Annotated in this window: 53 protein-coding genes and 2 tRNA genes (2 of these 55 cut by a window edge); 27 read left to right on the forward strand and 28 right to left on the reverse strand. The window is 71.4% G+C overall.

The genetic code is table 11. The features are described from left to right. Positions 1-353, reverse strand: partial view of a trigger factor gene (gene tig, locus MWU75_RS05375; protein WP_247088747.1) — the 5' portion only. Its footprint begins 1,300 nt before the window's first position; the window shows 353 of its 1,653 coding nt (coding positions 1-353); it begins with the start codon at positions 351-353; its stop codon lies off the left edge, out of view. Positions 354-378: 25 nt separating this feature from the next. Then, a tRNA-Pro gene (locus MWU75_RS05380) sits at positions 379-452 on the reverse strand. 87 nt (positions 453-539) lie between these two features. Between MWU75_RS05380 and MWU75_RS05385 the strand changes: the two genes are divergently transcribed. After that, positions 540-613 (forward strand) — tRNA-Gly (locus MWU75_RS05385). Between the two features lies 1 nt (position 614). On the opposite strand, the gene MWU75_RS05390 is transcribed toward MWU75_RS05385, so the two are convergent. After that, the gene (locus tag MWU75_RS05390; RefSeq protein WP_247088748.1) at positions 615-1,433 is read right to left on the reverse strand and encodes a maleylpyruvate isomerase N-terminal domain-containing protein; all 819 of its coding nucleotides are present in this window, start codon (positions 1,431-1,433) and stop codon (positions 615-617) included. A gap of 82 nt (positions 1,434-1,515) precedes the next feature. Further along, complete coding sequence (locus MWU75_RS05395; RefSeq protein WP_247088749.1) at positions 1,516-2,049, reverse strand: peptidase; 534 nt, start codon at positions 2,047-2,049, stop codon at positions 1,516-1,518. 178 nt (positions 2,050-2,227) lie between these two features. Here MWU75_RS05395 and MWU75_RS05400 point away from each other — a divergent pair, with 178 nt between their 5' ends. The 3 genes from MWU75_RS05400 (at position 2,228) to MWU75_RS05410 (ending at position 3,612) form a co-directional block, all read left to right on the forward strand. Then, positions 2,228-2,869 (forward strand): SIMPL domain-containing protein, encoded by a 642-nt coding sequence (locus MWU75_RS05400; protein ID WP_247088750.1) that lies wholly within the window; start codon positions 2,228-2,230, stop codon positions 2,867-2,869. 132 nt (positions 2,870-3,001) lie between these two features. Then, entirely contained in the window at positions 3,002-3,235 is a 234-nt protein-coding gene (locus MWU75_RS05405; protein WP_247088751.1) for an antitoxin, read from the forward strand. A gap of 146 nt (positions 3,236-3,381) precedes the next feature. Next, positions 3,382-3,612, forward strand: a complete 231-nt coding sequence (locus MWU75_RS05410) for an antitoxin (protein ID WP_247088752.1) — start codon at positions 3,382-3,384, stop codon at positions 3,610-3,612. 127 nt (positions 3,613-3,739) lie between these two features. On the opposite strand, the gene MWU75_RS05415 is transcribed toward MWU75_RS05410, so the two are convergent. Next, complete coding sequence (locus MWU75_RS05415; protein ID WP_247088753.1) at positions 3,740-4,441, reverse strand: prolyl oligopeptidase family serine peptidase; 702 nt, start codon at positions 4,439-4,441, stop codon at positions 3,740-3,742. 32 nt (positions 4,442-4,473) lie between these two features. Between MWU75_RS05415 and MWU75_RS05420 the strand changes: the two genes are divergently transcribed. Next, positions 4,474-5,664, forward strand: coding sequence for a thiolase family protein (locus MWU75_RS05420; RefSeq protein ID WP_247088754.1), 1,191 nt, complete (start codon positions 4,474-4,476; stop codon positions 5,662-5,664). A 389-nt stretch (positions 5,665-6,053) separates the two neighbouring features. Here MWU75_RS05420 and MWU75_RS05425 read toward each other — a convergent pair whose 3' ends face one another. From MWU75_RS05425 to MWU75_RS05440, 4 genes are read right to left on the reverse strand one after another with little or no spacing between them, the layout of a single operon-like run. Then, positions 6,054-7,589 (reverse strand): methylmalonyl-CoA mutase family protein, encoded by a 1,536-nt coding sequence (locus MWU75_RS05425; RefSeq protein ID WP_247088755.1) that lies wholly within the window; start codon positions 7,587-7,589, stop codon positions 6,054-6,056. Then, complete coding sequence (locus MWU75_RS05430; protein ID WP_247088756.1) at positions 7,586-9,136, reverse strand: AMP-binding protein; 1,551 nt, start codon at positions 9,134-9,136, stop codon at positions 7,586-7,588. The genes MWU75_RS05425 and MWU75_RS05430 overlap by 4 nt, the downstream gene beginning before the upstream one ends. Positions 9,137-9,140: 4 nt before the next feature. Next, positions 9,141-11,207 carry an acetate--CoA ligase gene (locus MWU75_RS05435; RefSeq protein WP_247088757.1) on the reverse strand — a complete coding sequence of 689 codons (2,067 nt, stop codon included), beginning with the start codon at positions 11,205-11,207 and terminating at the stop codon, positions 9,141-9,143. After that, positions 11,204-13,636: a bifunctional salicylyl-CoA 5-hydroxylase/oxidoreductase gene (locus MWU75_RS05440; RefSeq protein WP_247088758.1), complete on the reverse strand. Its 2,433-nt coding sequence runs from the start codon at positions 13,634-13,636 to the stop codon at positions 11,204-11,206. Before MWU75_RS05440 ends, MWU75_RS05435 begins: the two co-directional genes overlap by 4 nt. A gap of 90 nt (positions 13,637-13,726) precedes the next feature. Here MWU75_RS05440 and MWU75_RS05445 point away from each other — a divergent pair, with 90 nt between their 5' ends. The 5 genes from MWU75_RS05445 to MWU75_RS05465 all read left to right on the forward strand — a co-directional run bounded on the left by MWU75_RS05445 (position 13,727) and on the right by MWU75_RS05465 (position 17,938). Next, a complete protein-coding gene (locus MWU75_RS05445; RefSeq protein ID WP_247088759.1) occupies positions 13,727-14,509 on the forward strand; it encodes an SDR family NAD(P)-dependent oxidoreductase in 783 nt (260 codons plus the stop codon). A 192-nt stretch (positions 14,510-14,701) separates the two neighbouring features. Continuing rightward, a complete protein-coding gene (locus MWU75_RS05450; protein ID WP_247088760.1) occupies positions 14,702-14,974 on the forward strand; it encodes a type II toxin-antitoxin system prevent-host-death family antitoxin in 273 nt (90 codons plus the stop codon). Beyond that, entirely contained in the window at positions 14,971-15,363 is a 393-nt protein-coding gene (locus MWU75_RS05455) for a type II toxin-antitoxin system VapC family toxin (RefSeq protein WP_247088761.1), read from the forward strand. Before MWU75_RS05450 ends, MWU75_RS05455 begins: the two co-directional genes overlap by 4 nt. 76 nt (positions 15,364-15,439) lie before the next feature. Further along, positions 15,440-16,210: a cyclase family protein gene (locus MWU75_RS05460; protein WP_247088762.1), complete on the forward strand. Its 771-nt coding sequence runs from the start codon at positions 15,440-15,442 to the stop codon at positions 16,208-16,210. Between the two features lie 12 nt (positions 16,211-16,222). Further along, entirely contained in the window at positions 16,223-17,938 is a 1,716-nt protein-coding gene (locus tag MWU75_RS05465; protein ID WP_247088763.1) for a thiamine pyrophosphate-binding protein, read from the forward strand. Between the two features lie 112 nt (positions 17,939-18,050). Here the strand turns inward: MWU75_RS05465 and MWU75_RS05470 are convergent, their stop codons facing one another. Together MWU75_RS05470 and MWU75_RS05475 are read right to left on the reverse strand one after the other, a co-directional pair. After that, positions 18,051-18,455: a thioesterase family protein gene (locus MWU75_RS05470; RefSeq protein WP_247088764.1), complete on the reverse strand. Its 405-nt coding sequence runs from the start codon at positions 18,453-18,455 to the stop codon at positions 18,051-18,053. Positions 18,456-18,478: 23 nt separating this feature from the next. After that, entirely contained in the window at positions 18,479-20,143 is a 1,665-nt protein-coding gene (locus tag MWU75_RS05475; protein ID WP_247088765.1) for an AMP-binding protein, read from the reverse strand. A gap of 64 nt (positions 20,144-20,207) precedes the next feature. On the opposite strand from MWU75_RS05475, the gene MWU75_RS05480 reads away from it, so the two are divergent. Together MWU75_RS05480 and MWU75_RS05485 are read left to right on the forward strand one after the other, a co-directional pair. Further along, positions 20,208-21,050 carry a PaaX family transcriptional regulator C-terminal domain-containing protein gene (locus MWU75_RS05480; protein WP_247088766.1) on the forward strand — a complete coding sequence of 281 codons (843 nt, stop codon included), beginning with the start codon at positions 20,208-20,210 and terminating at the stop codon, positions 21,048-21,050. Between the two features lie 98 nt (positions 21,051-21,148). Continuing rightward, positions 21,149-21,997 (forward strand): 3-hydroxyacyl-CoA dehydrogenase, encoded by an 849-nt coding sequence (locus MWU75_RS05485; protein ID WP_247088767.1) that lies wholly within the window; start codon positions 21,149-21,151, stop codon positions 21,995-21,997. A gap of 83 nt (positions 21,998-22,080) precedes the next feature. Here MWU75_RS05485 and MWU75_RS05490 read toward each other — a convergent pair whose 3' ends face one another. The 9 genes from MWU75_RS05490 to MWU75_RS05530 form a co-directional block, all read right to left on the reverse strand. Further along, complete coding sequence (locus tag MWU75_RS05490) at positions 22,081-22,791, reverse strand: ABC transporter ATP-binding protein (protein ID WP_247088768.1); 711 nt, start codon at positions 22,789-22,791, stop codon at positions 22,081-22,083. Then, positions 22,788-23,612, reverse strand: coding sequence for an ABC transporter ATP-binding protein (locus tag MWU75_RS05495; protein ID WP_247088769.1), 825 nt, complete (start codon positions 23,610-23,612; stop codon positions 22,788-22,790). The genes MWU75_RS05490 and MWU75_RS05495 overlap by 4 nt, the downstream gene beginning before the upstream one ends. Then, on the reverse strand, positions 23,609-24,595 hold the full coding sequence (locus MWU75_RS05500; RefSeq protein WP_247088770.1) for a branched-chain amino acid ABC transporter permease: 987 nt from the start codon (positions 24,593-24,595) through the stop codon (positions 23,609-23,611). Before MWU75_RS05500 ends, MWU75_RS05495 begins: the two co-directional genes overlap by 4 nt. Next, positions 24,592-25,467, reverse strand: coding sequence for a branched-chain amino acid ABC transporter permease (locus MWU75_RS05505; RefSeq protein ID WP_247088771.1), 876 nt, complete (start codon positions 25,465-25,467; stop codon positions 24,592-24,594). Before MWU75_RS05505 ends, MWU75_RS05500 begins: the two co-directional genes overlap by 4 nt. A 13-nt stretch (positions 25,468-25,480) precedes the next feature. Next, the gene (locus MWU75_RS05510; protein ID WP_247088772.1) at positions 25,481-26,668 is read right to left on the reverse strand and encodes an ABC transporter substrate-binding protein; all 1,188 of its coding nucleotides are present in this window, start codon (positions 26,666-26,668) and stop codon (positions 25,481-25,483) included. A 116-nt stretch (positions 26,669-26,784) separates the two neighbouring features. Beyond that, positions 26,785-27,180, reverse strand: coding sequence for a RidA family protein (locus tag MWU75_RS05515; RefSeq protein WP_247088773.1), 396 nt, complete (start codon positions 27,178-27,180; stop codon positions 26,785-26,787). Continuing rightward, a complete protein-coding gene (locus tag MWU75_RS05520) occupies positions 27,177-27,944 on the reverse strand; it encodes an SDR family oxidoreductase (RefSeq protein WP_247088774.1) in 768 nt (255 codons plus the stop codon). The genes MWU75_RS05515 and MWU75_RS05520 overlap by 4 nt, the downstream gene beginning before the upstream one ends. Before the next feature lie 9 nt (positions 27,945-27,953). Next, complete coding sequence (locus tag MWU75_RS05525) at positions 27,954-28,424, reverse strand: ribose-5-phosphate isomerase (RefSeq protein WP_247088775.1); 471 nt, start codon at positions 28,422-28,424, stop codon at positions 27,954-27,956. Between the two features lie 11 nt (positions 28,425-28,435). Then, positions 28,436-29,095, reverse strand: a complete 660-nt coding sequence (locus MWU75_RS05530) for a disulfide bond formation protein DsbA (RefSeq protein ID WP_247088776.1) — start codon at positions 29,093-29,095, stop codon at positions 28,436-28,438. A 76-nt stretch (positions 29,096-29,171) separates the two neighbouring features. Between MWU75_RS05530 and pepN the strand changes: the two genes are divergently transcribed. Then, positions 29,172-31,760 carry an aminopeptidase N gene (pepN, locus tag MWU75_RS05535; RefSeq protein ID WP_247088777.1) on the forward strand — a complete coding sequence of 863 codons (2,589 nt, stop codon included), beginning with the start codon at positions 29,172-29,174 and terminating at the stop codon, positions 31,758-31,760. Between the two features lie 143 nt (positions 31,761-31,903). Here the strand turns inward: pepN and malQ are convergent, their stop codons facing one another. Next, positions 31,904-34,057, reverse strand: coding sequence for a 4-alpha-glucanotransferase (gene malQ / locus MWU75_RS05540; protein WP_247088778.1), 2,154 nt, complete (start codon positions 34,055-34,057; stop codon positions 31,904-31,906). Positions 34,058-34,161: 104 nt separating this feature from the next. On the opposite strand from malQ, the gene MWU75_RS05545 reads away from it, so the two are divergent. From MWU75_RS05545 to MWU75_RS05580, 8 genes are all read left to right on the forward strand, one after another. Further along, positions 34,162-35,028, forward strand: a complete 867-nt coding sequence (locus MWU75_RS05545) for a mechanosensitive ion channel family protein (protein WP_348647740.1) — start codon at positions 34,162-34,164, stop codon at positions 35,026-35,028. Between the two features lie 170 nt (positions 35,029-35,198). Next, complete coding sequence (locus MWU75_RS05550) at positions 35,199-35,783, forward strand: winged helix-turn-helix domain-containing protein (protein ID WP_247088779.1); 585 nt, start codon at positions 35,199-35,201, stop codon at positions 35,781-35,783. Beyond that, a complete protein-coding gene (locus tag MWU75_RS05555; RefSeq protein ID WP_247088780.1) occupies positions 35,783-37,063 on the forward strand; it encodes an MFS transporter in 1,281 nt (426 codons plus the stop codon). Before MWU75_RS05550 ends, MWU75_RS05555 begins: the two co-directional genes overlap by 1 nt. A 141-nt stretch (positions 37,064-37,204) precedes the next feature. Further along, complete coding sequence (locus tag MWU75_RS05560; RefSeq protein WP_247088781.1) at positions 37,205-37,609, forward strand: globin; 405 nt, start codon at positions 37,205-37,207, stop codon at positions 37,607-37,609. Positions 37,610-37,761: 152 nt separating this feature from the next. After that, positions 37,762-38,742 carry an alpha/beta hydrolase gene (locus tag MWU75_RS05565; RefSeq protein ID WP_247088782.1) on the forward strand — a complete coding sequence of 327 codons (981 nt, stop codon included), beginning with the start codon at positions 37,762-37,764 and terminating at the stop codon, positions 38,740-38,742. Between the two features lie 48 nt (positions 38,743-38,790). Then, the gene (locus MWU75_RS05570) at positions 38,791-39,366 is read left to right on the forward strand and encodes a SigE family RNA polymerase sigma factor (RefSeq protein WP_247088783.1); all 576 of its coding nucleotides are present in this window, start codon (positions 38,791-38,793) and stop codon (positions 39,364-39,366) included. Next, a complete protein-coding gene (locus MWU75_RS05575) occupies positions 39,363-41,357 on the forward strand; it encodes a hypothetical protein (RefSeq protein WP_247088784.1) in 1,995 nt (664 codons plus the stop codon). Before MWU75_RS05570 ends, MWU75_RS05575 begins: the two co-directional genes overlap by 4 nt. Positions 41,358-41,434: 77 nt before the next feature. Further along, the gene (locus MWU75_RS05580; RefSeq protein WP_247088785.1) at positions 41,435-42,022 is read left to right on the forward strand and encodes a GNAT family N-acetyltransferase; all 588 of its coding nucleotides are present in this window, start codon (positions 41,435-41,437) and stop codon (positions 42,020-42,022) included. A 325-nt stretch (positions 42,023-42,347) separates the two neighbouring features. Here MWU75_RS05580 and MWU75_RS05585 read toward each other — a convergent pair whose 3' ends face one another. Continuing rightward, the gene (locus MWU75_RS05585; RefSeq protein WP_247088786.1) at positions 42,348-44,012 is read right to left on the reverse strand and encodes an HNH endonuclease signature motif containing protein; all 1,665 of its coding nucleotides are present in this window, start codon (positions 44,010-44,012) and stop codon (positions 42,348-42,350) included. 669 nt (positions 44,013-44,681) lie between these two features. Here MWU75_RS05585 and MWU75_RS05590 point away from each other — a divergent pair. Further along, positions 44,682-45,929 carry a DUF2786 domain-containing protein gene (locus tag MWU75_RS05590; RefSeq protein ID WP_247088787.1) on the forward strand — a complete coding sequence of 416 codons (1,248 nt, stop codon included), beginning with the start codon at positions 44,682-44,684 and terminating at the stop codon, positions 45,927-45,929. On the opposite strand, the gene MWU75_RS05595 is transcribed toward MWU75_RS05590, so the two are convergent. After that, the gene (locus MWU75_RS05595) at positions 45,926-46,684 is read right to left on the reverse strand and encodes a TetR/AcrR family transcriptional regulator (protein ID WP_247088788.1); all 759 of its coding nucleotides are present in this window, start codon (positions 46,682-46,684) and stop codon (positions 45,926-45,928) included. The two genes, MWU75_RS05590 and MWU75_RS05595, sit on opposite strands and share 4 nt — an antisense overlap. A gap of 59 nt (positions 46,685-46,743) precedes the next feature. On the opposite strand from MWU75_RS05595, the gene MWU75_RS05600 reads away from it, so the two are divergent. The 3 genes from MWU75_RS05600 (at position 46,744) to MWU75_RS05610 (ending at position 50,580) form a co-directional block, all read left to right on the forward strand. After that, a complete protein-coding gene (locus MWU75_RS05600; protein ID WP_247088789.1) occupies positions 46,744-47,694 on the forward strand; it encodes an ATP-binding cassette domain-containing protein in 951 nt (316 codons plus the stop codon). Beyond that, positions 47,691-48,509: an ABC transporter permease gene (locus MWU75_RS05605; RefSeq protein WP_247088790.1), complete on the forward strand. Its 819-nt coding sequence runs from the start codon at positions 47,691-47,693 to the stop codon at positions 48,507-48,509. The genes MWU75_RS05600 and MWU75_RS05605 overlap by 4 nt, the downstream gene beginning before the upstream one ends. A 325-nt stretch (positions 48,510-48,834) precedes the next feature. Beyond that, on the forward strand, positions 48,835-50,580 hold the full coding sequence (locus MWU75_RS05610) for a glycoside hydrolase family 13 protein (RefSeq protein ID WP_247088791.1): 1,746 nt from the start codon (positions 48,835-48,837) through the stop codon (positions 50,578-50,580). A gap of 85 nt (positions 50,581-50,665) precedes the next feature. Here MWU75_RS05610 and MWU75_RS05615 read toward each other — a convergent pair whose 3' ends face one another. Further along, a complete protein-coding gene (locus tag MWU75_RS05615) occupies positions 50,666-51,973 on the reverse strand; it encodes a hemolysin family protein (protein ID WP_247088792.1) in 1,308 nt (435 codons plus the stop codon). Between the two features lie 124 nt (positions 51,974-52,097). Between MWU75_RS05615 and MWU75_RS05620 the strand changes: the two genes are divergently transcribed. Beyond that, the gene (locus MWU75_RS05620; protein WP_247088793.1) at positions 52,098-52,694 is read left to right on the forward strand and encodes a helix-turn-helix domain-containing protein; all 597 of its coding nucleotides are present in this window, start codon (positions 52,098-52,100) and stop codon (positions 52,692-52,694) included. A gap of 2 nt (positions 52,695-52,696) precedes the next feature. On the opposite strand, the gene MWU75_RS05625 is transcribed toward MWU75_RS05620, so the two are convergent. Beyond that, complete coding sequence (locus MWU75_RS05625; protein WP_247088794.1) at positions 52,697-53,419, reverse strand: hypothetical protein; 723 nt, start codon at positions 53,417-53,419, stop codon at positions 52,697-52,699. Further along, positions 53,409-53,888, reverse strand: a complete 480-nt coding sequence (locus MWU75_RS05630) for a thioesterase family protein (RefSeq protein WP_247088795.1) — start codon at positions 53,886-53,888, stop codon at positions 53,409-53,411. Before MWU75_RS05630 ends, MWU75_RS05625 begins: the two co-directional genes overlap by 11 nt. A gap of 41 nt (positions 53,889-53,929) precedes the next feature. Here MWU75_RS05630 and MWU75_RS05635 point away from each other — a divergent pair, with 41 nt between their 5' ends. Further along, entirely contained in the window at positions 53,930-54,868 is a 939-nt protein-coding gene (locus MWU75_RS05635; RefSeq protein WP_247088796.1) for an acyl-CoA thioesterase II, read from the forward strand. Between the two features lie 2 nt (positions 54,869-54,870). Here MWU75_RS05635 and MWU75_RS05640 read toward each other — a convergent pair whose 3' ends face one another. Both MWU75_RS05640 and MWU75_RS05645 read right to left on the reverse strand, forming a co-directional pair. Then, positions 54,871-55,773, reverse strand: coding sequence for an LLM class F420-dependent oxidoreductase (locus MWU75_RS05640; RefSeq protein WP_247088797.1), 903 nt, complete (start codon positions 55,771-55,773; stop codon positions 54,871-54,873). Between the two features lie 56 nt (positions 55,774-55,829). Beyond that, positions 55,830-56,491: the 3' portion of a VOC family protein gene (locus MWU75_RS05645; protein ID WP_247088798.1), read on the reverse strand. The gene runs 64 nt beyond the window's last position; only the last 662 of its 726 coding nucleotides appear in the window; its start codon lies off the right edge, out of view — the gene reads right to left on this strand; the stop codon is at positions 55,830-55,832.

Below are 56,491 nucleotides of genomic sequence, written 5' to 3' on the forward strand. Positions count from 1 at the left end.
TACTCGCCCATCGCGTCGTTGACGGCCTCCTGCACGACGGCACCGCGGCCGAAGCGCTGGTCGATGATGCGGTTGGGCACCTTGCCACGCCGGAAGCCCGGGATGTTGACCTGCTGCGCGATGGTCTTGTAGGCCGCATCCATCCGCGGCTGCAGCTCGGTGGAGGTGACCTCCACGCTCAGCTTCACCCGGGTCGGGCTCAGGGTCTCGACGGCACTCTTCACTCTGCGGCACTCCAGAATCTGGTCGTTGATGTTCGGGATCTGGGGATGCACCCACCCGACCGCGGCGACGCACCGGACCTCCCGGCATACTCCTCGCGGCCGGGCGCCGGCAACAGGGCAGCCGGACACCCACAGATCACCCCATGGTAATGGGTCGGGGTAGCCGGATTCGAACCGGCGGCCTTCCGCTCCCAAAGCGGACGCGCTACCAAGCTGCGCCATACCCCGCGCTCACCCTGTGCCGAGGGCGTTTCGGACCCGGCGCAGATGGGCAGTACAGTAGTCCCTCGCTGGCCGGCTCCGTGCCGACAGCACGCGGGTGTAGCTCAATGGTAGAGCCCCAGTCTTCCAAACTGGCTACGCGAGTTCGATTCTCGTCACCCGCTCCACTCAGCTCCACCGCACCCGCACCCGGTCGCGCCAGGTGTCCAGGAACCCCGCCGGGTCCTCGACCGCGTCAGCGACCGTGCGGTTCCACAGCGCCAGGTAGAGGCCGACCGGCGACCCTGACAACCGCACCTCCTCGACGTCGCCGCCCCCTGTCGCGGTCAGGGCTCGGTCTGCGCCGTCGTCATCCGCACCCGCCTCCGTGCCCACCCGCGTGGTGACCGCCGCACCGTCCCTGACCAGCACGGACCACCCCTGGTCGTGCCCAGTCGGTCTCACCCGCACCCGGACCGGGCCGACGTCGCTGAAGCGCGAGCTCCCGCGCGTGATGAAGCCGGTCAGCACCTCGTCGATGCCGTCCAGCGCGACCGCGTCAGCGATCTGCGTGTCCTCCGGCAGCGGGGGGCGTCCGAGCCGCGCCGCACGGGCGTCGACCGCGTGGATCGTCGTCTCGTGGCACTGCCGGCGCGCCCAGAACAGCCGCGGCGGTGGCGCATCCTTGAGGAAGACCATCGCCTTGACGTCGTCCGGGACCTCCTCGAGGGTGGACACGAGCGCCTCGGCACCCTCGACCAACCACCCCACGGGGTCGGCAACCGCCTGACCCTCAGCGTTCCAGGTCGGTGGGTGGCTGGACTCCCCGCGGAGGTTGGCCCTGGCCCAGCGGTGCACCATCCCCTGGTGGGCGAGCAGCTTGCGCACGGTCCAGGCCGGGGCGGTCGGGACCTTGGCCTCGAGCCCGGCTCCTGCCGCGTCCGCCCCGAATGCGTCCACGGCGGCACGCAGCCCCGCCACGTGCGGCTCGACCGACCTGTGCTCCATCTGATCAGCATGCCAGTGAGCTCCGACACTGCTCGCTCGCGCTGGTCTCGGAGAACGCGTCGGCGGTCGACCGACAGGCTGCTCAGGCGACCAGCAGCAACGACAGCGCTGCGGTGTCGACGTCCCCCTGGAGGTCCACCCCCGACCTGGTCTCCAGCCGGGTGACGGTGCCCTCCATGTCCGCCTCGGCCCAGGCCGCACGGTGGTCCAGCCCGAGGTCGGGCACGCCAGGGAGCAGAATGCAGCCGGAGGCCGTGTCGTACTCCGGGACCGAGTGGAGCGTGCTGCCGGGCGGGTGGAGAACGGCCAGACCGGGCGGGGTGTGCTCGGCGAAGCGGCCCGGCGTCAGCGGGTTCTCCCCGACGAGCTGGCCCTCGGCGAGCACCAGACCGACCGCCTCGGTCGGTCCCTCGTCGGGCACCTCCTCCACGACCCGGAAGACGGTGCTGCCCCGGGGCAACATGCCGGGCACCGCCGCCATCTGCACGGCCAGGACCAGGAAACGGGCCCACTCGACCGGGTCCTCCGGCCAGCGGCCCAACAGCAGGAAACCGGAGAGGTAGCCACCGCGGTGCAGCGGCGCGACCTCGACCGGCGGGAGCTGACGATGCGTCATGGCGTCCTCCTGACCGTGCCCGACAGGACCGCGACGGACCGGGTCCGTCCCTCTCACCATGCCACGTCGGCGCCCGTTCGTGGATGACATTCGCACAACGATTGCGGCACGGCCCGGACACGACAACAGGCGACGACGAGCCCGTGCGGCCGGGTGCGGCTCGGCATACGATCTGGGAATGGCGAACCCCGGCACGCACGGCACGGACACGATCGAGGTCACCGGGCACGGTCAGGCGGTCGGCACGCCCGACCTCGTTGTCCTGGACCTGCGGCTGCAGGCCGAGGCGGACACTGTCGCGGCGTCCCTGGCGGCAGTCGCCGAGGCGACGCGGTCGGTGCTGGAGCGCACCGCCGAGCACCGCACCAACGACGTCCCGGGACCCCGGACCCGGGGGCTCAACCTGCACACCCGCACCGACCGCGAGGGCCGGCAGGTGCTGGGCTACACCGCCTCCCAGCAGTTGCGGCTCACCGTGGCGGGCACCGACCTGGCCGGTGAGGTGGTGACCGCCGTGTCCGGGGCCGCCGGCGATGCGCTGCGCATCGACGGGCTGTCGCTGACCGTGGCCGACCCGGCGGACCTCCAGGTCAGGGCCCGGGACGCGGCCTTCGACGACGCCCGCGAGCGTGCCGAGCAGTATGCCGAGCTGGCCGGGCGCAGCCTGGGTGCGGTGCGCACCGTGGTCGACGCGCCTTCGGGCCACGTCCCGATGCCGAAGCTGGCCCGGGCGGCCGCGTTCTCCGACGCCGCGATGCCCATCGAGGGCGGTGAGCACAGCGTGTCGGCGAGCGTGACCGTCACGTGGGATCTTGCGTGATCGCTGCGAGCGAGCAGACGCGGTAGGACACGCAGACGCCCTGCCCTCTGCGGTCGACAGGTCACCCAGGGAGTGTTTCGGTGGAGTTGCCAGGCCGAGCACTCGGCATACGAACACGGGAAGGCTGGTGTCATGGGGTTCATGGACAAGGTGACCGGCGCTGCGGATGAGCACAAGGACAAGGTGTCCGACGCGGTCGACCAGCACGGTGACAAGATCGACGGTGGCATCGAGAAGGCCGGCGACTACGCCGACGAAAGGACAGGCGGCAAGTACGCCGACCAGGTCGACCAGGGCCAGGACCGGCTCCGGGAGGGCGTGGACGGCCTCGGCAGCGGCGAGGGTGAGGACGACCCGCAGGGCTGAGTCCTCCCCGGGCCAGCGTGCGCGAATCGGTCACGGAGAGTTCGACATCGCCGCCGCAGGGGTCGACAAGGTGCCCTGCGGTGTGCGAAGTTGACTCCTGACCGGCCGGCAACCGATACCGGCTCGATGCACGGAAGGATCCGTATATGGGGATCATGGACAAGATCACGGGCGCCTTCGACCAGAACAAGGACAAGGTCTCCGACGCCGTGGACCAGCACGCCGACAAGATCGAAGAGGGCGTGGAGAAGGCCGGCGACTTCATCGACGACAAGACCGGTGGCAAGTACGCCGACCAGGTCGACCAGGGACAGGAGAAGGTCAAGGAGGGGCTGGACAGCCTCGACGGGCAGAAGGACGACTTCGGCCAGGCCTGATCCGTCACATCTCACGACGGAGCCCCGGCACCTGCCGGGGCTTCGTGGTGTCCAGGGCGCAAGCCGATAGCCGCAAGGGCGCTGCGCGAGGCCGGACGGTCACCTCGTTCGCCCAGGGTCCGGCCAGCTAGGCCATCCACCTCACGACGTCCGCCCAGTGCGGCTGCGCCGGGTCGATGAGCGTCAGGTGGTCGACCCCGGGCAGGAGCAGCTCGGTCACCGAGTCGCCCGCCGCCCGGGCGCGCGCCACGTAGTCCGCGCTGTGCGCCGGCGGCACCCGGGTGTCGGCGTCGCCGTGGACCACCAGGACCGGCCGCCCCACCGGCAGCCGGGCGATCGGCGAGCCGGCGGTATACGGCTCGGGACGCTCCTCCGGCGGCTCGGGGATGAACTCCTGCACCGCGTCCTCCCCCAGTCTCTCGGCCCTGGTCCGGGCCAGGTCGGTGACCGGCGCCAGCGCCACCACGGCGTCGACCGGCTGGGCGGCCAGCAGGGCCAGCTGCCCGCCGACCGAGTGACCGACGGAGACGAGTCGTCCGGGCCAGCCCCGCTCCACCCGCAGCCGGGCAACGAGCGCGAGCCCCGCGGCCACGTCCTGTGGTGTCTGCGGCCACCCACCGCCGGTGCCGACCCTGCGGTACTCCACGTTGGCCACCACCCAGCCGCGCCCCGCCAGGTCGGCGGCCAGCGGCTCCATCAGGTCGCGGGTGAAGCGCGCCCGCCAGTAGCCGCCGTGCACCAGGAAGGCGACCCCCGCCGCGGGGCCGACGGGCTCGGTGAGGTCGACCACCTGGTCGGGGTGATCGCCATACTCCAGGACGCGCCGCACGAGCCCATCCTGCACCCCGGCATGATGGACCCATGATCGGACACGACGCCTTCCTGATCGATGCCGTGCGCACCCCCTTCGGCAAGCTGCGCGGCGGACTGTCGCACGTGCGCACCGACGACCTCGGCGCGGTGCCGATCCGCTCGCTCCTGGCGCGGCACCCTGGGCTGGATCCGGCCACGATCGAGGACGTCGTCTACGGCAACACCAACGGCGCCGGTGAGGAGAACCGCAACGTCGCCCGCATGTCCGCGCTCCTCGCGGGGCTCCCGGTGACCGTGCCCGGCTCGACCGTGAACCGGCTGTGCGCCTCGGGCTCGGAGGCGCTGGTGCAGGCCTCCCGCGCGGTGGCGGTCGGCGACGCCCGCCTGGTCATCGCCGGCGGGGTGGAGGGCATGAGCCGGGCGCCCTACGTCCTGCCCAAGCCCGAGGAGGCGCTGCCCCGCCAGATGGAGCTGCACCAGACCACGGTGGGCTGGCGGATGGTCAACCCCACCTTCCCGGACGAGTGGACGATGTCGCTGGGGGCCAGCGCCCAGGCTGTTGCTGCTGCGCGCGGCATCGGCCGGGACGAGCAGGACGAGTATGCCGTGCGCTCCCATCAGCTGGTCCACGCCGCCTACGAGCGGGGCGCCCACGAGGGGTTCGTGGTCCCGCTCGAGGGCGTGGAGCGGGACGAGTCGTTGCGCCCGGAGGCTTCTGCGGAGAGCCTGGGTGCGCTGCGGCCGGCCTTTACGCCGGACGGCGCGGTGACGGCCGGCAACTCATCCCCGATCAACGACGGTGCGCTCGCGGCGCTGGTCGGCACGGCCGAGGCGGCTGCTGAGCTGGGCGTGGAGCCGATCGCCCGGATCGTCGGGTCACGCACCGTCGCCGTGTCACCGGAACTGTTCGCGGTGGCGCCCGTCCCGGCCATCCGGCAGCTGCTCGAGCGCGAGGGCCTGGGCTTCGACGACATCGACCTGTGGGAGATCAACGAGGCCTTCGCGGCGATGGTCCTCTCGGTCCTGCACGACCTGCCGGAGCTCGACCCGTCGAAGGTGAACGTCAACGGCGGCGCCATCGCGATCGGGCACCCGCTCGGCGCCAGTGCCCCGAGGGTCGTCGTGGACCTGGCCCGGGAGTTGGCCCGCCGCGGCGGCGGCCTCGGCATCGCCGCTGCCTGCATCGGCGTCGGTCAGGGCACCGCCGTGCTCATCGAGGTGCCACGCGTCGACGCCTGAGGCGAGTCCATCCGCCCGCACCTCCCGGAGACGTGACATCGGTGTCCCACCTGCACCAGCCCAGGACTGGTGCGCGTGCTGCTCCAGTGACAACGCTGGCGCACCTGCCACCCCAGTGACAACGCTGGCGCACCTGCCACCCCAGTGACAACGCTGGTGCACCTGCCGCTCCAGTGACAACAGTGGCGCACCTGCCACCCCAGTGACAACAGTGGTGCGGGAGGTGCACCAGTGTTCCTTTGGTGTGTGCCGTGCACCGATGTCACGTCTCCCGACAGCGGGCACCGCCACCGGGCGAGCCGCACCACCGGACAGGCCACACCCTGGGCACGGGCACGCCAGAGCCCGGCACGACGAGCGCCCTGAGCAGTCTCAGGCGCCGGCGCGCCTCAGAAGTCGGCGGAGGGTCGCCAGCTGCCGAGCTCGTCGCGCAGCACCGCGACGACCTCGCCGAGCGTGGCGTAGGCCTTGACCGCCTCGATCGTGGCGGGCATCACCGACCGGCCCGCAGCCACGTCCTCGGCGAGTCGTGCCAGGGCCGCGTCGACCGCGGCCTGGTCGCGGGTCTCCCGCAGCCGTCGCACCGAGTCGGCCTGATCCTGCTCGGTGCCGGGGTCGATCTCGAAGACCTCCAGCGGCTCGGTCTCGGCGGGGAACCGGTTCACCCCGACCACGACCCGCTCCCCCGACTCGACCGCCTGCGAGTGGCGGTAGGCGGCCTCGGCCAGGTCCCGGGCGAAACGCCCGGAGTTGATCGCCTCCAGCGCCCCGCCGCGCTGCTCGATGTCCTCCATCAGCGACCAGATCGAGGACTCGAGCTCGTCGGTCAGCTGCTCCACGGCATACGACCCGGCGAACGGATCGAGGGTCTGGGTGAGCCCGGTCTCGAAGGCGACCACCTGCTGGGTCCGCAGCGCCAGGGTCGCGGCGGCGGCCGTGGGCACGCCCAGGGCCTCGTCGTAGGCGGAGACGTGGAGGGTCTGGACCCCGGCGAGCGCCGCGACGGTGGCCTCGATGGAGGTCCGGGCGACGTTGTTCATCGGCTGCTGCGCGGTCAGGGTCGAGCCGGCGGTGAAGGCGAAGATCCGCAGCTGCTGGCTGCGCGGGTCCTGTGCGCCGTAGGTCTCCTTGAGCAGCCTGGCCCAGACGCGGCGCGCGGCGCGGAACTTGGCGACCTCGGGCAGCACGTCGGTAGTGATGGCCAGGAAGGTGAACAGCGTCGGGGCGACCTGGTCGACGTCGACGCCGCGCCGCACGCACTCGTCGAGATAGGCGCGGGCGTTGGCGAAGGTGAACGCGATCTCCTGCGTGGCCGAGGCCCCGGACTCGCGGATGTGGTAGCCGCTCATCGCCAGCGGGGTCCAGCGCGGCGTCTCGCGGGCGACGTGCTCGATGCAGTCGACGGCCAGCCGCAGCGACGCCTCCGGCGGGAAGATCTGGGTGCCGCGGGCGATGAACTCCTTGAGCACGTCGTTCTGGATGAACATGCCGAACTCGTTGGGGTGCACGCCCCGCTTCTCCGCGAGCGCCACGAACAGCGCGGCCCACAGGTAGCCGATCGAGTTGGCGGTGGTGCGCACCTGGGACAGCTCCTCCAGCGGGATGCCGTCCATCAGCACCTCGATGTCGGCGAGGGAGTCGATCGCGACGCCGACCCGCCCGACCTCCCCGACCGCCCGCGGGTCGTCAGAGTCGATGCCCATCTGGCTGGGCAGGTCCATCGCCACCGAGAAGCCGGTCACGCCCGCGTCGAGCAGGGCACGGAAGCGCTCGTTGGACTCCCGCGCGGTGCCGAACCCGGCATACTGCCCCATGATCCACACCCTGGGCTCGTCGCTGACCCCGCGGGTGTAGGGGTAGTCGCCCGGGTGCTCGGCCTCCGGCGGCGCGTAGTCGGTGCGCAGCGTCGGGTCCTCCCAGCTCACGACGTCGCTCCTTCCGCCGGCTCCTCCAGCTGGGCGCGGAGGACCTTCTTGGCGATCTTGCCGGTCGAGTTGAGCGGGAACTCGCCCACCACCCGCACCTCCTTGGGCTTCTTGTATGACGCCAGGCGGGTCGCGCAGAAGTCGCGGACCTGGTCCTCGGTCACCTGGGCACCGGCCCGGGCGGTGACCAGGGCGACGACGCGCTGCCCCCAGTCGGGGTCGGCGACCCCGACCACCGCGACCTCGTCGATGCCGGGGGCCTCGGCGATGACCTCCTCGACCTCGCGGGGGTAGATGTTGTAGCCGCCCGAGATGATCATGTCGCCCTTGCGGTCGATCAACCACAGGTGGCCGTCCTCGGACAGGCGCCCGAGGTCGCCGGTGTGCAGCCACCCGTCGACGACCGCCTTGGACAGGTCAGTGCGCTGCGCGGCGTTGTAGTAGCCGGCCATCACGTGGTCGCCGCGCGTGACGACCTCGCCGACCTCACCTGGGCGCAGCGGCTGGCCGTCCTCGTCGACGACGCCCAGCTCGACCCCGAGGGCGGGGCGGCCGGCGCTGGTGAGCAGCTCGGGCTCACCGGCCAGGCCGCGGGCGTGGTCGGCGGCGTCAAGCACGGTGACCGGGGGGATGGCCTCGACGAGCCCGTAGTACTGCACCAGGTGCGGAGTCAGCTCGTCGTGGGCGCGGCGCATCTGCTCCGGGGGCATCGGGGCGCCGGCGTAGCCGAGCATCTTCAGGCCGGCCAGGTCCTCGCGGGCTGCGCCGCTGGAGAGCAGGCGGGCGACCATCGTCGGGACGAGTGCGGTGTGCGTGGCGCCGCGCTCGGCGACGGACTCCAGGAAGGTCTGCGGGTCCCACGTCGGCAGCACCAGCTGCCGGGCGCCGGCCACCAGGAACGGCAGGACGAACAGGCCGGAGGTGTGCGTGACCGGCCCGGCGTGGACGTAGCAGTCGTCCGGGCCCGGCGGCCCGCCGAGCACGTCGAAGGTCATGTTGACGACCGAGGCCACCCAGTTGCGGTGGGTGCGCTGAGCGCCCTTGGGGTGGCCGGTCGTGCCGGAGGAGTAGTGCAGCCCGCACAGGTCGTCGGGGTCGCGCGGCGGCAGGAGACCCGGCGTGGCACCCGCGACGAGCTGCTCGAGCGAAGTCTCAGGACCGTCGCCGACCACCACGACGTGCTCGATCTGCTCACGCACGGGAGCGACGTCGGCGCCGAAGCGCTCGTGGTAGATCAGGCCGCGCGCGGCGCAGTCGCCGGCGATCCGCTGCCAGTCGGTGGGGTGGAGCCGGTAGTTCAGGGCGACCCGCACCAGCCCGGCGGCGCGGATCGCCAGGTCCGTCTCGAGGTATGCCGTGCTGTTGCTCTGCAGGTCCAGCACCCGATCACCCGGGTTGAGCCCGAGGGACAGCAGGCCGGCAGCGATCCTGGTGACCCGGTCGGCGAGCTCGGCGAAGGTGCGCCGGTCGGCGGTGTCCGATCCCTCCACCGCGACGCGGTCCCCGAAGCGGTGGCCGGCCCGGGTGACGAGCGTGCCGATGTCCATCTGGTCAGTCTCCTGTCTGGGTCACGGCGAGCGCGGCATCGAGGATCCGGCAGCCCTGTCCCTCGGTCAGCACGGTGACCGGGTTGAGGTCGAGCTCAGCACCGGCGGGCAGCTCGGCCGCCAGGTCGGCGATGCCGACGATGGCCGCGACCAGGGCGGCCCGGTCGCCCGGGTCCTGTCCCCGGACCCCGGCGAGCAGCCGCCCGAGCTGGGTCTCGTCGAGCATCTCCTCGACGTCGTCCCGGTCGACCGGCAGCAGCCGCAGCGCGACGTCGGCCACGATCTCGGTGAGGACGCCACCGACACCGACGCTGAGGACACGACCGAGCGGGGTGTCGGTGCTGCCGACCAGTGCCTCGACTCCGCCGGGCACCATCTCCTCGACGAGGACCTCCCCACCCATCGCCGCGAGACCGTCGAAGACCTCGCTCGCGCGGTCCGGCGTCACGTCCAGCACGACACCGCCGGCGTCGGACTTGTGCAGCAGCCCGGGCACGACGGCCTTGGCCACGGCCCGGCCCCCGGCCTCCTCGACGGCGGCGACGGCGTCCTGTCGGTCGGCGGCCTTGCGCCCGACCGGCACCGGCAGCCCGCGTCGGGCCAAGAGGTCCTTGAGCCCCTGCTCATCGAGCGCGGCCCAGTCCTGGTCGCCCTCGGGGACCGGTCGCGCCTCGGGGCGAGGTCTCCGCGGCCTCGCGAACTCGGCGAGCGCCGCCAGTGCCCGCACCGCCCGTGCCGGGGTCTGGTAGACCGGCAGCCCCGCGGCACGCATCGCCGCCGAGGCCTGCGGGGCCAGGTGGTCCGCGCCGGTGCGCACGGCGATGACCGGCACGCCGGTCTGCTGACGCACCCGGGAGAGCGCAGTGACGACCTGGTCCACGTCGGAGCCGGTCAGCACGCAGAAGCACGCGACGATGGCGTCGACCCCCTCGTCGCCGGCGATCGCGGCGAGCGCGTCGTTGAACAGCGCGGGGTTGCTCATCACCGAAGCGGTCACGTCGACCGGGTTGGCGGTCGAGCCGTAGGCCGGGACGATCTCCTCCAGGGTGGCCAGCGTCTGCTCCGACAACTGCGCCAGGGTCATCCCCCGCGCCTCGATCGCGTCGGCGGCCAGGATGCCCGACCCGCCCGAGGTGGTGACCACGGCGACCCGCCGGATCGAGCCGCCGCGGACCGCATCGACCAGGCCCATCACGTCACCGACGTCCAGCAGCTCATCGACGTCGTCGACGCGGACCACCCCGGCCTGGCGCAGCGCAGCGTCGACCACCCTGTCCTGCGCGGCGAGCGCCCCGGTGTGTGAGGCCGCGGCCTGGGCACCGGCCTCCGAGCGCCCCGCCTTGAGCAGGGCGACCGGCGTCCCCCCGGCCACCACCCGGGCGAGGCTGGGCAGGTCACCGAGGGACTCGGCATACGCCAGCAGTCCGGCACAGCCGGGCTCGGTCGCCAGCTCGGTCATCACCTCGGTGGCGGTCAGGTCGGCCTCGTTGCCGGTGTTGACCACCCAGCCGAGACCGAGCCCCCGTTCGAAGGCGAGCGAGACCGCGCCGTAGCCCAGCGCGCCGCTCTGGCTGACGAAGCCGAGGTGGCCCGGCACGAGCTCGGTGCGCTCCCCCGAGAACAGCGGGCTGAACGAGCTGACCTGACCGGTCGCGGTGCCGACCGTGCCGATGCAGTTGGGCCCGAGGACCCGCACCCCGAGCTCGCGGGCCGTGGTGACCAGCTCGTCCTGCAGCGCGGCGCCGGCCCCGCCGGTCTCGGCGAAGCCGCTGGAGCAGACCACGACCACCGGCACCCCCGCCGCGGCACAGTCGCGGACCGCGTCGATCACCTTGTCGGCCACGACCATCACCATGGCGAGGTCGACCTGGCCGGGCACCTCGGCGACCGAGGAGTATGACGTGAGGCCGGCGACCGCGGCACCGTCCGGGCGGATCGGGTAGATGCCGCCGGCGTAGCCGTAGCGCTGCATGAACTGCACCGGCAGCCGGCCGATGGCACCGGCCCGGTCGCTGGCGCCGATCACGGCGACGCCGCGCGCCGCCCAGAGGGGTCGCAGGTCGCTGCTCACGCCTCGACCCCCGCGGGCGCGTGGTCCGGCACGCGCCCGGGGTCTGCGGGGGCTGCGCCCGGGGCCGACCGCGGCCTCCAGCGGGCGTGCCTGGTGCCCTGCTCCCCCTCGCGCACCAGCTGCAGCCGCGGCTTGGGCTCCTCGCTCCGGCCGCCCTGCGTCTTGCGCCGCCCGGCCCGCCACGGCATCGGCCAGACCGCTCCCGGCCCGTCGTAGTCCTGCTCGACCGCCGCGTGCAGCGTCCAGTTCGGGTCGTAGAGGTGGGCTCGCCCGACGGCGCACAGGTCGGCCCGGCCCGCGAGCACGATGGAGTTCACGTCGTCCCAGGAGGAGATGATCCCGACCGCGATGGTGGGGATGCCGACCCGGTTGCGGATCGCGTCGGCGAACGGGGTCTGGTAGGACCGGCCGAACGCCGGCGTCTCCTGCGGCGTCACCTGTCCGGTCGACACGTCGATGGCAGCGGCCCCGGCCTGCTGGAAGGCTCGGGCGATCTCCACCGCGTCGTCGACGTCGATGCCGCCCTCGACCCAGTCCGTGGCGGAGATCCGCACGGTCATCGGCCGCTCGGCGGGCCACACCTCGCGCATCGCGGCGAACACCTCGAGGGGATAGCGCAGCCGCCCTACCAGTGGGCCGCCGTACTCATCGGTGCGCCGGTTGGTCACCGGGGAGATGAAGGAGGAGAGCAGGTAGCCGTGGCCGGCGTGCAGCTCCAGGACGTCGAAGCCCGCGCCCGCGCCGAGCCGGGCGGCGTGGACGAACTCGCCCTTGACCCGCTCCAGGTCCTCGAGAGTCATCTCTCGCGGCACCTGGTTGACGCCGGGCTGGTAGGCCAGCGGCGAGGGCCCCATCACGGGCCAGTTGCCGTCCTCGAGCGGCTCGTCCATGCCCTCCCACATGAGCTTGGTGGAGCCCTTGCGCCCCGAGTGCCCGACCTGGAGCCCGATCTTGGCCGCGCTCAGCCCGTGGACCGCGTCCACGATGCGCCCCCACTCCTCGGCCTGCTCCTGGGTCCAGATCCCGGCGCAGCCGGGCGTGATCCGGCCCTCCTCCGAGACGCACACCATCTCGGTCATCACCAGGCCCGCGCCGCCCATCGCCTTGCCGCCGAGGTGGATCATCCTGAAGTCGGTGGGCATGCCGTCGTCGTCGGAGACATACATGTCCATCGGGGAGACGACGACCCGGTTGGCCAGCTCGAGCTCCCCGAGACGGAAGGGCTGGAACATCGGCGGGGTGTCCTGACGTCCGCCGGGGGTGGCCCGGGTGAACCACTGGTCGATGCGCTCGACGAACTCGGGGTCGCGGACCCTGAGGTTGTCGTGGGTCACCCGCCGGCTGCGGGTCATGATGTTGAACGCGAACTGCTCGGGATCCTGGTGGCGGTACTGCCCGAGGTTCTCGAACCACTCCAGGGAGGCCTGCGCCGCGCGCTGGGTGGACTGCACGACCGGCTTGCGCTCCTCCTCGTACGCCGTGAGCGCGGCATCGAGGTCGGCGTGCTCGTGCAGGCAGGCGGCGAGCGCCAGCGAGTCCTCCATCGCCAGCTTGGTGCCCGACCCGATGGAGAAGTGCGCGGTGTGCGCGGCATCACCCAGGATGACGACGTTGCCGCGCTCCCCCGCCCGCCAGGACTCGTTGCGCACCGTGGTGAAGGAGATCCACCGCGAGTTGTTGGCCATCACCTCGTGGTCCTCGAAGATGTCGGCGCACAGCTCCCGCACCCTGGCGATCGACTCCTCGTCGCTCTCCCCCGGGACCCACTGCCGACCTTCGGTGGCGTCGAACCCGGCCGCACGCCATACGTCCTCGTGCATCTCCAGGATGAAGGTGGAGCCGGTGGCGTCGTAGGGGTAACCGTGCACCTGCATGACCCCGTGGGGGGTGTCCAGGATGTAGAACTTGAAGGCGTCGAAGACCTTGGAGGTGCCCAGCCACATGTACTTGCAGGCCCGCACGTCCAGGGTCGGCCGCAGGGTGTCGGCATAGCGGCGGCGGATGGCCGAGTTGAGGCCGTCGGCCGCCAGCACCAGGTCGTGCGAGGCAGCCAGCTCCTCGACGTCCGGCGCCTCGGTGCGGAAGTGCATGGTGACCCCGAGCTCGCGGCACCGCTGCTGCAGGATCTCCAGCAGCCGCTTGCGGGTCATCGCGGCGAAGCCGTGCCCGCCGGAGGTGAGCACCTGGCCGCCGACGTGCACGTCGATGTCGTCCCACCGGGCGAACTCGCGCTGCATCGTCTGAAAGACCCACGGGTCCGCGTGCTCGATGCCGCCGAGCGTCTCGTCGGAGAAGACCACCCCGAAGCCGAAGGTGTCGTCGGGCGCGTTCCGCTCCCACACGGTGATCTCGTGGGAGGGGTCGAGCGCCTTGGTCAGTGCCGCGAAGTAGAGCCCGCCCGGGCCTCCCCCGATGACCGCGATCCGCATCCGCCGACTCCTTCGCCGTTGTCGTTGCCAGCCGCCTCAGACTATGTTGACTCTGAGACGGTCGTCAACAAGACGGAATGAGGGTGTGCCATGGTCACGCAGGACCGGTCCGGTGGTCGCTTCGCGGGGAAGGTCGCCGTCGTCACCGGCGGCGCCGGCGGGATCGGGCGGGCGGTCTGCGAGGGCTTCGCCGCGGCCGGTGCGAGCGTCGCGGTCGTCGACGTGCAGGGGACGCAGGCGGTGGCGGACGAGTTCGAGGCGAGCCACGGCATACGGGCCCGCGGTTATCAGCTCGACGTCGCCGACCGGGACGCTGTCGGCGCGGTGATGGACGCGGTGGTCGCCGACCTCGGCGGCCTCGACGTGCTCGTCACCCTGGCCGGCGGCTCGCTCGGGACGCCCAAGGCGCTGGAGGAGATCGAGGCCGAGCACGTCGACCTAGTCGTGGACGTCAACGTCAAGGGCACCTTCTACTGCGCCCAGGCGGCCCTGGCGCGGATGCCGGAGGACGGCTCGGTGGTCACCGTGTCCTCGATCGGTGGCCGCCAGCCCTCACCCGTGACCGGCGTGCCGTATGCCGCGTCCAAGGCCGCCGTCCTCGGGCTCACCCGGCGTCTGGCCCGCGAGGTCGGGGCGAAGGGGCAGCGGGTCAACGCGGTCGCCCCCGGCCTGTTCCTCACCGGGCGCCTGCAGCAGATGTATGACGAGATGCCCGCGGCCGAGCGCGACGAGGTGCTCAGCGCGATCCCGCTCGCCCGCTTCCCCGAGCTGCGCGAGATCGTCGACCCGGTGCTCTTCCTCGCCGGGCCCGAGGCGTCCTACATCACCGGCGTCGTCCTCGACGTCAACGGCGGCCGCTTCATGCCCCTCTGACCCCCCAATTTTCGTAGTGGTTTCGCTCGCGGACCCCGCATTTTGATAGTGGTTTCGCTGGCCCAGGGCTCTCACCTCCGGTCCTCCACCGCCGGATACAGCGATTCTGCCGGAGCCGTCAGGGGGCAGACGCGCAGCCAGCTTCCACAGCCCACCCAGTGCTACTATGTAGCACATTGGAGGTGGAGCACGATGGCCAGCGTCGGCATCAGGGACCTGAAGCAGAATGCGTCCGCGGTCGTGGCCCGGGCGGCCGCCGGGGAGACCATCACGATCACCGATCGGGGGCGGCCAGTGGCGCAGATCGGGCCGAGGACGACGCACGGCCTCCGTGCGCTGCGCGAACAGGGGCTCCTGCGCGAGCCCCGTCGACCGATGGCCGATGTGCCGCTCCCGGAGGCGCTCCCGCCCGGTGCCCGGCCCCTGAGCGATCTCCTGGCGGAGGACCGCGAGGACCGGCTGTGAGCGCGCTCTATCTGGACTCCTCCGCCCTGTGCAAGCTGGTGGTGGAAGAGGCTCAGACGCCTGCCCTGCACGCCCTGCTGGTCTCGCACGACGGCGACCTGGTCTCCAGCGATCTCGCCCGCACCGAGGTGCTGCGGATGGCCGGGCGGTTGGACCCACCGCGGCGGGCGGAGGCGCGCGTGGTCCTCGAGGCGCTCGTCCTGGTGCCGCTCCTGACCCGCATCGCCGAGGCAGCGGGCGTCATCGCACCTCCCCGCGTGCGCAGCCTCGACGCACTACACCTGGCGACTGCGCTGGAGCTCGGCGACGACCTCGCTGGTCTCGTGACCTACGACGAGCGTCAGGCCGACGCAGCACGACAGCTCGGCCTGACGGTCCTCGGGCCTTGAGCAAGTCAGACTGCGCGTCCCCAGTGGCCCGCCCCGCACCCTTGTGCCCGTCCGTGCCGACCAATACGGTCAGGCCATGTCCCTCCTCTCAGACCTGACCACCGCCCTGTCCTCCGGGAGCATCGAGGTCGTTGACCTCACCGCACCCCTGAGCGACGAGACGCCCCTGCTCGAGTTGCCTCCGGAGTTCGGGCAGACCGCCCAGTTCCAGTTGGAGGAGATCAGCCGCTACGACAACCGCGGACCGGCCTGGTACTGGAACAACTTCCGCACCGGCGAGCACACCGGCACGCACTTCGACGCGCCCAACCACTGGGTCAGCGGCCAGGACCTGGACGACATCGGCTCGGTCCCACCCCGGGCGTTCGTGGCACCGGCGATCGTGCTGGACGTGACCGAGCAGGTCGCCGCCGACCCGAACTTCCTCATCGAGCGCGAGCACGTCGAGGCCTTCGCGGCCGAGCACGGCGGACTGCCCGAGGGCGGCTGGCTACTCTGCCGCACCGGCTGGTCCTCCCGGGTCACGCAGGAGGAGATGATCAACAACACCGAGACCGGCCCGACCAGCCCCGGCATGTCCGCCGACTGCGCCCGCTGGGTCGCCGAGGAGTCGCCGCTGCAGGGCATCGGCGTCGAGACCGTCGGCACCGACGCCGGCGCCGCGCACTCCTTCGACCCCGCCTTCCCGTGCCACTCCTTCCTCATGGGCAACAACAAGTACGGCCTGGCCCAGCTGCAGAACCTCGACCAGCTCCCGCCGACCGGCGCGGTCGTCATCGCCTCCCCGCTGAAGATCGTCGGCGGCTCCGGCTCACCGGCGCGGGTCATCGCCCTCGTCGAGCGCTGACCGGCCGCTCCCGTGCTGGTCGCCGAGGCCGTCGGCCGCACCCTGGTCGCCGCGGGCGTCGACCACGTCTTCGGCGTGGTCGGCTCCGGCAATTTCCACGTCACCAACGCGATGGTCGCGTCCGGCGCCTGGTTCGTCGCCGCCCGGCACGAGGGCGGCGGCGCGACGATGGCCGACGCCTACGCCCGCACCGCCGGTCGCCCGGCCGCGCTCTCGGTCCACCAGGGCTGCGGGCTGACCAACGCGATGACCGGCATCGGCGAGGCCGCCAAGTCGCGCACCCCGCTGGTCGTGCTGGCCGCCGAGGCGACCAACCGTGCGTCCAACTTCTTCGTGGACCAGGACGCGCTGGCCCGGTCGGTGGGCGCCGTCCCGATGCGCATCACCGATCCGCAGTATGCCGTCGCGCAGGCCCGCGAGGCCGTCGCCACCGCGGTGCACCGGCGCCGCACGGTGGTGCTCAACCTGCCGCTGGAGGTGCAGGGCGCCGAGGTTCCGGAAAGGCCATCCCCCGGCGGCGTGCCGTCGCAGGTCCAGGACCTGGCCGACTTCGTCCCGCCGGAGCCACCCAGGCCCCTGGCGCCCTCCAGCGCGGACGTCGAGCGCCTGGTGTCGGCGCTCCGGTTGGCGCAGCGGCCTGTGTTCGTGGCCGGACGCGGGGCGCGCAGTCCCGCGGCGCGCGACGCCCTGGTCGCCCTCGCCGACGAGACCGGCGCCCTGCTGGCCACCTCCGCCGTCGCCAAGGGCCTCTTCCACGACAGCCCATGGAGTCTCGACGTCTCCGGCGGGTTCTCCTCGCCGCTGGCGGCCGAGCTGATCCGCGAGGCCGACCTCATCGTCGGGTGGGGCTGCGTCCTCAACATGTGGACCATGCGGCACGGCGCCCTGATCGGACCGGACACCACCGTCGTGCAGGTCGACGACACCGAGGCGGCCCTCGGCGCCCAGCGGGAGCTGACCTTCGGCGTCCTCGGCGACGTGACGACCACCGCGGGCGCCACGCTGACCGCCCTCACCCGCTCGACCACGGACGCCCCCGGCGGGGACGCCGCCGGCGGGCACACGGCATACTCCTGGCGCAGTGACGACCTGCGCGAGCGGCTGGCCCGCGAGCTGGCCTGGCGCACGGTGCCCTTCGAGGACACCTCGGGCGGCGGGCGAATCGACCCGCGCACGCTGACCATCGCGCTGGACGACCTGCTGCCGCGCGAGCGCGTGGTGGGGGTCGACTCTGGCAACTTCATGGGCTATCCGAGCATGTTCCTCTCGGTGCCCGACGAGCAGGGGTTCTGCTTCACCCAGGCGTTCCAGGCGATCGGGCTCGGGCTGGCCACGACAATCGGGGCGGCCCTGGCCCAGCCGGACCGGCTGCCCGTCGCGGCGCTCGGCGACGGCGGCGCGCTGATGGGCGCGGCCGAGCTGGACACGGTGCGGCGGCTGGGTCTGCCGATGGTGGTCGTGGTCTACAACGACGACGCCTACGGCGCCGAGGTGCACCACTTCGCCTCCGGCGACCACCCGATGGACACAGTGACCTTCCCCGACACCGACATCGCGGCCATCGCGCGGGGCTACGGCTTCACCGGCGTCACCGTCCGCGATATCGACGACCTGGCACCGGTGCGCGCCTGGCTCGACGGGCCGCGCGAAACGCCCTTGCTGATCGACGCCAAGGTCGTCGCCGACGAGCCGTCGTGGTGGCTGGAGGAGGCTTTCCGCGGGCACTGAGCAGCCCGACCCCGGCAGCCGCCGCGTGCGCACTGGCCATGCGACATTTTGTGCGCCGCGCGCAGAGACCGCACACGGCGCACGATGTGTCGCATGGCGGTGCCGCAGGCGCTCACTCTCCCGAGGTTTGCGCCTCTGCGAGCCGCTGCCGTACCTCCTCGGGCCAGGGCGCGGCCGGCGATCCCTCGCCGGAGGCCGGCCCGACCCGGGCGGCGACGTTGACGCAGACCATGCGCCCGCGGGCCGCCGGTCCGCGCGGACCGGCCACCTCGAAGCCGTAGACCAGCGAGGTCCGGCCGACGGACTCCACCCACAGCTCGGTCACGACCTCGTCGCGGAACCAGAGCCGGTCCAGGTAGTCCACCTCGTAGCGCACGCGCGGCACGGTGCCGAACAGGTCGAGCAGCCCGAGCTCGACGTGCAGCGCGTTCTCGGCCGCCTCCACCCAACGGATCACGCTGGAGTGGTGGTAGTGCCCGGCGGCGTCCGTGTCGCCCCAGTCGACGCTGCGGGCCACCGACACCCGGTGCGGCACGGCGGTCAGGGCCGGTCCTCGCCGGCCGCGTCCTCCCGGAGCCGGAAGCGCTGCACCTTGCCGGTCGAGGTCCGCGGGAGCGCGTCGGTGAACTCGATCAGCCTCGGGTACTTGTAGGGGGCGATCTGGTCCTTCACGTGGTTCTGGAGCGCTGTCCGCAGAGCGGCCTCGCCCTCTTCGCCACCCAGGCGTTCGCACCCGCCGACCGGGACGACATACGCCTTGACGACGTGGCCGCGCTCCTCACTGGGCGCGGCGACGACGGCGACCTCCATCACGTCCGGGTGGGCGGAGAGCACCTCCTCGACCTCGGTGCCGGAGATGTTGTAGCCCGAGGTGATGATCATGTCGTCGGAGCGCGCCTGATACCAGAAGTAGCCGTCCTCGTCGCGGATGAAGGTGTCACCGGTGATGTTCCACCCGTCCTGGACGTAGACGGTCTGCCGCTCGTCGGCCAGGTAACGGCAACCGGTAGGCCCCTGCACCGCCAGTCGTCCGGCCACGCCGTCCGGCGCGTCCTGGCCGGCCTTGTCGACGATCTTGGCGCGGTAGCCCGGGATCGGGCGGCCGGTCGACCCGGGCCGGATGTCCTCGTCCGCGGCCGAGATGAAGATGTGCAGCATCTCGGTCGACCCGATGCCGTCGATGAGGGCGATCCCGGTGGCGTCCCGGAAGGCCTCCCAGGTCGCCTTGGGCAGGTGCTCACCGGCCGAGACCGCGCGCCGCAGGCTGGTCAGCGCCTCTGCGCGGCCACCGGACAGCATGGCCTTGTATGCCGTGGGGGCGGTGAAGCAGATCGTCGCACCATGGTCCCGGATCAGGTCCGCGAGCTGGTCGGGTGTCGCCTTCTCGACCAGGACGGTCGAGGCGCCGACCCGCAGCGGGAAGACCACCAGGCCACCCAGCCCGAAGGTGAACGCGATGGGTGGGGTGCCGATGAAGACGTCGTCCGGCTCCGGTCGCAGGACGTAGCGGGAGAAGGTGTCGGCGTTGGCCAGGATGTCGCGGTGGAAGTGCATCGTGGCCTTGGGTCGACCCGTGGTGCCAGAGGTGAAGGCCAGCATCGAGACGTCGTCGGCGGCGGTAGCCACGTCCTCGAAGTCGGTGTCCTTGCCCTCGGCGAGCGCCAGGACGTCCTCGAGCCCGTCCACCGCGCCGCCGTAGGTCAGCGTCCGCAGTTCGGGGATCTCGGCGCGCAGCAGGTCCTCGGTGAACCGGTGGTCGCACACCGCGAGCGTGAAGCGACCGATCTCGGCGATCGTGCCCAGCTCGCGGGGTCGCAGCATCGGCATCGTCGGCACCACGACTCCGCCGGCTTTGAGGACGGCGAACCAGAGGGCGACCAACCACGGGTTGTTGGGGCCCCGGAGCAGGACCCGGTTGCCGGGGACCAGGCCGAGGTCGTCGACGAAGACGTGCGCCAGGCGGTTGGCGTGGGCTCGCAGCTGTCCGTAGGTCCAGGTGGTGCCGTCGGGCGCCCGCACGCAGGCACGGTCGGCGCCTCCGGAGTCGATGACGTCATCGAGCAGGACGGTCGCGGCGTTGAGCCGCTCGGGGTAGTGCACCTCGGGGACCTCGTAGATGAAGTCCGGCCACAACGCGCGGGGCGGCAGGTTGTCACGGCAGTAGGTGTCGACGTGCGCACTCGGGGAGAGCTCGGTCTCCGGCATCACTGGGCCTCTCGTCACAGTGGCGCCCGGCGTCGGTGCCAGGCCCTCCCAGTATGTTAGTCAGATGACGACAGTCAAGGCGACGCCATCCCGCGCCGGCACGGACTCGGGCCTGCGGGCCTTCATCGTGACGATCTACGGCCTCTATGCGCGTGAGGTCGGCGGGTGGCTGGGCATCTCGACGCTGATCCAGCTGATGACCCAGCTCGAGGTCGACGAGCCCGCGGTCCGCTCCTCCATCTCCCGGCTGAAGCGCCGGGGCATCCTGGAGTCCGAGCGGGTCGACGGGCGCGCCGGCTACGGACTGTCGGACCAGGCCCGCGTCATCCTGGACGAGGGTGACCGCCGCATCTTCCGCAGGCGTCAGGGCACCGTCGAGGAGGGCTGGGTCCTGGCCGTCTTCAGCGTGCCGGAGGCCGAGCGGCAACGCCGCCACACGCTGCGGTCACGCCTGTCCTGGCTCGGCTTCGGGTCGGTCGGTGCCGGCGTGTGGATCGCGCCGGCCCACCTGCAGGCCGAGGCGCGCGACGTGCTCCAGCGTGAGGAGCTCGCGGACTACGTCGACCTGTTCGAGTCCCGCTACCTGGGGTTCGCGGCCGTCGAGAACGAGGTCGCGCAGTGGTGGGACCTGGCCGGCCTCGACCGGCTCTACCAGCAGTTCCACGACGACCACGCACCCATGCTGCAGCGGTGGGAGTCAGGTGCGGGCCGGGACCACGAGGGGCGGGCCTTCGCCGACTACATCCGGGTGCTGACCGCGTGGCGCCGGCTGCCCTACCTCGACCCTGGCCTAGCTCCCGAACTGCTCCCCGGCGACTGGTCCGGCAAGCGGGCGGCGGACCTGTTCTTCGCGCTGCAGCGACGGCTGGAGGCACCGGCGCACCGGTTCGTCGACAGCGTGCGCTGAGCCACCCGCAGGCCCCGCCGCCGGCAGTATGGCGCGCGGCGACTCTGGTGCGGCCCCCCGGCGTGGACTAGCGTCGACCGGGACGAGGAGGAGGACACATGCAGCACCTGACCGTCCTGGGCACCGGGGTGCTCGGCTCCCAGATCGCCCTCCAGGCGGCCTACCACGGCAAGGACGTGGTGGTCTACGACATCAGCGACGAGGTGCTGGCCACCCTCCCTGACCGCTGGGACTATCTGCGGCGGCTCTACCTGCAGGACGTGGCGGACGCGACGCCGGAGACGGTGGACGCGGCCATCACCCGCATCCGGCCGACCAGCGACCTGGCCGAGGCCGTGGGCGACGCGGACCTCATCATCGAGGCGGTCCCCGAGGTGCTGGAGATCAAGCAGGAGACCTGGGCCAGGGTCGGTGAGCTGGCGCCCGAGCGCACGATCTTCACGACCAACTCCTCCACGCTGCTGCCGAGCGACATCGCGCCGTCCAGCGGCCGACCGCAGAAGTTCCTGGCCCTGCACTTCGCCAACGAGATCTGGCGGCTCAACGTGGGCGAGGTCATGGGCCACGCGGGCACCGACCCCGCGGCCTACGAGGCGGTGGCGGGCTTCGCCGAGGAGATCGGGATGATCCCCATCCGCGTCCTGAAGGAGCAGCCGGGCTACGTCCTGAACTCCCTGCTCGTGCCCTTCCTCAACGCCGCGGCGGTCCTCTTCGTCCGCGGTGTCGCCGACGTGGAGACCATCGATCTGACGTGGCGTCGGTCCACCGGGGCACCGCTGGGTCCGTTCCAGATCTACGACGTGGTGGGCATGGAGACTCCCTACCACCTGGCTCGGCGCAACCCGGACCCCGAGATGCAGCGGTTCGCCGAGATCCTCAAGCGGGACTACATCGACCAGGGACGCATGGGTCGCGCGGCGGGCAAGGGGTTCTACGACTACGGCTGAGCCGAAAAGGCCGGAGCCGAATGCGCCCGAGCGGCTCGCCCCGGACGGCGGCGTCCGCCCCCGTGTCGGATGCCGCCCCCGTGTCAGATGCCGAGCAGCTGCTCCGCGCGGGTCCGGTTGCGGCGGAACTCCTCGACCGACGCGTCCCAGTGGACGGACCCCTTCTGCATGACGACGACCCGGTCGGCCACAGAGAGGGCGAGCCGCAGGTTCTGCTCGACGACGAGGGCGGACACCCCTGCGGCGCACACCTCACGCACGACCTCGCCCACCTGCTGGACGACCGCCGGCGCGAGACCGTCGGACGGCTCGTCGAGCAGGAGCACTGTGGGGTTGGTCAGCAGGGCCCGGGCGATCGCCAGCATCTGCTGCTCCCCGCCGGAGAGCTGGTCGCCGCGGTGGCCGAGCCGCTCCCCCAGCCGGGGCAGCAGGCCGATGACCCGATCCCGCGTCCACTCGCCCTTGCGCCCGAGCCGGTCGGCGATCTCCAGGTGCTCCGCGACCGTCAGCGGCGCGAAGACCCTCCGCCCCTGCGGGACCAGGCCGACCCCCAGCCGGGCGATGGCGTCGGGCCGTGAGCCGGCAACCTCCTGGCCCGCCACCCGCACCGAGCCCGCCATCGGACGGACCAGGCCGGCGATCGTGTTGACCAGCGTGGACTTGCCGACACCGTTGCGCCCCAGCAGTGCCAGGACCCCACCCTCGGGCACCGCGACGTCGACGTCGTGCAGCACGCGGGAGCCGTCATAGCCGGAGACCAGACCCCGGGTGGACAGGATCGCGTCGTCCGTCATGACCCCTCCTCCAGGAACAGGTCCGAGGTGTCCTCGGCCCCCAGATAGGCGCTCTGCACGGCCTCGCTGGCACGCACCTGCTCCGGATCACCCGTGATCAGGTGCTCCCCGAGGTGCAGGACCGTGACCGTGTCCGCCAGGCCGAAGACCAGGTCGAGGTCGTGCTCGACGAGCAGCACGGTGACCTCCTGCGGCAGCCCGAGGACGATCTGCTGGAACGCCTGCGTGTCGGCCGGAGACATCCCCGCGGCCGGCTCGTCGAGCAGCAGCACGGACGGTGCCGTGGCCAGCGCGACGGCGACCTCGAGCTGACGCCGCTCGCCGTGGGACAGCGCACCTGCGGCCGCTCCTGCCCGATCGAGCAGACCCAGCTGGGCCAGGACCTCGTCGGCCTCCTCGAGCAGGGCACGACGGCGCGTGACCGAGCGCCACGGCGAGGCCTGGACCCCGTGGCGGCGCTGCACCGCGAGCAGGACGTTCTCCCGAGCCGTCGCCGAGAGGAAGAGGGAGGAGTGCTGGAAGGTGCGGACGAGGCCGCGGTTGGCCCGCGCGTACTCGGCCATCGACGTCACGTCATCACCGTGCAGGCGCACCCGCCCCGACGTCGCCGGCAGGGCACCGGCGATGAGGGCGAACAGGGTCGACTTGCCGGCACCGTTGGGGCCGATGACCGCGTGCCTGCTGCCGGCCCGCACCTCGAAGGTCACCTCCTGGACGGCCCTGAGGCTGCCGAAGTGCCTGGACAGCCCCTCGACGCCGAGCGCGGGGACGCCGTCGGCGCTGCCACGACCGCCGGGCACGACGTGCTGCGAGGCGTTCACCGGACCTCCGCCGTCGGGTGCTCGGCATGACTCCTGGGGAAGAGCGTGCGCCACTGCGCCCGGCCGCCCGCGATGCCCTTGGGCAACAGGTAGACGGCGAGCACGAACAGGGTGCCGAGGAGCAGTGGTGCGTGACCGGAGACGATCTGCCCGAAGTAGTCACGGGTGAAGACGACGAGCGCCGCCCCGAGGCAGGCGCCCCACATGGAGCCCACCCCACCCACGATGACCGCCAGCAGGGCGAGCGCGGCGATCTCAAAACCCATGTCCCCGGGGGCGACGAACCGCTGCGACGAGGCCCACAGGGACCCGGCCAGGGCAGCCAGCCCTCCGGCATACACAAAGGCACCCAGCGCGTAGGCGTCGGTGCGGTAGCCGACCGCCCGCAGCCTGGCCTCGTTGTCCCGCAGACCGCGCAGCGTCAGCCCGAACGGCGAGCGCAGCAGCATCCCGACCCCGAGGTAGGCCAGGACCGCCACCACCAGCACGTAGTAGTAGATGAGCCCCTCGTTGACCAGTCCCTCCCCGCCGGGCAGGACAACCACAGGCAGTATGCCGCTCAGCCCGTCGGTCCCGCCGGTCACCGCATCGAGTCGGCCGGCGGCGCTGTAGCCGATCTCCCCGATCGCCAGCGTGATCATGAGGAAGGCCACGCCACGGCCCCGGATGGCCAGCGGGCCGGTCAGCACCGCGGCCACGACGCCCGCCAGGGTGGCCACGAGCAGCTGGACGATGCCGAGCTCGGACCAGTGGATCGAGACCAGTGCGCCGGTGTAGGCACCGACCCCGAAGTATGCCGCCTGGCCGAGGGTGGGCAGGCCCGCGACCCCGGTGAGCAGGTTGACCGCCATCGCGAGGACGGCGAAGACCAGGGCGCGGGTGAAGGTGCTGACGGTGAAGGCGCCGAACACCCACGGCACCATCAACAAGGCGAAGGCGACGAGACCGACCAGCAGCGTCCGCCGGACCTGGAGGCTGTTCATGCGCGCCCCGGCGCGAAGAGGCCCTGCGGGCGCAGCGCGAGCACGAGCAGCATCGCGCCGAACAGCAGGAACGGGGCGTAGGAGGGCACCAGCGCGACACCGAGCGTCTGCACCTGACCGATGAGCAGGGCACCGAGGAGCGCACCGCGCACAGACCCGAGGCCGCCGATCACGACGACCACGAGGGAGAGCACCAGCACGCGCTCGTCGATGCCCGGTCCGGGCGCGATGATCGGCGCACCGAGCACCCCGCCGACGGCGGCGAGCGCCGCGCCGAACCCGAACACGCCGAAGAGCACCTTGCGGGTATCCACCCCCATGGTCCGCACCATGTCGCGGTCCGCCACCGTCGCCCTGACCAGGGCGCCGACCGAGGACCGCTCGAAGGCGAGGTAGACCAGGGCCGCGAGCAGCGTGGCGATCCCGATGAAGGCCAGGCGGTAGACGGGGTAGGTGTGCCCCAGGACCGACACCGACCCGCTCAGCGCGGAGGGCGGCGCCGTCGGCAGCACCTCGGCACCGAACAGCATCACCATCACCTCGGCGGCGATCAGCGAGATGCCGAGCGTCAGGGCCGCCTGGTCGAGATGGCCTCTGCCCTGCAGCGGGGCGACCGCCGCCGCGAGCAGCCCGCCGCCGAGCAGCCCGACCACCAGCCCGACGACCAGGGCGATGAGCAACCCGAGCCAGCTGCCGTCCGACAGGGCGTAGGCGGTGTAGGCACCGGCCAGGTAGAGCGTGCCGTGCGCCAGGTTCAGGACGTCCATCATCCCGAAGACCAGCGACAGCCCCACCGCGAGGGTGAAGAGCAGCAGCCCGTAGGCCACCCCGTCGACCATGCTGACGAAGTGGGCGTTGAACCACCCGCTCATGACGTCCTGTGGGTCACAGTTCCCCGAGCTCCTGGATGACGACGTTGGCGAGCGTGCCGTCGACCTCCTGGACCTCGCGGAGGTACCACGTCTGGACGGGGGTGCCGATCTCGGACCAGGTCCAGGTGCCGCGCGGGGACTCGACCTTCTCGATCTCTCCGATGGCGGTGTTGATCGACTCGCTGTCGGCGTCCTCGCCGCCAGCGGCCTCGATGGCCAGGTCCAGCACGTGGGCCGCGTCGTAGGAGGCCATCGCGTAGGTCGTGGGCTTCAGACCGGTCTTGGCCTCGTAGGCCTCGACGAAGGAGGCGTTCAGCTCGTTCTCGAGGTCGAAGTTGTAGTTCATCGCGGTGAACGTCCCGAGTGCCGACTCGCCCTGGGCGTCCAGGACGCCGCCCTCGGTGAGGAAGCCGGCGGAGTAGTGGTCGATCTGGCCCTTCAGCCCGAACTGGTCGTACTGCTTGACGAACTCGACGGCGGCGCCGCCCGCGTAGAAGCTGAACAACGCCTCCGCGCCGGAGGAGTTCGCGTTGGCCAGGAACGGCTGGAAGTTCGTCGTGCCGGGGAAGGGTGTGTAGACCTCGTCGGCGGTCTCACCGCCCGCCGCGTCGAAGCTGCGCTTGAACCCGGTCACCTCGTCGAGCCCGGCCTGGTAGTCGGCGGCCAGGAAGTAGACACTCCCGTCGACCTGCTCCGCGACATAGGCGCCGAGCGCCTCACCCGGCTGGTCGTTGACGTAGGAGGTGCGCCAGATGTAGGTGGCGTCGGTGAGCGTGGTCGGCGAGGCGTTGGAGCCGACCAGCGGGATCTTGCTGGTCTCGAACAGGTCGACCACGCCGTTCATGACGGCGGAGCTGACCACACCGGTCACCACGGTGACCTCGTCCTGCTTGACCAGCTTGTCGGCGGCCGCCTTGCCGGAGTCTGCGGTCTCGCCCTCGTCGGCCAGGATGACCTCGACCTCGACACCGCCGAGCATGTTGTCGTGCTCTTCGAGGTAGACCTCGAAGCCGGCCTTCATGTCATCGCCCAGGCTCTTGTAGACACCGGACTGGGGGACCAGCAGCCCGATCTTGATCGGCCCTCCCGAGCCGGCCTCCTCCTCGTCACCGCCTCCGAGCGTGCCTCCGCCGCAGGCGCTCAACGTGAGCGCGGTGGCAGCGGCCACGGCGATCAGGATCGGGGTGCGTCGTGCTCTCATACGGGGCCTCCTCTGGCGACGACGCATCCTTGCGCCGATCTGTCGGACACCATATGCCGGATTTGTAGCGCTCGTCTATTAATCGTCACAATCCTGTGACAATCCGGGACGTGGGCTCACTCCGGGAGGATCGCCACCCCTTGGACCTCCACCAGCGCCTCGACGTCCCACAGCCGGTTGACCCCGATCCCGGCCAGGGCGGGGTAGTGCCGGCCGATGAGCCGCTTCCACACCGCACCGATGTCACGGGAGCGTGCCTTGTAGTCGTCCATGTCCACGATGTAGATGGTCAGCGAGGCCAGGTCCTCCGGGGTGCCGCCCGCCGCCCGCAGCGCGGTCAGCAGGTTGGACAGCGCCTGCTCGAACTGCTCGACGACGGTGTTACCGACGATGCGGCCCTCCGAGTTGAGCGCCGTCTGCCCCGCCAGCAGCACCATCCGGCCGGTGCCGACCATCGCGTGGCTGAACCCTCGGGGGGTGCCCAGCTCGGGCGGGTTGACCGGCTCGATCATGACTGCACCGCTCCTCCGTCGACGTTGATGCCCTGCCCGGTGATCCCACCGTTGCGCACGCACGCGAGGACAGCCTCGACCACCTCGTCGACGGTGATGAGGCGCTGGATGGGCTGCTTGGCCTCCAGGATGCGTCGGGCCTCCTCCGCCGTGCGTCCGGTCTTGTCCACGATGCCCTGCACCGTGGCGTCCGTCATCGGGGTGTCGACGTAGCCGGGGCACACGGCGTTGACGGTGACGCCCGACCGGGCCAGCTCGACGGCGGCGGAGCGCACCAGGCCCAGCAGGCCGTGCTTGCTGGCCGTGTAGGCGGAGATGTAGGGCTCACCGATCTTGGCGGCGACCGAGGCGACCACCACGATGCGGCCGTTGCCCGCCTGCTTCATCGCCGGGATGGTGGCGCGCAGGAGCCGGAAGGGCGCCGTGAGGTTGAGGTCGAGCATCTGCTGCCACTGCTCGTCGCTGGTCTTCTCGACCGACGCCGAGACGCCGGCGCCCGCGTTGGCCACGACGACCTCGGGGGCGGCCCACTCCTGCTCCACGCGAGCCACGAGCTCGTCGACCGCCCCGGGGGCGACCATGTCGGCCGGCAGCACCAGCGTCGGGCCGGGGCAGGCGGCGGCCACCTCCTCCAGCTGCTCGACGCTGCGGGAGGTGAGGGCCACGGCATACCCCTCCTCGCTGAGGGCGACGGCAACTCCCCGACCGATGCCGCGACCCGCCCCGGTGACCAGGGCGACCGGCTGAGTCTCTCGTCCAGACATGCTGCGACCCTAGACCGGCAGGTCCGGCAGCTGACCGTCCACCTCGTAGACGGACATCATGTCGATCCGCCGCTGGTGCCGCTCGCCCCCGCTGAACGGGGTCCGCAGGAAGACCGTCACCATCTCCTTGGCCTCCTCGACGGTGTTCATCCGGGCACCGATCGAGAGCACCCGGGCGTCGTTGTGCTCCCGCGCGAGCTCGGCCAGCTCGGCGTTGTAGGCCAGCGCCGCCCGGATCCCGGTCACCTTGTTGGCCGCCATCTGCTCGCCGTTGCCGGAGCCGCCGAGCACGATCCCCAGCGACCCCGCGTCGTCGGCCACCGCCTCGGCGGCCCGCAGCACGAACACCGGGTAGTCGTCCAGCTCGTCGTAGGTGGCCGGCCCGTGGTCGACGACGTCATGGCCCTCCTCGCCCAGCCACCGCACGAGCTCGCGCTGCAGGTCGTATGACGCGTGGTCCCCGCCGATGTGAATGCGCACCTGATCGCTCCTCAGCTGAAGTCCGGGTCGGCGTCGCGGGTCCGCTTGAGCTCGTAGAAGCCGGGCGTGCCCGCCACCAGGACACAACCGTCCCACAGCCGGCCGGCGGCCTCACCCTTGGGCGCCGGCGTGATGACGGGGCCGAAGAAGCTGACGCCGTTGACGGAGACGACGGGGGTGCCGACGTCGTCGCCCACCAGGCCGATGGCCCGCTCGTGGCTGGCGCGCACGTCGGGGTCCTGCTCGTCGCTGTCGGCATGGCGCGCCAGCTCGGCGGGCAGGCCCGCCTCCTCCAGCGCCTCGGCGATGATCGTGGACAGGTCCTCACTGCCGCGTCCCTCGTTGTGGATCCGGCGACCGAGCGCGTCGTACAGCGCCTTGCGGGTGGAGTTGCCCTCGTCGTCCCCGGGGTGCTCCTTGGCCGCGGCGATCAGGACCCGGACCGGGCCCCACGCACGGTCCATCAGGGCCCGGTAGCCCTCGTCCAGGTCACGCCCCTGGTTGAGGACGGACAGGCTCATCACGGACCAGGTGATGTCCAGGTCACGGACCTGCTGGGCCTCCATCAGCCAGCGCGAGGTCATCCAGGCCCAGGGACAGACCGGGTCGAACCACATCTCGGCGCTGGTGCGCTCCTGCGCCGGCGAAGTCTTTGAAGTCGGGGTGCTCATGGCACCATCGTTGCACCGAACACGTCGCCGTCCCCACGCGACCCTCGCCATCGACGCAGAGCACAGGAGCCCTCGCATGCCCGGACAGAACCTCACCCGTGACGAGGCAGCCGCGCGGTCGGCGGTCATCACCACCGACTCGTATGCCGTGGCGCTGGACCTCACGACCGGCCCGGAGACCTTCGGCACGGTGACCACGGTCGAGTTCGGCGCCCAGGAGGGCACGGAGTCCTTCATCGACCTGGTCGCCCCGTCGGTGAGCTCGATCGTCCTGAACGGTGAGTCCCTCGACCCGGCCGAGCACTTCGCCGACTCCCGGATCCGCCTGCCGCGACTGGCCGAGCGCAACACCCTCACGGTCGAGGCGACCGGTGCCTACATGAACACCGGCGAAGGTCTGCACCGCTTCGTGGACCCGGCCGACGGCGAGGTCTACCTCTACACCCAGTTCGAGGTCCCGGACTCCCGCCGCGTCTTCGCGGTCTTCGAGCAGCCCGACCTCAAGGCCACCTTCCAGTTCACCGTCACCGCCCCCGCGCACTGGCAGGTCATCTCCAACCAGCCGACGCCCGAGCCGGTCGCCGCGGGCAGCAGGCCCGGTGCGGGACAGACCGACCCGGCCGACGCCGACGCGCAACCCGGCGACATCGCGACCTGGACCTTCGAGGCCACACCCAGCATCTCGTCATACATCACCGCGCTGGTCGCCGGTCCCTATGACGTGGTGCGGGACGAGGTGGAGACCCGTGCCGGGACCATCCCCCTGGGGGTGTTCTGCCGCAGGTCGATGCGTCAGTACCTCGACGCCGAGAACGTCATGGACTGCACCAAGGCGGGCTTCGGCTTCTTCGAGGCGGAGTTCGACCAGCCCTACCCGTTCGCCAAGTACGACCAGATCTTCACGCCGGAGTACAACATGGGCGCGATGGAGAACGCCGGGTGCGTGACCATCGTCGAGCAGTACATCTTCCGCGGCAAGGTCACCGAGTCGATCATCGAGCGCCGTGCGCTGACGATCCTGCACGAGCTGGCGCACATGTGGTTCGGCGACCTGGTGACGATGAAGTGGTGGGACGACCTGTGGCTCAATGAGTCCTTCGCCGAGTGGGCCTCCACCACCTGCCAGGCCGAGGCCACCGAGTGGAAGGACGCGTGGACGACCTTCGCGACCGCGGAGAAGGGCTGGGCCTACCGCCAGGACCAGCTCTCCTCGACGCACCCGATCGCCGCGGACATGGTCGACCTGGCCGCCGTCGAGGTCAACTTCGACGGCATCACCTACGCCAAGGGCGCCTCGGTGCTCAAGCAGCTGGTCGCGTATGTCGGGCGCGAGCCGTTCCGGGACGGGCTGCGGGCCTACTTCGCCAAGCACGCCTGGGGCAACACGACGCTGGCCGACCTGCTGACCGAGTTGGAGGCCACCTCCGGCCGTGACCTGACCTCGTGGAGCAGGCTCTGGCTGGAGACGGCCGGGGTCAACACCCTGACGCCGGTCCTGGAGGTGGCCGACGGCGTGATCACCGCTGCGTCGATCAGCCAGACCGCGCCGGAGGAGTGGCCGACGCTGCGGCCGCACCGACTGGCCGTCGGGTGCTACGACCTGGTGGACGGTGCGTTCGTGCGCACCCACCGCATCGAGCTCGACGTCGACGGTGCCTCCACGGAGGTGCCGGACCTGGTGGGTCGCCCGATGCCGGCCCTGCTCCTGGTCAACGACGACGACCTGGCCTACGCCAAGATCCGGCTCGACGAGATCTCGTTGGCCACCGCGCTGGCGCAGCCGCGGGCGCTGGTGGAGTCCCTCCCCCGCTCGCTGGTGCTCGCCGCCGCGTGGGACATGACCCGGGACGCCGAGATGTCAGCGACCGACTACGTCCGCCTCGGCCTGCAGGCGATCGCCTTCGAGACCGAGTCGACCCTGCTGCGCGTCCTGATCCAGCAGGTGTCGACCGCTGCCCTCACCTACACCGCACCGGCCGGGCGTGCCGAGGTGCTGGCCGAGGTGGAGTCCTCGCTGCTGGCCTCGACCCGCGCCGCAGAGCCGGGCTCCGACGCCCAGCTGCAGCTGGTCACCGCGTGGGCCTCCTTCGCCCGGTCCGAGGAGTCCGTCGCCCTGTTGCGGGCGCTGCTGTCGGGTGAGCAGACCCTGTCGGGCCTCACGGTCGACCAGGACATCCGCTGGACGCTGGTCACCGCCCTGGCCACCGCCGGCGCCGCCGACGAGGCCGCGATCGCCGCCGAGCGGGAGCGGGACAACACCGCCACCGGCCGCGAGAAGGCCGCGCGAGCACTGGCCGCGCGCCCGACCGCCGAGGCCAAGGCCGAGGCGTGGCACGCTGCCGTCGAGGGCGACGAGCTGCCCAACGCGGTGCTCGCCGCCACTGCTCTGGGCTTCGGCAGGGTCCACGACACCGCGCTGCTGGTGCCCTTCGTGGAGCGCTACCACGAGCAGATCGCCTCGGTCTGGGATGCACGGACGCACCACATCGCCGAGTCCATCGCCGTTGGCTTCTATCCGATGGCGCTGGCCGACCAGCGCCTGCTGGACGCGACCTCGACGTGGCTCGACGCCAACCCCGACGCCCCTTCGGGCCTGCGCCGCACCGTCGCCGAGAACCGCGACACCGTCGCGCGCGCGCTCGAAGCTCAGGTGCGCGACGCCTAACGTGAGGCCACCGGACGCGCATGGAGATCACGACTGGTGGGGGAGCCGGACCATACTCCTCCGTCGAGGAGTTTGAGGCGGTCTGCCCGCCCACGCCCGGCTTGGACGTCCTCTACGGAGAGGACTGACCGGCGGCCGCGCACTCACGCCTCGCGCGACACCGTCCGCGCGAGCCGCCGGGCCGACCGCCACGTGAACAGCTCCTCGAGCATCACCGGTCGACCCTCGGGGCCGGCGAGCGGGATCCGCCAGTTCGGGTACTCCTCATCGGTCCCGGGCTGGTTGATGACACGCGTGTCCTGAGCCAGGTCACTCACGGACACCCCGACCAGCTTGGCGCTGCTGAACGACAGGAACCGGTGCAGCGCCTCGACCTGCTCGGCGACCCCGGCGTCCTCCCGCAACAGCCCGCGCCGGCGCAGGTCGGCCAGCACCTGCTCGCGGTCCGCCTCGTCGACGGCCTTCTCCTCCTCCAGCGACCGGTCCAGCAGGCCCAGCGAGTGCCGCAGGTCGATGTGCACCCCCTGCAGGTAGCCCGCGGTCGGCGGCAGGTCATGCGTCGTCACCGTCGCCAGGCACAGCTCCCGATAACCCTCCGGCGGCAGCAGCCCGCCGTCCCCGTCATAGTCCTTCTCGAACCACAGGATCGAGGTGCCCAGGATGCCGGCCTCGGTCAGGTAGTCGCGCACCCACGGCTCGACCGTCCCCAGGTCCTCGCCCACCACCACCGCGCCGGCCCGGTGGGCCTCCAGCATGAGTATGCCGACCATCGCCTCGTGGTCGTACCTCACGTAGGTGCCCTCCCGCGGCTCCACACCCTCCGGGATCCACCACAGCCGGAACAACCCGATGACATGGTCGACCCGCAGCCCGCCCGCGTCGCGCAGCACGGCGCGGATCATGTCCCGGTATGGCGCGTAGCCGAGCTCGGCGAGCTTGTCCGGCCGCCAGGGTGGCTGGGACCAGTTCTGGCCGAGCTGGTTGTACTGGTCCGCCGGGGCGCCGACGGTCACCTCGCGCGCCAGCGCGTCCCCCAGTGCCCAGGTGTCCGCGCCGTGCGGGTGCACCCCCACGGCCAGGTCGTGCATCACGCCCAGCCGCATCCCCGCCTCGACGGCATCCCGCTGCACGGCTCCCAGCTGCTCGGCCAGCACCCACTGCATCCAGCACTGGAACTCGACCTGCTCGGCATACTCCTCGCGGAAGGCAGTGACAGCAGGGTCTTGGGGGTCGCGCAGCTCGGCCGGCCACTCCCGCCAGTCGGGGCCGTGGATGCCGAAGATCACCGCCCACGTCGCGAAGTCGACCAGCCCCTGACCCTCTCGCTCGAAAAAATCGTGCAGGGCGCGCTGCCGCCGCATCGACCGACCCTGCCGGAAGACCAGGCGCAGGGCGGCCTCCTTGGCGCCGAACACCGCGTCCCGCTCCAGCCGGTCGACATCGAGGTAGCGCTGGGCGTCGTCGGCGAACCACTCGACCAGCTGGCGCTCGGCCGCGGACAGGTAGGCGACCTCCGGCACGTCCTCGACCCGGATGTAGATCGGGTTGACGAACCGGCGGGTGGTCGGCAGATAGGGCGAGGGCTCCATGGGCGGCGTCGGCTCGGCGGCGTGCAGCGGGTTGACCAGCACGAAGTCCGCGCCGAGCCCGGCGGACCAGGCGGCCAGGTCGGCGAGGTCCGCGAGGTCGCCGGTGCCCCACGACTCCGCCGATCGCATCGCGTAGAGCTGGGTCATCGTCCCCCAGGCCCGCTCGCCCTCGGCCTGCAGGAACTCCGGCAGCTCCAGCCGCTGCGGGGCGAGGACCAACGGCATCGTGTGGGTTGCGGTATCTCCGCTGCCGTTGCGCTCACCGGTCGTCACCACGAGCTCCAGCTGGTGCCAGCCCAGCGGCAGCGAGCCGGGCACCAGCACCTCGGACTGGCTCACCGTGGCGCCGTCGACCTCCCGGTTGACCGTCCCGCGCGCGTGCTCCAGGTCCAGGACGCCGGCGTCCTCCAGCCGCACCCGGGCGGTGAACTCGACGTCGACCGGCAGGTGCACCGGGATGCGGTGGACGCGGCCCGCCCGGACCACCGCGACCGGCGGCAGCACCCGTCGCCACTCCGCCTCGCGCAGGTCCGCCAGACTCTGCCGCACCTGCGCCTCGTCCCCGGCGGCCACCCCGAGCGCCCCGAGCACCGCCCGGACCGTCGACTCCTCCACCTGCCGGTGGTTGCCCTGCCAGTCCCAGAACTCCGTGGCGACGCCGTGTCCCCCGGCAAGCTCGACCAGGGGTGTGGGCAGGGCTGGTGTCACGGTGGGCCTCTCGGGTCGGGGTGCGCTCGTCGGTGCGGCGCGGGTTTGCGTGGTGTCCGGCCAGTCTGCCAGCCGCACGGGGGTGCTGAGTGACAATGGGCCGTATGCCGTTCAGCACCTGGTCCGAGTTCGGCACCTGGCTCCTGGGTGCACCCCTGCTCATCGTCCTGACGATCCTCCTCGCGCTGATCATCCGCTGGCTGGCGCACCGGGCCATCCGCACGGTCGTCGACAACGCGGTGCGGCGGGCCGAGACCAACGAGGCCAGCGGCGCCGAGCGGCTGCTCGGGTTCGACACCCGTCGGCGGCAGCGGGCGCTGACGCTGGGGTCTCTGCTGCGGAGCATCGCGACCTTCATCATCGCGACCATCGCGGTCCTCACGATCATGGCGCTCGTCGGCCTCCCCCTCGCACCGCTGCTGGCCAGCGCGGGTGTCGGCGGCATCGCACTGGGCTTCGGCGCACAGTCCCTGGTCAAGGACTTCCTGTCCGGCGTCTTCATGATCATCGAGGACCAGTACGGCGTGGGCGACGTCATCGACGCCGGCGAGGCCACCGGCACGGTGGAGGAGGTCACGCTGCGCGTCACCCGGCTCAGGGACAGTGATGGCGTCGTGTGGTTCATCCGCAACGGGGAGATCATCCGGGTCGGCAACAAGAGCCAGGGCTGGGCCCTGGCGACGATCGACCTGCAGGTCGCGGCGTCCGAGGACCCAGCGCGGGTGATCAACCTGGTCAAGGGCGTGCTCGCCGAGTTCGCGGAGGAGGCCGAGTGGTCGCCCAAGCTCGTGGAGCCCCCGACCGTGGCCGGCGTGGAGTCGATCACCGGCGGCACGATGACGATCCGAGTGTTCGCCAAGAGTCTCCCGGGCGAGCAGTTCGCCCTGGCCCGCGAGATCCGCGAGCGCGAGAAGGCGATGTTCGACGCCGAGGACGTCAGCCTCCCCCCACTCCCCTATGGCATGCCCTAGACGACCGAGCGGACCGCGTGTGCCCCACCGACGCCGCGCCGTGGGTCATCCTTGTACGCCCCAGTGACCTCAGACGTCCCCACGAGGCTGACTGACGTCCGGGGACGCGCTAGGTCTAATGATTCGAAAGACTTCTTGCGCAAGAGTTCTTTAGGATGCATCATGGAGTCATGCCACACCCCGACCAGCGCATCTCCGACCCCGAACGCATCCGCGCCCTGGCGCATCCGGTCCGCCTCGAGCTGCTCGACTTCCTCGGCACCGTCGAGGACGCCACGGCGACACAGTGCGCGGAGCACACCGGGGAGTCCGTGGCCAGCTGCTCCTTCCACCTGCGGATGCTCGCCAAGTACGGCTACATCGAGCGGGCCGAGTCCCGCGGCCGCGAGAAGCCGTGGCGGGTCGTCGCCGGTGGTTATGACCTGCGGCCCGGGGCTGACCAGCCGGGCTCGGTCACGGCCGTCGCCGAGGTGGCAGCTCTGCACGTGTTGCGCGAGACCGAGCGGGTGCGGGCCTATCTCGCAGACCTCTCGAGCGAGACCCTTGACTGGATGAATGCCTCGACGGTGACGTCCGGCTCGTTCTGGGCCACGGCCGAGGAGACGGCGCAGTACAGCGAGGACCTGCGCAGGCTCAACGAGCGCTTCGCCGGCCGCAGCGACGACCCGGCCCTGCGCCCCGAGGGCGCCCGCCAGGTGCGCATGTTCGCCGCCGTCAACCCCGACCCAACCGCGCCCGACCCGAAGGGCCAGTGATGAGCGCACCGGACACCGCACCCGCCGCCCGTCGCGGATCCGCCGTCCGTCGCGGACCCGCCGCACTGCAGGACCCAGGCTTCCGCCGGCTGACCACCGCCTGGGTCTTCACCAACATCGCCGACAGCGCCCTTTACCTGATGCTCGCGGTCTGGATCAAGGACCTCACCGGCTCCGACAGCGCGGCCGCCCTGACCTTCGCGATGCTCGGCCTCCCCGCGCTCCTGGCCCCGTTCCTCGGCCAGATCGCCGACCGCTACTCCCGCAAGCGGCTCCTGGTCATCGCCAACCTGTTGGTCGCGGGCGTCGTGACGACCCTGCTCGTGGTGGACTCGGCCGATCAGATCGCCTGGATCTACGCCGTCGTCCTCGTCTACGCCGCGGTCGCCTATCTCACCGCGTCGGCCCAGACCGGCCTGGTGCGTGACCTGCTCCCCGACGAGCAGCTCGCCTCCGGCAACGGGCTCCTGTCGAGCATCGACCAGGCCCTCCGTCTGATCTCTCCACTCGTCGGCACCGCTTTGTATGCCGTGTGGGGACCGCACGCGGTCGTCATTCTGACCACCGTGGCGTTCCTCATCGCCGCCGGTCTGCTGGCCACCATGAAGGTCACCGAGTCCGAGCCGGAGACTTCCGAACAGCGTGGCACCTACTGGACCGAGCTCACCGCCGGCTTCCGCCACCTCGCGGCCATCCCGGTGCTGGGCCGCCTGACGATCGTGGTGGCGATCGCGTTCGGCGCCACCGGCCTGGTCAACGTCGCCGTCTTCCCCGCGATCGAGCAGGGCCTGGGCCTGCCGGCCGAGGCGCTCGGCCCGCTCATCAGCGTCCAGGGCGTCGGCGCGGTCCTCGGCGGTCTCACCGCGGCAGCCCTCATCGGCCGCTGGGGTGAGGTCCGCGTCTTCGGCATCGGCGTCCTGCTCCTGGCGTTGGCCCTGCTGCCCCTCGCCACCAGCAGCCTCGTCCTGGTCGTCGCGGGCCTGGCCGTCGGCGGGTTCGGCGTGACCTGGTCGGTCGTCTCGTTCATCACCCTGCGCCAGCGGCTCACCCCACCACGCCTGCAGGGACGCACCGGCTCGGCCACGGCCATCGCGATCAACCTGCCCCAGACCCTGGTCACCCTCGCCGGAGCGGCCGTCCTCGGCATCATCGACTACCGGCTGCTCGTCGTCGCCACGGGCGTGGTCGTCATCCTCTCCCTGGTGCTCCTGCCCAGGCAAGCAGCCGCGCAGGCGAGCGCGGCACCGGAGCCGGCCCCGCCGCATACTGTCGACGGCTGAGGGGCGGGGCGCTGCCTGCGCACGTCGAGACGGCGGTGAGCAGGTCAGATGCCCCGCAGGACACCTGCCTTCATGGCCGGTCCTGGCTCGCCTGATCAGGCGGATGGCTCTCCCGGAGGCCAGGCCTGAGACACTGGAGGCGTGAGTCAGGCAGAGTTGGAGCAGCAGGAGACCTACTACGACCGCGTCGGCGGCCACGAGACCTTCGTCAAGCTGGTCCACGAGTTCTACCAGGGCGTCGCGCAGGACCCGCCGCTGCGGGAGATGTACCCGGAGGAGGACCTCGGCCCCGCCGAGGACAGGCTCCGCCTCTTCCTCGAGCAGTACTGGGGCGGCCCGAAGACCTACTCCGAGACCCGCGGCCACCCCCGCCTGCGGATGCGCCACGCGCCCTACAAGGTCACGCCGACCCAGCGGGACCGGTGGCTCAAGCACATGTTCGCGGCGATCGACACCCTCGACCTCGACCCGATGGACGACGAGCTGATGCGCGGCTACATGTCGCACGCCGCCAACTTCATGATCAACGCCGAGGACGAGGACTGATCGGCAGTATGCCGTGGGGCAGGCCCGCGGCCGCCTCACCCTACTCATCGGTCGGGTCATGACGCAGGCACGTGCCCGGGAACTACTCACGATGTCGTTCGGCGATGAGTAGAAGCCGTGCACATGCCGGGGGCACGGACAAAGGGTCGGGGTTGGCGGCGGAGGACCCCCGCTACGAGCCGTATGTCCGGCCGCTCCCCCGGCCGGTGCGCCGGGTCCGCTCGACGTGGCGGTGGCGTGACCGCGACGGTCGTGGGGAGTGGCTCCTGAACGTCGAACACGTCGGCGACGACGACGCACGGGTCCGGATGATCCTGGTGCACGGCGCGGGCGGCAACGCCGCGGCGATGTGGCCCTTCGCAGCACACCTCAGCCTGCTGGGCACGCTTGTCACGGTGCTCGACCTGCCCGGATACGGCCGCAGCAGTCAGGTCGCCGGCCCGCGCGGTTGTGTCCGCTATCCCCACTGGCAGCAGGTGCTCGAGGACCTGGTCAAGCGGGAGCACGACGACCGTCCGCTCGTCCTGGTCGGTGCCAGCATGGGCGGGATGCTTGCCCTCGACGCCGCCCTCTCCACCGGCCTGGCCGACCGGGTGGTCGTGACCTGCCTGCTGGACGTGAGCCGCCCGGAGGTCCGGGCGGAGATCGTGCGCTGGCCCTGGCTGGCCACCGTCGGACTCCCGCTGCTGCGCCTGGCCCAAGGCCCGCTGGCCAACGTCCTCCTGCCGATCCGGTGGCTGACACCGATGGCGACCATCTCGAACTCCCCCGCGCTGTCCGCCGAGGTGCTGCGCGACCGTCACGGCGGCCGGGGCGCGATGCCCCTGGGCTGGTACCGCACGTTCCTGGACTCCCGACCCGCCCTGTCCCCCATGGCCACCGACCACGCCACCGCAATCGGCCGCGCCACGGGACCCGGCCGGGTCGCCCAGCCTCCCGTCATACTGCTGCATCCCGGCGAGGACCGGTGGACTGCGCCCGAGTTCAGCGAGAGCTTCCTCGCCCGGCTCGCTGGGCCCACCCGGTCCGTGCGGCTCGAGGGCTGCGGCCACTTCCCCGTCGAGGAGCCCGGTTTCCAACAACTGCTCGACGAGGTGGCGGCCGAGGTGTCCAGCATCCGGCGCGACGCCTGAGGCAACCTTGTGCCGAGCCACCGGGTCGGGTAGGCAAGGGAGGCGAGGATGAGCAGACGCAGCAGGACCAGCCCGAAGCCGGTCGCACCACCAGGATTCACCGAGTTCGTGATGGGGCGCAGCTCCTCGCTGTTCCGGACCGCGGTCCTGCTGACCCGCGACCCTCACTCCGCCCAGGACCTGCTCCAGACCGCGCTCACCAGGGTATGGCGCAGCTGGGACCGCATCGAGGGCGAGCCGGATGCCTACACCCGCAAGGTGATCCTCAACCAGTTCCTGACCGACCGGTCGCGCCGGTGGACCGGGGAGCACCCGACCGAGCAGCTGCCGGAGCAGCCGGTGCACGACCGCCTGCGCAGCGCGCCGACTGACCCGGCGCGCCTGGTCACCGACCGGGAGACGCTGGGGCACGCGATCGACGCCCTGCCACCGCGACAGCGCGCCGTGGTCGTCCTGCGCTACTTCCACGACCTGACCGAGGCGCAGATCGCCGAGGCCATGGGCACCAGCGCAGGCACCGTGAAGTCCCAGCACAGCAAGGCCCTGGCGACCCTGCGCATCAGCGAGCACCTGGACGAGACCGCGCCTCCGTCCACCACACCGACCGGGAGGGATCGGTCATGAACACGATCACCGACCTGCGCGAGTCCCTCGAGCAGACCGCGCACCGCTACGACGCACCCGACCCGCACGAGCTGCTGCGGGGCGTCCAGGACGACATCGCCACCGGGAGGGACCGGGGCAGCCGCACTCCCCGCCTGGTCGCGGCAGCCGCCGCGGTCGCGCTGGTCGCCGCCGGAGGCTGGGCGCTGAGCCAGGGCCTGGGCGAGGAGGAGACCGGCACCATGCACCCGGCCAACACCTGGGAACTGGTGGACGGCAACCCACCGGAGTATGCCGCGGGGCTGGCTTTGGTGGAGACCGTCGAACTGGGTGCCAGTGAGGATGGTGTCGTCATCCTCGACCCCGAGCCGCTCGTCGGGCCCAGCTACGCGGTCGCGTGGTGCACCGGCGCCTCGGAGGGCGCGCCTTCTCTCGTCGTCGGGGTGGGACCGGCGGACGAGCCGGACAGTGGCGTGCCCATCGGCTGCCTCACCCCGCAGGCTCCGGAGGTCATGACCCCCATGCCGCTGCCCGAGCTGTCGGGCGACATCGGGATCAACCGACTGCCGGAGGATGCCGCCCAGGATGCGGCCGGCCCCGGCACGGCGACGACGGTGGTCGTGGGCCTCTACCGCGAGGCGAGCACCTCCGAGTTCCCCTACCCCGACCAGACCGAGCCCACGGAACCGCCGACCGCGGACGTGGTCCTCGACGCCGGGACCCCGGCGACCACCGAGGTGCACCTCGACCACCTGGGCGAGGCGGCCGAGGGCTACCTGATGCCCGCGGTGTCGGTGCCGACTCGCGAGGGGACCGTGCTGACCACCTGGGCCGGTGAGCCCGGTCGGCTGCTCGTGGCGGTGAACGGCATGGTGATCACCAACGACGGTGAGGGTCTTGCGCAGCCGGCCAGCGCCGGGCCGTGGCAGCACGCCGACCCGGACCTGAGGGGCGGCTACTGGCTCACGTGGACCGCGAGCGCGAGCACCCGGGAGTTCGACCTGAGCCCCTCGGGACTGGCAGCCCACGGCATCCAGGTCAGCGAGGGCGAGACCGTCACGGTGGCCGCCCGGGCCGCCTTCCCCCGCGACGCCTGGCAGGTCGGCATCGACCAGCCCGCAGGCGGCCCGGACGCCGGAGGCACCTCGGGACCGGCCCCTGTCGAACCGACCGAGGCGCTGCCGGCCCTCGCCTACGGCTATGAGCAGGTGACCGCGGTCAGCGTCCCCGCCAGCGGCTCGACCTTCGAGATCGAGCTGGGCGACGTGGACCCCGACCATCTCATCTGGGTGACGGAGTGCAGCGCCGAGGCGGCGCTGGTCGACGTCCGGATCGGCTCCACCCCGGTCCAGTGCAGCCCAGGCATGGAGTGGCTGAACGTGGCAAGGGTCCCTGGTCTGGTCGAGGGCCAGCCGGTGGACGTGACGGTCGGCGTGGGCCCGGAGCCGGTCACGCTGGCGGCCTACACCCCCCGCGTGTGGGAGGACTACCCGTTCGAGGAGTCCGCGGACCCGATCGGCACCAGCGACTCGGCTGAGGCCGTCCTGCCCCGCCCTGTCGATGGCGAGCGGCCGAGCGAGCTGACCCGCATGCCCGGCCCTGCCGTGGTCTACCGCGAGGTGGCCACGGTGAGCACCAGCGACCTGGACGCCGATGGCCGCGCCGAGGTGACGGTGCCCTCCAGCACCGATCTCAGCATCTGGATCGAGTCCACCGGGGTCTCCCGGATGCGGCTGGCCCTGGACGGCACACCCGTCGAGCAGTTGGTCCCGGACCCGGACGAGTCGGTGATCACCGGCATCCTGCCGGCCCACCAGCTGCTGCTGCGCGACGGCTGGTTCTCGACGTGGACCGCCGAGTCCCGGGGTCAGCAGGTGCGCTTCGACCACGCCGACGGGCGCACCGGCCACGGGGAGCGAGACGAGCCCACGGTGACCATCGAGGTCGAGACCGTGGACGGAGCCGAGGTCGAGCTGACCTTCTTCGAGCTGGTGCCCGAGGACAACGGCTGATCCCCTCACCAGGTCGCCGTGCCCTCCTCAACCGATGGCACGGCGACCGGGACCGGTCCGTCGGTAGAGTGCGGCCGATGGACCGAAGCACCGACCGTGACCAGCCGCTGAGCCTGCGGCTGGCTGGACCCGAGGACACCGCAGCAGCTCAGGCTGCCTACCGGCGGATCATCGAGCACCTCGGGGCAACCGTCGACTACCCGCACTGGCACTCCGAGAACCACCCGACGCCCGCCGAGGTCGAGCGGTGGGTCGTGGCCGGCGACCTCTATCTGGCGGTCACGGGGGCACCTGCCGACGAGCCGGACGCCCCCGACCAGCACGAGCGGATCGCGGGCGTGATGGTCCTGGACCACCACGCCCCAGCGGCCTATCAGGGCGCCGCCTGGCGGGTCGAGGCCGGGGCCGACGAGGCCCTCATCATCCACGCGCTGGGCGTCCACCCGGACTTCCTGCGCCAAGGTGTCGCCCGATTCCTGGTCGACGCCTCCCTGCAGGTGGGACGGGACAAGGGCTGCCGCGCCGTCCGACTGGACACCTATGTCGAGAACCTCCCCGCCAGACGCCTCTACTCCCGCCACGGCTTCACCGACCTGGGCGTGCACACGCTGCGCTACGAGGGCTCCGACCTGAGCCAGTTCCACCTCTTCGAGCGCGTGCTCTGACCTGACATCCTCCGACGGGTGTCTCGCCACCGTCCTGCCAGGCACATGGTTGTGCCGCGGCGCACCGCGTAGGCGCGGAAGGCGTCCCGGGGTGGCGCGGTCATCGTCTCCTGGGGCTCTCGGCGGGGACCTCGTCTGTTGGGTCGAGTCCGCGGGCAGCAACTCACTGGGGGACGGTGTTCTCGTCGCGACAAACGGCGACCGGTCCTCTCGGTCCGGGCGTCAGCGCTGACGGTCCTCGTCGTGTGGAGCATCCCGTCAGGACCAGCAGGGCAGCCAGGACTGTCGCGACGGCGCTGAGGGCCCCCTGGCCATCGGACCTCCCTCAGGCACAGTGAGATCGGGTGATGCGCAGGAACTGGGCTACGTCTTCGGGTCGTAGTGGGGCTAGGTTGGCAGGCACGGTGTGTCCGAGTGCGGTGATGTCTGAGATCGAGGCGCTCGTGGTCGGTGGCACGGGTGGTGCGCCGGGGTGGTGGAACCCGGACTCGGGTGGCCGTGCGCGGGCCAGGCCCAGTGTGGGGAGCAGCGGCGGCGCGTGCGACTGGTAGGTGTGGCCTGTTGGTGTCCTCACCTGGACGGTGTGGAGCCCTTTGCGTGACTCGACCGTCTCGTGGCGCCACCCTGGTGCTTCCTTGTCGTAGTTGCACGCCTGGCACGTGCCCTCGCCGTTGTGCTCGGTGGTCGCGCCACCGCGGGCGAAGGCCAGGACGTGGTCGGCGTGCCGGACGGGTGCATCGCACCACGGGGTGCGGCAGACCTGGTCCCGGGCCACGAGGAAGCGACGCAGGGGTCCGGAGAAGAGTCGTCGGCGTTGGTCCTGACCGGTGAGGACCCCGGTGACCGCATCGGCGTACAACCGGCGGAGCCAGACGCGGGCTGTGCGCGCGAGCTTGCCGGCCTCGGCGCCCTCCGTGCCGGCGGACTTCGTGCCGGTGGAGTCCGGGGCGGTGGACTTCGTGCCGGTGGAGTCCGGGTCGGTGGACTTCGTGCCGGTGGAGTCCAGGTCGGTGTCCTTCGTGCTGGTGGAGTGCGGGTCGGTGCCCTCGGGGTCGGCTGAGGTGGCACCGGTGGTGTCGCTGGTGTTGGTCGTGGCGCAGGCGCCGCCGTTGCCCGGGCCGCGGACCACGTCGCGGGCCAGGGGAGCTGGGATGGGGCCGAAGCCGTGTAGCCGTGCGGCCGTCTCGTCCAGGCCCAGGAGAGCCTTGTCCGTCATCACCAGACCGAGCTCGATGCTGCAGTCGTCAGCGGCGCGCTGACCGGTGAGCCGCTCCATGAAGAGGTCGGCGCGGAGCTGGTCGAGGCTGCGCTCGTCGCCCGCGGCCTTCAGAGACCGGGCCGACTCATCGAGCGCCTTGTAGCAGGCGACGCCCTGGGCCACGGGAAGGTAACCAGACACGATCGACATGACCTCCGGTGCCGGCCGGACGGTCACCCGACGGTCCTTGGCGGCCTTGCGTCCACGGTTGGTGAAGGCGTAGGGATCGAGTTCGTAGGCCAGGGCCCGGGCCGCGGCCACGAGCGCCTTCTGTGAGTCGACCCGGAGGCGATCCGCGAGACGGGCATCGACGATGGAGCGCTGCTGGCTGGTCAGGCAGGCAGTCTCTCGCACGAGCTCCATCGCGGCCCACTCGGTCAGCCGGCCCTCGGTCATCGCCGCGTGGGTGTTGGGCATCTCGTGCACCACGGCCCGGGCAAAGCCGATGTGGCGAGACCCGGCATGGGGTGACTCCCGGCGTGCCAGGCCCACCTGCTTGCGCAGTCCCTTGTCCGCCCGCCTACGCGGGACACCGTCCGCGACGGCCTGCTCACGCAGCTTGGTGACGACGGTGTCGGTCACCCGGGCCTGCGCGGCGGCCGCGGCGTTCTTCACGCCCTCCAGGCCGGTGATGACGTCGCAGAGATCCGCTGCGGGGACGTCGACCAACTCCTTCAGGCCCGCTCCACCGGCGAGCCGACGGGTGAACGCAGTCAGCTCCGCAGCGGTCACCGGGGCACCCACACGCGCCGAGGCAGCGCCTCGACCCGCGCTTCGACCCGCGCTTGGACCCGCGTTTTGTGCGGTCGCGGTCGTCACAGTCGCCATGTCGCTGCCCCCAACCGCTGAGTCGGTTCTCTACCTGAGACACCAAAGCTAGAACAGACGTCCGACAGTGCCTCGTGATCATACACATGAGAGCCAACACTGCAGGTCAGAACGCTGCGCGGAACTAGGGCTCAGCGATAGGGAAGGTCGGACCGACTCCGCGGACCAACGGCTCCGATGGCTGGCGGTAACGTCGGGATCACGGGCTGGCAAGGGGCCGATGAGTCCGTTTGCGCAGAACGCGACCGCGGGTCGACTGTTGACGCTGAGACCGCCCACGAGCAATGGTGGGCCGCGAGGTCTCTTGACTTACTCTCCAGGGCTGCGACACTGAGCGCCGACCCACCTCCTGGATCTGGCCCGATGCCACGCATGCACCGACAGAGCGAGCGGCAGAGTCCTCGCCAACCGACCCACAAACCTCTTCGTGTTGCTCGCCGACGTGCGCAGGCCGACGCCCGCCTGCAGCGCGACAGCAACTTATCCACAGGACCGGATCCGGTTGTCGGCCGTTCGTGCCACCGTGGGGTCTGCGTCGCCGAGGGGGCGGGGCACCACGAGGGAGGAGAGAGTATGTCGTCGGCCACCGCCGGAGCGCACCGCGCCGGAGATGGGGTGCACCGCGCCGGAGATCTGGGAGCCCTGGGAGGTTTGATCGAGCGGGTGTGGGCCAGGGGGTGGGAGCCGATGGACCTGCACCGCGCCGTCCGCGACCACGGGCCGCTCGCGCTGGACCTGCTGGGCGATGTGATGGCAGCGGACCTGGCTCGCTACTCGGCGGTGACGGTGGATGATCGATGGCACGCCCAGCTGGAGGAGATCGGGGCGTCCGTGTGGTGGCGCCGAGACGAGGACCCGGTGACGGCCCGAGCCGCTCGCGCGAAGGGCGGTTGGCCGGCAGTGGCCAAGGCTGCTGCCGCGCTGGAGGTGACTCTCCAGGTCCTACCAGCGATCGAGCAGCTCAGCCCCCGCCCTGGCCAAGCCACCGCACGGTCGACGCCTGGGCCAGAGGTCGACCAGCGCCTGCTGAGCAAGGTGCGGATGATGCTGGCCAAGGCCGAGTCGACGCCCTATGCCGCGGAGGCCGAGACCTTCACCGCGGCGGCGCAGAAGCTGATGACCCGGCACAGCATCGACCGTGCCCTGCTTGACCGAGAGGGCGGCGGCAGTGACGGTCCGGCAGCGATCCGGGTCGGCATCGACCGTCCCTACGAGTCGGCCCGCTTCCACCTGGTCGCCGCGATCGCCGAGGCCAACCGGTGCAAGGCGGTGTGGCAGAAGGGTCTCGGCTCCAGCACGGTCGTCGGCTTCCCCACCGACCTGCGTGCCGTCGAGCTGCTGTTCACCTCACTGATGGTCCAGGCCACCGCGGCCATGACCGCCGAGGGGTCGCGGCAGCACTGGACCGGACAGAGCCGCACCCGGTCCTTCCGCAACAGCTTCCTGACCGCCTTCGCGGTGCGGATCGGCGAGCGCCTGCACACGGCTGCCCAGGAGGCGCAGGACGAGACCGGCTGTGAGAGCCAGGACGAGACCGGCGAGGAGAGCCCGCGCAAGACCGCTCACGCTGGGCACCTGGACGCCGGGGCCACGCGGGACGGCGATGCGCGCACCCGGCAGCAGCTGGACCGCACGGCGCTCGTGCGGGTGCTGGCCGAGCGCGACCATGCCGTTGAGGAGGCCGTCGCCGAGCGCTTCCCCCGGCTGCAGAAGTCGCGCAGCAGGGCCTCCTTCGATGCGGAGGGCTGGGTGTCCGGCACGTCCGCGGCCGACCGCGCCGACCTGGGTGCGCCGGGGCGGATCGAGCGGCCTGGAGCCTAGTCGCGCTTGCGGGCGGCCTGCCGGGCGGCGAGCCCCTCGATCAGCAGCTCCAGCCCGAACTCATACTCCATGTCCACGCCCGACTCTTCCTCGAGCACCGGCCCACCGGCGTAGTTGCCGGCCAGGAAGAAGGGTGCCGCGTAGGGCAGTCGCTCGGCCGTGATCACCTCACCGAGCTCAGCCATCGCCTCCGGCCCGAACTCCAGGTCCTCCTGCTCGGCGAGGTCGCGCTCCAGGCCGGAGAAGCTGCCGACGTAGGAGCTGACGACCAGCACGAGGCTGATGATCTCCTGCTCACTCAGCTCCAACGCGCGCACCGCCTCCATGCCGCGGTCGACGACCTCCATGGTTCCGGGGAGGAGCACCGACACCGGCCCTCGCTGGACCTCGAGCAGCCAGGGGTGCTGGCGATACATGCTCCGGAGCTCGGCGACCCAGTGGCGCAGGTTCTCGCGCCAGTCGTCCCCGCTCTCCTCCCGGGGCGGCAGCAGCCAGTCCGCCCCGCACATGAGCAGGAGCAGCTCCTCCTTGTTCGCGACATACCGATACAGCGACATCGTGGTGAAGCCCAGGGACTCGGCCACGCGCTGCATGGTCACCGCGCCCAACCCGTGCTCGTCGGCGATCTCGATGGCCCGTCTCACGATCTTCTCGTGACTCAGCCCCCGGCTGGGTCCGCGCTGGGGCACCGCGTGCGCGCCCCAGGCGATGGCCACCACTCTCGGCACACCGCTGTCAGTCTTCTCACCAGCCATAAGACCAGTCTAGTCAAATAACTGTGTACGTCCCACGCTGTGTATGTCATACTCAGTTTATGTCATACACAGACAACACCATCACACACCCGCCGGTGATCGAGGTGGCCGGCGTCCGCAAGTCCTACGGGAGGACGGAGGTGCTGTGCGGACTCGACCTGTCGCTCGGGCCCGGGGTCCACGCGCTGCTCGGGCCCAACGGCGCCGGCAAGACCACGCTCGTCAACATCCTGACCACGCTGGTCCCCCACGACGAGGGACGCGTCAGGGTGCTGGGCCTGGACACCCGCGGCGAGGCCCGGCAGATCCGGCACCGGATCAGCGTCACCGGTCAGTTCGCCGCCGTCGACGACGTCCTCAACGGGCGCGAGAACCTGGTGATGATGGCGCGCCTCCTCGGGCTCGGCCGCCGCGACGCGCGGCACCGCGCGGACGAGCTGCTCGCCAGGTTCGACCTTGAGGCGGCCGCCAGCCGTGCGGTCCGCACCTACTCCGGGGGCATGCGACGTCGCCTCGACCTCGCCGTCAGCCTGATCTGGCCGCCGGAGGTGCTCTTCCTGGACGAGCCCACCACCGGCCTCGACACCCGCAGCCGTCTGACCCTGTGGGAGCAGATCCGCTCCCTGGCCAGCGAGGGCACTAACGTCTTCCTCACCACGCAGTATCTCGAGGAGGCCGACCAGCTGGCCGACCAGATCGCGGTCCTGGACCAGGGTCGCATCGTGGCCATGGGCAGCGCCGCACACCTCAAGGGGATGGTCGGCAGCGAGTGGGTGCGCGCGCTCGACGGCGCCGGCACGGTGGTGCGCGAGGTGCCCACCGACGGCACCGCGGCCGACCTGGCGCGGGTCAGCGCCGAACTGGCCGCGGCCGACCCGGCACTGCGCCTCGAGCTGCACCGACCCACACTGGACGACGCCTTCCTGCAGCTCACCGGCCACGCCCCGCAGGGCGGCCCGGCCGGTAACACCACCGAGGAGACCGACAAGATCCTGGAGACCACCCTATGACCGCGCAGCCCCTGCCCACCCGACCCACGCCCACCGCGACCCGCGCACCCAGCCCGGGCTCCGGCATACTCACCGCCTCCTCGGTCTTCGTCGGACGCGCCACCCGGCACAGCCTGCGCGACGTGGAGGCACTGCTCATGGCGGTGGTGCTGCCGGTGATGCTCATGCTGATGTTCACCTACGTCTTCGGCGGTGCGATCAGCACCGGCCGGGACTACCTGGACTACGTCGTGCCGGGGATCGTGCTGACCTGCGCCGGGTTCGGCGCCGCCTCGACGGCCGTGGGGGTCAGCCAGGACATGACGACCGGCACGATCAACCGCCTCCGCACCATGCCCGTGCCCAGCGCCACCGTGCTCGTCGGGCACGTCGCCGCCAGCCTGGCCCGCAACCTGCTGGCCACCGGAGTGGTGCTGCTGGTCGCGGTCCTCATCGGCTTCCGCCCGGACGCCGGAGCCCTGCACTGGGCGGGCGCGGTCGGTCTGCTGGCCCTCTACATCCTGACCATCACCGCGGTCTTCGCCATGCTCGGGCTGGTCGCCCACTCCCCCGAGGCGGCCAACGGCTACGGCTTCGTGCTGCTGTTCCTGCCCTACGTCTCCAGCGCGTTCGTGCCCGTCGCGACGATGCCGGGCTGGCTGCAGGGCTTCGCGGCGCACCAGCCGATCACCCCGGTGATCGAGGCGACGCGCGCGCTCTTCGCCGGCACCTCCCCCGGCACGGACGCGCTGGTCGCCATCGCCTGGTGCGTCGGCATCATCGCGGTGGCCGCGGTGCTCACGGCCTACCTGTTCCCCCGGCGCGTCGCGCGCTGAGGCCGGCGCCGGACACGGAAGTATGCCGGGCGCCCCGGCCGGCGTCCGCCGGCGCCGGACACGGCAGGTATGCCGGCCGGCGTCCGCGGGATCCGTCATTGGTGCGAGCGACTCGCCGTTGGTGCGAGCCCCATGACGTCACATCGACGGCGATTCGCTCGCACCGACCTGCGACAGCACTCGGACCGACCATCAGCGAAGTCCTTCACGACGGGCAGTGGACCGTCCGCGTCCGTGGCGACGAAGACGGCACGCCCGCCGGATGCCGGGGCGCCCGGACGGCGGATTTCCCACGGCGGTCATGGGTCACCCACAATGGTGTCCCGTGACCTCCCCCCAGCCGCCCGCCGCAACGCACCCTCACCACCCCGCCGAGTCCCACGACGCACCCTGGTGGCGCCACGCGGTGATCTACCAGATCTACCCCCGGTCCTGGGCCGACGGAAACGGTGACGGGATCGGGGACCTGCCCGGCATCACCGCCCGCCTGCCCTACCTTGCCGATCTGGGAATCGATGCGGTGTGGCTCTCCCCGTTCTACGTCTCACCGATGTGCGACGCGGGCTATGACGTGGCCGACTACCGCGACATCGACCCGATCTTCGGGACCCTCGCGGACGCCGACGCGCTCATCCACACGGCCCACGACCTCGGCCTGCGGGTGATCGTCGACCTGGTGCCCAACCACACCTCCAGCGAGCACGAGTGGTTCCAGGCCGCGCTGGCCGCCGCGCCGGGCTCGCCGGAGCGCAGGCGCTACATGTTCGCCGAGGGCAGCGGCAGCGACGGCTCGGAGCCACCCAACAACTGGCAGTCCGTCTTCGGCGGCACGGCCTGGACGCGGGTGCAGGAGGCCGGCGGCACCCCCGGCCAGTGGTACCTGCACCTCTTCGACCCCGGCCAGCCGGACTTGAACTGGGAGAACCCGGAGGTCCGGGAGATGTTCCTGGACGTGCTGCGGTTCTGGCTGGACCGAGGCGTCGACGGCTTCCGGGTCGACGTCGCCCACGGCCTGGTCAAGGCCGAGGGGCTGCCGGACTGGCACGAGCGGACCGGGATGCTCGGCAGCCACGAGGAGGAGCACGAGGGCGACAGCCACCAGGCCACCCGGGCACCGATGTGGGACCAGGACGGCGTCCACGAGATCTATCGCGAGTGGCGCAAGGTGCTGGACAGCTACAACCCCGAGGGCGACCCTGCCCGCGACCGGATCCTGTGCGCCGAGGCGTGGGTCGAGCCGGTCGAGCGGGCGGTGGCCTACACCCGGCCCGACGAGATGCACCAGGCGTTCAACTTCGGATTCCTGGAGGCCCCGTGGCGGGCGGCGGACCTGCGCACCGTCATCACCGACTCCCTCGACGCCGCCGACATGGTCGGCGCGCCCAGCACCTGGGTGCTGTCCAACCACGACGTCGTGCGGCACACCAGCCGGCTCGGCCTGGAGGTGGGCACCCAACGCCCCAACGGCATCGGCATCGGTGACGTCCAGCCCAACGCGATCCTGGGTGCGCGCCGGGCTCGTGCCGCCACGGCGCTGATGCTCGCACTGCCGGGGTCGGCCTACGTCTACCAGGGTGAGGAGCTGGGCCTCCCGGATCACACCGCCCTGCCCGACGACGTGCGCCAGGACCCCACGTGGGAGCGCTCCGACCACGCCGAGCGCGGCCGGGACGGCTGCCGGGTCCCGATCCCCTGGGAGGCCGACCGGACCGCCTACGGCTTCGGCGCCACCTGGGACACCTGGCTGCCGCAGCCCGAGATCTACGGCCCCCTGGCCATCGACCGGCAGCAGGGAGTGGCCGGGTCGTCGCTGGAGCTCTACCGCACGCTGCTGGCGATCCGCCGCGAGCTCGACCTCGGGGTCGGTGAGCTGGTCTGGGACGAGTCGTTCGGCGCGCAGACCGTGGCCTTCCGCATCACCGACCAGGACGGTGCGGGCGTGCTCGTGGTCGCCAACCTGGGCACCGACCCGGTGCCGCTGCCCGAAGGCGCTGACGTGCTGGTGAGCAGCGGACACCTGGTCGACGGTGGGGTGCCGACCGACACGACCGTCTGGCTGCGCCTGGCCTGAGCGGTGCCGGCAGCACCGATGCGACCTGCGGCACGCCGCGCGCCCCGACCGGCTCGAGGCCTGCTGCGTCGGAGGCTGAGCCAGGTCACTCCGCCGGCTTGCCCGGGCCGATCGAGGTGACCAGCACCCGCTCGATGCGCATGCCGTCCATGGACAGCACCTCCAGGCGCAGCCCCTCGTGCTCGACGGTGTCACCGACCTCGGCGAGTCGCCCGAGCCGCTCGAGGACCAGGCCGCCAACGGTGTCGTAGTTCTCGCTGCTCGACTCCACCCCGGTGAGCTCCTCGAACTCCTCGATGTTCAGGGACCCGTCGACGTCGAGGGACTCCCCGCGACGCAGGGTCGTGTCCTCGGGATCGGTGCCGGCGTCATACTCGTCGTAGATCTCGCCGACCACCTCCTCCACGAGGTCCTCCATGGTGACGATGCCGTCGGTGCCGCCGTACTCGTCGACGACCAGGGCGATCTGCTGCTTCTCCGCACGCAGCCGGTTCATCGCCGGCAGCACGTGCAGGCTGCCCGGCAGGGCCACAATCGGGCGCGTGATGTCTGCGATCCGACGAGTGGGCCAGTCCCCGACCGGCACGGCCAGCACGTCCCGGATGTGCACGAACCCGAGGATGTCGTCGACCGAGCGCCCCGTCACCGGGAACCGCGAGTGACTGGAGCTCATCAGGGTGTCGTGCAGGTCCTCCACGGTCTGGTCGCCGGCCAGGAACTGGACGTCGGTGCGGGGCCGCATCACCCGGTCGACGTTGCGCTCGTGCGCGCGGAAGACGTCGGTGAGGATGCGCCGGCTGTAGGGGCGCAGTCCCTGGTGTCCCTCGATGATCTCCCGGACCTCGTCGGTGCTCATCTCCTCGCTCGCGGCGTCCGGGTCGCCCCCGACCAGCCGCACGACGAAGTTGGTGGAGACCGACAGCAGCCAGATCACCGGTCGCACCAGCCGGGCGAAGAGGTTGAGCGGCGGGCCGAGGATCCGGGTGAACGCCACGGCCTGCTGCATCGCCAGCCGCTTGGGCACCAACTCCCCCAGGACCAGGGACATGTAGGCGATCAGCAGCGTCATCAGCACCAGTGCCAATGTGTCGGCCATCCCCTCGGGCACCCCCCAGCCGGTCAGCACCGGCACCAGGTCCGGGGCGATCGTCGAGCCGCCGTAGGCCGAGGAGAAGAAGCCCGCGACGGTCACTCCGATCTGCACCGCGGACAGGAACTGGTTGGGGTTGCGCACCAGCGCGCCGATCCGCTCACCCCGCGGGCCGCCCGCCTCGATCTTGCGGACCTGGCCGTCGCGCAGCGACACGATCGCCATCTCGGTGCCGGCGAAGACGCCGCCGATCAGCACGAAGACGAGGACCAGACCGAGGTTGACCAGTGTTTGAGAGTCCACGGGACGACGCTAGCCGCTGGGAGTCCGCCAGCGCTGCCCACGCGCCGACGGTCAACCGGTCCGCGCCGGGTCAGGAGTGATTGGCAGCACCCAATCGGGGAGCCGGATCAGTACACTGACACGCATGACCGGCGACGACGCCCAGCTGGCCGACCTTTCGGACGGCGCGGCAGCGCCCCCCAGCGAGCCCTCGGGAGTCGACCCCGGACGGCTCGAGCGACGTGAGGCCACCGACGCCGAGGCACGCGCCCTGGCCTCCAGCCTGCGGCTGCGGATCCTGCGGCTGACGCTGGACGAGGCGCTGACCAACAAGGAGATCGCCCGCGCCCTGGATCGCAACCCCGCCTCGGTCCTGCACCACGTGCGGACACTGGTCGACACCGGGTTCCTCACCGCGGAGCCGGAGCGCCGCGGGGTGCGCGGTGCCCGCGAGATTCCCTACCGGGCCACCGGCAAGGCCTGGTATCTCGACGCTCCCGGTGTGCTGGCCGGCTCGATCGTCGAGGCGTTCGTCTCCGAGATCGCCGGCGTGACGCCGGAGCAGCGCGACTTCGTCCGGCTGCGGATCAACGGCGGCGACGTCCAGGAGTTCCAGAAGCGCCTGTATGAGGTGGTCGCAGACTTCCGCCAGCGCCCCCGCGACCCGCAGTCACCGCCGCACTCGGTCTTCATCGCGATGCACCCGGACACCTCGGTGGTGCGGCGCGACGACGCCCCCTGACCTCACCGGGTCAGGATGTGACCGATTGGCGTGCTGGCCCGGGTCCACGGCCCCGCCCGGAACACGCTCACCTCGGTGCCGGGGCGGGCAAACCCCAGGCCGTATGCCGCCAGGCCGGCTCCGGCGGTCAGGGTCCCGTCCCCGACGGGTCGCCCCCAGACCCGCTCTCGCAGTGCGGCCACGGCGAGGGCGCCGGAGCCCTCGGGTGCGCCCTCGGCGATCTCGGTGATGCCGGAGCGCGCCGCCTCCAGCAGCTCGTCGGCCGCGACCGTGCCCACCGGCTCCCACCCCGAACGGGCCGGGGTGAGGGCGGTCCACGGCTCGGAGTTCTCCATCGGCGGGACCGGCAGGCGCGTGCCGAGGTCGCCGGTGCTCGACCGGCGGGCCAGCCGGTCACTCACCGCGGCCAGCGGCACCGTGACGTCCAGCGCCGCGGCGCCGTGCAGTCCGGCCAGCGGCATGGTGCGCAGCCCCAGGACGACCCCCTGCCCGATGAGGCCACGCCCCGGCAGCACGCAGACCCAGGCGGCCAACACGGCGCCGGTGACCTGGAGTCGCACCGACCCCTGGTCCATCAGGGTCCGCGCCCGGCCGACCAGGATCCCCAGGTCCTGCAGGCTCTCGACGTCAGGGAACTCCAGCGCGACGCCACCGTTGCCCGGGGGTCCGTTACCCGGGGTCCCGTTCACCGGGGACCCGTTGCCCGGCGTCCCGTCAGTGCTCACGGCGACGCTCCTTGTGGGATCGCAGCAGCAGCGGCTCGCCGAGCACGCTCTCCATAGCCTGCCGCTCGTGGTCGACGATCCGACGCGGCCGCGCCGCGGTGAGGTCATAGGTGACCAGTGTCGACTCGGCCTGCGCGTAGGTGACGTCGGTGCCGACCTGCCCCACGACATACGAGATGTCGAAACTGGCGCCACTGATGGCCGAGCACCACAGCCTGACCAGGGCGGGCTGGTAGTTAAAGGTCATCGGGGCCAGGTAGTCGATCTCGGTGCGGGCGACCAGCACACCGTCCTCCAGCAGGGAGCGCTCCTGCCCGAACCAGAGATGGAAGGCATAGACGCGAGCCTCCTCCAGGTAGCGGAGGTACTGCACGTTGTTGACGTGGCCGTAGGCGTCCATGTCCGACCACCGCATGGCCACCTCGATGGTGGCGGCTCCGGGCGGCACGACGATCGCGGGAGGGGGCATGGGGACATCCTCTCAGGCGCGGTGTGGACTAGAGTTCCCGCGTGAGTCCCACGCCCGGAGCCCAGCTGAACGACCTGCTCGACGTGCTCGACCTGACCTTCGAGGGCCGGACGACGGCACGGGTCTCGTCGCTGGAGGGCTCGGTGGAGAACCTGCACGACAGCGAGGGCGAGGTCTTCCTCGGTCGCAGCCAGCCGATGCCGCACGGCCGCGTCTTCGGCGGACAGGTGCTCGCCCAGTGCGTCGTCGCGGCCAGCCGCACAGTGGACGTCGATGACGGGGACGGCCCACGACACATCCATTCGCTGCACGGCTACTTCCTGCGCCCGGGTGATGCCAACGAGCCGATTCGATTCCTGGTCGACCGGATGCGCGACGGCGGGTCGTTCTCGGCACGGCGGGTGCACGCCGTCCAGAACGGGAAGATCCTGCTGTCGATGATCACGTCCTTCCAGGAGCTCAACGACGGCTTGGACCACCAGATCGAGATGCCCGACGTGCCCCACCCGGACGAGCTCCGTCCGGACGCCGAGGTGCTGTCCAAGATCGACCACCCCGTCGCCCAGCACGCGGCCAGCCGGGCCGTGGAGCTGCGCCACGTCGAGCGACAGCTCATTCCCGGCAGCGACGTGGAGCCCCAGGAGCGCCAGTCGGTCTGGATGCGGCTGCCCGGTGAGGTGCCCGACGACCCGCAGCTGCACGCCGCCGTGCTGGCCTACGCCTCCGACTACAGCCTGCTCGAGCCGGTGTTGCGCAAGCACGGCATCATGTGGGGCGACCCCCGCCTGCGGATCGCGAGCCTGGACCACGGCATGTGGTTCCACCGTCCGGCTCGCACCGACCAGTGGGTGCTCTACACCCAGCTCGCCCCCTCCGCCCAGAGTGGCCGCGGCCTCGGCCTCGGCCACATGTTCAGCGAGGACGGCACGTTGCTGGCGACCGTCGGCCAGGAGGGCATGGTCCGGATCAAGGAGTCCTGACCTCAGAGATCCGCTGCCTGCTCCACCAGCTCGGCCACCAGCTCGTAGGCGGCCGGGTCGGTGTCGTTGGCCATCCCGAGGATCACGGTGTCGGTGCCGATCTCGGCGAGCGCGCCGAGCTTGTCGACGGCCTGGGCCACGCTGAGCGAGGTCTCCCCCGACGCCATCGTCTCCCCGCCGTCCCGGGTCAGCGCGACCCGCGAGAGCACGGTGTGCTCGATCTGCGCCGGGTCCCGACCGAGGTCGGCGCAGTGCCGGGCGAGCACGTCGAACTTGCCCTGCAGCACCCCGGGCCCGGTGTAGTCGAACAGGTTGCAGGCGTCCGCGTACTGTGCCACCAGCCGCAGCGTCTTGCGCTCCCCGCCCCCGCCGATCAGCACCGGCGGTCGTCGCACGGGTTGCGGAGAGTTCAGCGGCCGTTCCAGGTGGTGGTGGGTGCCGACATACTCACCCTCGTCGCCGTCCCACATCCGGTTGACGATCTGCAGGGTCTCCTCCAGGTGCTCGAAGCGCTCGGCGACCGGTGGGAAGGGCACGCCCAGCGCACGGTGCTCATCATCGAACCACCCCGCCCCGAGGCCCAACCAGGCGCGGCCGCCCGAGAGCACGTCGAGCGTGGTCACCGTCTTGGCGAGTATGCCGGGGTGCCGGTAGGTCACGCCCGTCACCATCGCGCCCAGCTGGATCCGCGAGGTCACCCCGGCGGCGAAGCCCAGCGTCGTGTAGGCCTCGAGCATCTCGCTCTCGGGCGGGCCGATCGCCGGGATCTGGAAGAAGTGGTCCATCACCCACAGGCTGACCAGCCCCGCCTGCTCCGCGTCCCGCGCCAGGCGGGTGAACGTCGGGCCGATCGAGGCCGGCGCGTCGGGCCAGGACCAGTAGGACACCTGCATGCCGAGTTTCATGACTCCAGTCTGCTGGATCGTTCTGCTTGCGGGTACGGTGACCCGCGAGCGCGGGCCTACCTGTCGCCCAGCACGCAGAACTCGTTGCCACTGGGGTCGCGCATCACCACCCACGAGTGGCCCTGCGCCCAGTCCTCGGTCGCCCGGGTCGCCCCGAGGGACAGTGCGAGGTCGACCAGACCCGCCTGGTCAGGACCGCCGGGCTCGGGCCGGACGTCCAGGTGGGTGCGGTTCTGCCGGACCTTGGGCTCCGGCTCCGGGCACAGCTCCAACAGCGGACCGCGCCCGCTTGGGTGGCGCAGCGAGACCAGCCCGACACCCTCCGTGCGCACCCAGCCGCTCAGCGCCGCATAGAACGCCCCGTCGCGCTCGGGGTCGGCACTGTCCAGCGGCAACGCCGCGATCGGTCCGGTGTCGTGATAGGCGGGGCGCTCCTCCATCACGCAGAACGCGTTGCCGTCGGGGTCGGCGAGCACGACCCACGGCACGTCGCCCTGCCCGATGTCCGCACGCGTTGCCCCCAGGGCGAGGAGCCGCTCGACGACGGCCGCCTGCTCCCCGGGATCGCCGCCGAGCAGGTCCAGGTGCAGCCGCCAGCCCGGTGCTGGCGGGTCGGTCACCGGATCGATGCAGAGGTCGAGCCACCAGCCCCCCAGATCGAGTCGCCCCTCGAACTCCCCGTCGTCGGTCAGGCCCGCGTCGACCAGCCCCAGCGCTC

This window comes from Ornithinimicrobium sp. F0845 (genome assembly GCF_023015765.1).
Taxonomy (GTDB): domain Bacteria; phylum Actinomycetota; class Actinomycetes; order Actinomycetales; family Dermatophilaceae; genus Ornithinicoccus.

Bases quoted from the DNA above. Each gene is read 5' to 3' on its own strand.
- MWU75_RS05390 (WP_247088748.1), bottom strand. From the start codon at position 1,433: ATGGAGCACAGGTCGGTCGAGCCGCACGTGGCGGGGCTGCGTGCCGCC.
- MWU75_RS05395 (WP_247088749.1), bottom strand. From the start codon at position 2,049: ATGACGCATCGTCAGCTCCCGCCGGTCGAGGTCGCGCCGCTGCACCGC.
- MWU75_RS05400 (WP_247088750.1), top strand. From the start codon at position 2,228: ATGGCGAACCCCGGCACGCACGGCACGGACACGATCGAGGTCACCGGG.
- MWU75_RS05405 (WP_247088751.1), top strand. From the start codon at position 3,002: ATGGGGTTCATGGACAAGGTGACCGGCGCTGCGGATGAGCACAAGGAC.
- MWU75_RS05410 (WP_247088752.1), top strand. From the start codon at position 3,382: ATGGGGATCATGGACAAGATCACGGGCGCCTTCGACCAGAACAAGGAC.
- MWU75_RS05420 (WP_247088754.1), top strand. From the start codon at position 4,474: ATGATCGGACACGACGCCTTCCTGATCGATGCCGTGCGCACCCCCTTC.
- MWU75_RS05430 (WP_247088756.1), bottom strand. From the start codon at position 9,136: ATGGACATCGGCACGCTCGTCACCCGGGCCGGCCACCGCTTCGGGGAC.
- MWU75_RS05440 (WP_247088758.1), bottom strand. From the start codon at position 13,636: ATGCGGATCGCGGTCATCGGGGGAGGCCCGGGCGGGCTCTACTTCGCG.
- MWU75_RS05445 (WP_247088759.1), top strand. From the start codon at position 13,727: ATGGTCACGCAGGACCGGTCCGGTGGTCGCTTCGCGGGGAAGGTCGCC.
- MWU75_RS05450 (WP_247088760.1), top strand. From the start codon at position 14,702: ATGGCCAGCGTCGGCATCAGGGACCTGAAGCAGAATGCGTCCGCGGTC.
- MWU75_RS05460 (WP_247088762.1), top strand. From the start codon at position 15,440: ATGTCCCTCCTCTCAGACCTGACCACCGCCCTGTCCTCCGGGAGCATC.
- MWU75_RS05475 (WP_247088765.1), bottom strand. From the start codon at position 20,143: ATGCCGGAGACCGAGCTCTCCCCGAGTGCGCACGTCGACACCTACTGC.
- MWU75_RS05480 (WP_247088766.1), top strand. From the start codon at position 20,208: ATGACGACAGTCAAGGCGACGCCATCCCGCGCCGGCACGGACTCGGGC.
- MWU75_RS05485 (WP_247088767.1), top strand. From the start codon at position 21,149: ATGCAGCACCTGACCGTCCTGGGCACCGGGGTGCTCGGCTCCCAGATC.
- MWU75_RS05490 (WP_247088768.1), bottom strand. From the start codon at position 22,791: ATGACGGACGACGCGATCCTGTCCACCCGGGGTCTGGTCTCCGGCTAT.
- MWU75_RS05500 (WP_247088770.1), bottom strand. From the start codon at position 24,595: ATGAACAGCCTCCAGGTCCGGCGGACGCTGCTGGTCGGTCTCGTCGCC.
- MWU75_RS05505 (WP_247088771.1), bottom strand. From the start codon at position 25,467: ATGAGCGGGTGGTTCAACGCCCACTTCGTCAGCATGGTCGACGGGGTG.
- MWU75_RS05510 (WP_247088772.1), bottom strand. From the start codon at position 26,668: ATGAGAGCACGACGCACCCCGATCCTGATCGCCGTGGCCGCTGCCACC.
- MWU75_RS05515 (WP_247088773.1), bottom strand. From the start codon at position 27,180: ATGATCGAGCCGGTCAACCCGCCCGAGCTGGGCACCCCCCGAGGGTTC.
- MWU75_RS05520 (WP_247088774.1), bottom strand. From the start codon at position 27,944: ATGTCTGGACGAGAGACTCAGCCGGTCGCCCTGGTCACCGGGGCGGGT.
- MWU75_RS05530 (WP_247088776.1), bottom strand. From the start codon at position 29,095: ATGAGCACCCCGACTTCAAAGACTTCGCCGGCGCAGGAGCGCACCAGC.
- pepN (WP_247088777.1), top strand. From the start codon at position 29,172: ATGCCCGGACAGAACCTCACCCGTGACGAGGCAGCCGCGCGGTCGGCG.
- MWU75_RS05545 (WP_348647740.1), top strand. From the start codon at position 34,162: ATGCCGTTCAGCACCTGGTCCGAGTTCGGCACCTGGCTCCTGGGTGCA.
- MWU75_RS05550 (WP_247088779.1), top strand. From the start codon at position 35,199: ATGCCACACCCCGACCAGCGCATCTCCGACCCCGAACGCATCCGCGCC.
- MWU75_RS05555 (WP_247088780.1), top strand. From the start codon at position 35,783: ATGAGCGCACCGGACACCGCACCCGCCGCCCGTCGCGGATCCGCCGTC.
- MWU75_RS05570 (WP_247088783.1), top strand. From the start codon at position 38,791: ATGAGCAGACGCAGCAGGACCAGCCCGAAGCCGGTCGCACCACCAGGA.
- MWU75_RS05575 (WP_247088784.1), top strand. From the start codon at position 39,363: ATGAACACGATCACCGACCTGCGCGAGTCCCTCGAGCAGACCGCGCAC.
- MWU75_RS05580 (WP_247088785.1), top strand. From the start codon at position 41,435: ATGGACCGAAGCACCGACCGTGACCAGCCGCTGAGCCTGCGGCTGGCT.
- MWU75_RS05590 (WP_247088787.1), top strand. From the start codon at position 44,682: ATGTCGTCGGCCACCGCCGGAGCGCACCGCGCCGGAGATGGGGTGCAC.
- MWU75_RS05595 (WP_247088788.1), bottom strand. From the start codon at position 46,684: ATGGCTGGTGAGAAGACTGACAGCGGTGTGCCGAGAGTGGTGGCCATC.
- MWU75_RS05600 (WP_247088789.1), top strand. From the start codon at position 46,744: ATGTCATACACAGACAACACCATCACACACCCGCCGGTGATCGAGGTG.
- MWU75_RS05605 (WP_247088790.1), top strand. From the start codon at position 47,691: ATGACCGCGCAGCCCCTGCCCACCCGACCCACGCCCACCGCGACCCGC.
- MWU75_RS05620 (WP_247088793.1), top strand. From the start codon at position 52,098: ATGACCGGCGACGACGCCCAGCTGGCCGACCTTTCGGACGGCGCGGCA.
- MWU75_RS05630 (WP_247088795.1), bottom strand. From the start codon at position 53,888: ATGCCCCCTCCCGCGATCGTCGTGCCGCCCGGAGCCGCCACCATCGAG.
- MWU75_RS05640 (WP_247088797.1), bottom strand. From the start codon at position 55,773: ATGAAACTCGGCATGCAGGTGTCCTACTGGTCCTGGCCCGACGCGCCG.